The 57,671-nt window shown below is 64.5% G+C and carries 41 protein-coding genes and 1 pseudogene (2 of these 42 running past the window's edge); 24 read left to right on the plus strand and 18 right to left on the minus strand.

Annotated features, from left to right (window positions below; all coding sequences use genetic code 11):
* Window positions 1–608, plus strand: partial view of a hypothetical protein gene (locus ACZ5B4_RS12280; protein ID WP_464911522.1) — the final stretch only. Its footprint begins 1,285 nt before the window's first position; 608 of the gene's 1,893 nt are visible here — the last part of the coding sequence; its start codon lies off the left edge, out of view; it ends in the stop codon at window positions 606–608.
* Between the two features lie 83 nt (window positions 609–691).
* On the opposite strand, the gene recA is transcribed toward ACZ5B4_RS12280, so the two are convergent.
* A complete protein-coding gene (gene recA / locus ACZ5B4_RS12285) occupies window positions 692–1,762 on the minus strand; it encodes a recombinase RecA (protein WP_464911523.1) in 1,071 nt (356 codons plus the stop codon).
* Between the two features lie 380 nt (window positions 1,763–2,142).
* Here recA and ACZ5B4_RS12290 point away from each other — a divergent pair, with 380 nt between their 5' ends.
* Window positions 2,143–2,328: a hypothetical protein gene (locus ACZ5B4_RS12290; RefSeq protein WP_464911524.1), complete on the plus strand. Its 186-nt coding sequence runs from the start codon at window positions 2,143–2,145 to the stop codon at window positions 2,326–2,328.
* Between the two features lie 459 nt (window positions 2,329–2,787).
* A complete protein-coding gene (locus tag ACZ5B4_RS12295) occupies window positions 2,788–4,506 on the plus strand; it encodes an FAD-dependent oxidoreductase (RefSeq protein ID WP_464911525.1) in 1,719 nt (572 codons plus the stop codon).
* A gap of 25 nt (window positions 4,507–4,531) precedes the next feature.
* Here the strand turns inward: ACZ5B4_RS12295 and ACZ5B4_RS12300 are convergent, their stop codons facing one another.
* The gene (locus tag ACZ5B4_RS12300; RefSeq protein ID WP_464911526.1) at window positions 4,532–6,829 is read right to left on the minus strand and encodes a COG1361 family protein; all 2,298 of its coding nucleotides are present in this window, start codon (window positions 6,827–6,829) and stop codon (window positions 4,532–4,534) included.
* A 412-nt stretch (window positions 6,830–7,241) separates the two neighbouring features.
* Here ACZ5B4_RS12300 and ACZ5B4_RS12305 point away from each other — a divergent pair, with 412 nt between their 5' ends.
* Window positions 7,242–7,823, plus strand: a complete 582-nt coding sequence (locus ACZ5B4_RS12305) for an HD domain-containing protein (RefSeq protein WP_464911527.1) — start codon at window positions 7,242–7,244, stop codon at window positions 7,821–7,823.
* A 165-nt stretch (window positions 7,824–7,988) separates the two neighbouring features.
* Entirely contained in the window at window positions 7,989–10,121 is a 2,133-nt protein-coding gene (locus ACZ5B4_RS12310; protein ID WP_464911528.1) for a thioredoxin domain-containing protein, read from the plus strand.
* 80 nt (window positions 10,122–10,201) lie between these two features.
* On the opposite strand, the gene ACZ5B4_RS12315 is transcribed toward ACZ5B4_RS12310, so the two are convergent.
* Both ACZ5B4_RS12315 and ACZ5B4_RS12320 read right to left on the minus strand, forming a co-directional pair.
* On the minus strand, window positions 10,202–12,106 hold the full coding sequence (locus ACZ5B4_RS12315; protein WP_464911529.1) for a DUF4914 family protein: 1,905 nt from the start codon (window positions 12,104–12,106) through the stop codon (window positions 10,202–10,204).
* Between the two features lie 609 nt (window positions 12,107–12,715).
* Window positions 12,716–14,506, minus strand: a complete 1,791-nt coding sequence (locus ACZ5B4_RS12320) for a cation:proton antiporter (RefSeq protein WP_464911530.1) — start codon at window positions 14,504–14,506, stop codon at window positions 12,716–12,718.
* A 241-nt stretch (window positions 14,507–14,747) separates the two neighbouring features.
* Here ACZ5B4_RS12320 and ACZ5B4_RS12325 point away from each other — a divergent pair, with 241 nt between their 5' ends.
* The 6 genes from ACZ5B4_RS12325 (at window position 14,748) to ACZ5B4_RS12350 (ending at window position 27,950) form a co-directional block, all read left to right on the plus strand.
* Window positions 14,748–18,134 carry a DUF6259 domain-containing protein gene (locus tag ACZ5B4_RS12325; RefSeq protein ID WP_464911531.1) on the plus strand — a complete coding sequence of 1,129 codons (3,387 nt, stop codon included), beginning with the start codon at window positions 14,748–14,750 and terminating at the stop codon, window positions 18,132–18,134.
* An 87-nt stretch (window positions 18,135–18,221) separates the two neighbouring features.
* Entirely contained in the window at window positions 18,222–20,783 is a 2,562-nt protein-coding gene (locus tag ACZ5B4_RS12330) for a hypothetical protein (RefSeq protein ID WP_464911532.1), read from the plus strand.
* A gap of 100 nt (window positions 20,784–20,883) precedes the next feature.
* The gene (locus ACZ5B4_RS12335; RefSeq protein ID WP_464911533.1) at window positions 20,884–21,654 is read left to right on the plus strand and encodes a HEAT repeat domain-containing protein; all 771 of its coding nucleotides are present in this window, start codon (window positions 20,884–20,886) and stop codon (window positions 21,652–21,654) included.
* A 138-nt stretch (window positions 21,655–21,792) separates the two neighbouring features.
* A complete protein-coding gene (gene hisN, locus ACZ5B4_RS12340) occupies window positions 21,793–22,635 on the plus strand; it encodes a histidinol-phosphatase (RefSeq protein WP_464911534.1) in 843 nt (280 codons plus the stop codon).
* Window positions 22,636–22,929: 294 nt separating this feature from the next.
* Window positions 22,930–24,834 carry an ATP-binding protein gene (locus ACZ5B4_RS12345; RefSeq protein ID WP_464911535.1) on the plus strand — a complete coding sequence of 635 codons (1,905 nt, stop codon included), beginning with the start codon at window positions 22,930–22,932 and terminating at the stop codon, window positions 24,832–24,834.
* A 275-nt stretch (window positions 24,835–25,109) separates the two neighbouring features.
* Entirely contained in the window at window positions 25,110–27,950 is a 2,841-nt protein-coding gene (locus tag ACZ5B4_RS12350; RefSeq protein ID WP_464911536.1) for a tetratricopeptide repeat protein, read from the plus strand.
* 66 nt (window positions 27,951–28,016) lie between these two features.
* Here ACZ5B4_RS12350 and ACZ5B4_RS12355 read toward each other — a convergent pair whose 3' ends face one another.
* Entirely contained in the window at window positions 28,017–28,172 is a 156-nt protein-coding gene (locus tag ACZ5B4_RS12355; protein WP_464911537.1) for a hypothetical protein, read from the minus strand.
* 62 nt (window positions 28,173–28,234) lie between these two features.
* Here ACZ5B4_RS12355 and ACZ5B4_RS12360 point away from each other — a divergent pair, with 62 nt between their 5' ends.
* Both ACZ5B4_RS12360 and ACZ5B4_RS12365 read left to right on the plus strand, forming a co-directional pair.
* Window positions 28,235–28,477, plus strand: a complete 243-nt coding sequence (locus ACZ5B4_RS12360; RefSeq protein WP_464911538.1) for a hypothetical protein — start codon at window positions 28,235–28,237, stop codon at window positions 28,475–28,477.
* Between the two features lie 434 nt (window positions 28,478–28,911).
* Window positions 28,912–29,397, plus strand: coding sequence for a plasmid pRiA4b ORF-3 family protein (locus tag ACZ5B4_RS12365; RefSeq protein ID WP_464911539.1), 486 nt, complete (start codon window positions 28,912–28,914; stop codon window positions 29,395–29,397).
* A 473-nt stretch (window positions 29,398–29,870) separates the two neighbouring features.
* Here ACZ5B4_RS12365 and ACZ5B4_RS12370 read toward each other — a convergent pair.
* The 4 genes and pseudogenes from ACZ5B4_RS12370 to ACZ5B4_RS12385 form a co-directional block, all read right to left on the minus strand.
* Window positions 29,871–30,053: pseudogene (locus tag ACZ5B4_RS12370) on the minus strand (transposase); the annotation flags it as partial.
* 86 nt (window positions 30,054–30,139) lie between these two features.
* Entirely contained in the window at window positions 30,140–30,901 is a 762-nt protein-coding gene (locus ACZ5B4_RS12375; RefSeq protein ID WP_464911540.1) for a hypothetical protein, read from the minus strand.
* Window positions 30,902–30,938: 37 nt separating this feature from the next.
* Window positions 30,939–32,213, minus strand: a complete 1,275-nt coding sequence (serS, locus tag ACZ5B4_RS12380) for a serine--tRNA ligase (RefSeq protein ID WP_464911541.1) — start codon at window positions 32,211–32,213, stop codon at window positions 30,939–30,941.
* A gap of 106 nt (window positions 32,214–32,319) precedes the next feature.
* Entirely contained in the window at window positions 32,320–33,714 is a 1,395-nt protein-coding gene (locus ACZ5B4_RS12385) for a dipeptidase (protein ID WP_464911542.1), read from the minus strand.
* Window positions 33,715–34,013: 299 nt separating this feature from the next.
* Here ACZ5B4_RS12385 and ACZ5B4_RS12390 point away from each other — a divergent pair, with 299 nt between their 5' ends.
* From ACZ5B4_RS12390 to ACZ5B4_RS12400, 3 genes are all read left to right on the plus strand, one after another.
* Window positions 34,014–34,370 carry an ATP-dependent Clp protease adaptor ClpS gene (locus tag ACZ5B4_RS12390; protein WP_464911543.1) on the plus strand — a complete coding sequence of 119 codons (357 nt, stop codon included), beginning with the start codon at window positions 34,014–34,016 and terminating at the stop codon, window positions 34,368–34,370.
* 194 nt (window positions 34,371–34,564) lie between these two features.
* Window positions 34,565–35,863, plus strand: a complete 1,299-nt coding sequence (mtaB, locus tag ACZ5B4_RS12395) for a tRNA (N(6)-L-threonylcarbamoyladenosine(37)-C(2))-methylthiotransferase MtaB (RefSeq protein WP_464911544.1) — start codon at window positions 34,565–34,567, stop codon at window positions 35,861–35,863.
* Between the two features lie 148 nt (window positions 35,864–36,011).
* Window positions 36,012–36,473 carry a hypothetical protein gene (locus ACZ5B4_RS12400; protein ID WP_464911545.1) on the plus strand — a complete coding sequence of 154 codons (462 nt, stop codon included), beginning with the start codon at window positions 36,012–36,014 and terminating at the stop codon, window positions 36,471–36,473.
* Window positions 36,474–36,705: 232 nt separating this feature from the next.
* Here ACZ5B4_RS12400 and rlmN read toward each other — a convergent pair whose 3' ends face one another.
* The 6 genes from rlmN to ACZ5B4_RS12430 all read right to left on the minus strand — a co-directional run bounded on the left by rlmN (window position 36,706) and on the right by ACZ5B4_RS12430 (window position 44,103).
* A complete protein-coding gene (rlmN, locus tag ACZ5B4_RS12405; protein WP_464911546.1) occupies window positions 36,706–37,770 on the minus strand; it encodes a dual-specificity RNA methyltransferase RlmN in 1,065 nt (354 codons plus the stop codon).
* A gap of 153 nt (window positions 37,771–37,923) precedes the next feature.
* Window positions 37,924–38,298, minus strand: a complete 375-nt coding sequence (locus ACZ5B4_RS12410) for a TraR/DksA family transcriptional regulator (RefSeq protein WP_464911547.1) — start codon at window positions 38,296–38,298, stop codon at window positions 37,924–37,926.
* Between the two features lie 228 nt (window positions 38,299–38,526).
* On the minus strand, window positions 38,527–40,104 hold the full coding sequence (locus ACZ5B4_RS12415; RefSeq protein WP_464911548.1) for a tetratricopeptide repeat protein: 1,578 nt from the start codon (window positions 40,102–40,104) through the stop codon (window positions 38,527–38,529).
* A 33-nt stretch (window positions 40,105–40,137) separates the two neighbouring features.
* A complete protein-coding gene (locus ACZ5B4_RS12420) occupies window positions 40,138–41,937 on the minus strand; it encodes a CRTAC1 family protein (protein WP_464911549.1) in 1,800 nt (599 codons plus the stop codon).
* Between the two features lie 192 nt (window positions 41,938–42,129).
* Window positions 42,130–43,224: a DUF1559 domain-containing protein gene (locus ACZ5B4_RS12425; RefSeq protein WP_464911550.1), complete on the minus strand. Its 1,095-nt coding sequence runs from the start codon at window positions 43,222–43,224 to the stop codon at window positions 42,130–42,132.
* Between the two features lie 366 nt (window positions 43,225–43,590).
* Complete coding sequence (locus tag ACZ5B4_RS12430) at window positions 43,591–44,103, minus strand: carboxypeptidase regulatory-like domain-containing protein (RefSeq protein WP_464911551.1); 513 nt, start codon at window positions 44,101–44,103, stop codon at window positions 43,591–43,593.
* A 470-nt stretch (window positions 44,104–44,573) separates the two neighbouring features.
* On the opposite strand from ACZ5B4_RS12430, the gene recO reads away from it, so the two are divergent.
* The 8 genes from recO (at window position 44,574) to ACZ5B4_RS12470 (ending at window position 55,547) form a co-directional block, all read left to right on the plus strand.
* Window positions 44,574–45,335: a DNA repair protein RecO gene (gene recO, locus ACZ5B4_RS12435; protein WP_464911552.1), complete on the plus strand. Its 762-nt coding sequence runs from the start codon at window positions 44,574–44,576 to the stop codon at window positions 45,333–45,335.
* Window positions 45,307–46,695, plus strand: coding sequence for a tetratricopeptide repeat protein (locus tag ACZ5B4_RS12440; RefSeq protein ID WP_464911553.1), 1,389 nt, complete (start codon window positions 45,307–45,309; stop codon window positions 46,693–46,695). Before recO ends, ACZ5B4_RS12440 begins: the two co-directional genes overlap by 29 nt.
* A gap of 62 nt (window positions 46,696–46,757) precedes the next feature.
* On the plus strand, window positions 46,758–47,315 hold the full coding sequence (lptE, locus tag ACZ5B4_RS12445; protein ID WP_464911554.1) for an LPS assembly lipoprotein LptE: 558 nt from the start codon (window positions 46,758–46,760) through the stop codon (window positions 47,313–47,315).
* Window positions 47,316–47,396: 81 nt separating this feature from the next.
* Window positions 47,397–48,227: a dihydropteroate synthase gene (folP, locus tag ACZ5B4_RS12450; protein WP_464911555.1), complete on the plus strand. Its 831-nt coding sequence runs from the start codon at window positions 47,397–47,399 to the stop codon at window positions 48,225–48,227.
* A 618-nt stretch (window positions 48,228–48,845) separates the two neighbouring features.
* Entirely contained in the window at window positions 48,846–49,910 is a 1,065-nt protein-coding gene (locus tag ACZ5B4_RS12455) for a DUF1559 domain-containing protein (protein WP_464911556.1), read from the plus strand.
* A gap of 452 nt (window positions 49,911–50,362) precedes the next feature.
* Window positions 50,363–53,740 carry a Tex-like N-terminal domain-containing protein gene (locus tag ACZ5B4_RS12460; RefSeq protein ID WP_464911557.1) on the plus strand — a complete coding sequence of 1,126 codons (3,378 nt, stop codon included), beginning with the start codon at window positions 50,363–50,365 and terminating at the stop codon, window positions 53,738–53,740.
* A 55-nt stretch (window positions 53,741–53,795) separates the two neighbouring features.
* Window positions 53,796–54,287, plus strand: a complete 492-nt coding sequence (locus ACZ5B4_RS12465; protein ID WP_464911558.1) for a hypothetical protein — start codon at window positions 53,796–53,798, stop codon at window positions 54,285–54,287.
* 123 nt (window positions 54,288–54,410) lie between these two features.
* Window positions 54,411–55,547, plus strand: coding sequence for an ABC transporter permease (locus ACZ5B4_RS12470; protein WP_464911559.1), 1,137 nt, complete (start codon window positions 54,411–54,413; stop codon window positions 55,545–55,547).
* 27 nt (window positions 55,548–55,574) lie between these two features.
* Here ACZ5B4_RS12470 and ACZ5B4_RS12475 read toward each other — a convergent pair whose 3' ends face one another.
* The 3 genes from ACZ5B4_RS12475 to ACZ5B4_RS12485 form a co-directional block, all read right to left on the minus strand.
* On the minus strand, window positions 55,575–56,048 hold the full coding sequence (locus tag ACZ5B4_RS12475; protein ID WP_464911560.1) for a hypothetical protein: 474 nt from the start codon (window positions 56,046–56,048) through the stop codon (window positions 55,575–55,577).
* A 158-nt stretch (window positions 56,049–56,206) separates the two neighbouring features.
* Window positions 56,207–56,914: a dethiobiotin synthase gene (gene bioD, locus ACZ5B4_RS12480; protein ID WP_464911561.1), complete on the minus strand. Its 708-nt coding sequence runs from the start codon at window positions 56,912–56,914 to the stop codon at window positions 56,207–56,209.
* 147 nt (window positions 56,915–57,061) lie between these two features.
* Window positions 57,062–57,671: the 3' portion of a malectin domain-containing carbohydrate-binding protein gene (locus ACZ5B4_RS12485; RefSeq protein ID WP_464911562.1), read on the minus strand. 2,426 nt of this gene lie beyond the right edge of the window; only the last 610 of its 3,036 coding nucleotides appear in the window; the start codon falls outside the window, past its right edge; it ends in the stop codon at window positions 57,062–57,064.

Consider the following 57,671-nt stretch of genomic DNA (forward strand, 5'->3'; position numbering starts at 1 on the left):
ACGATAACCTCGTCGAAGGTTGCCGCATTTGGGAGGTGTACGACGCCGCGCTCACGAACCAAGGCCGCGGCCCGGATTCTCGCCAGATCAACATCACCTATCGCAACAACTTCATCCGCAACGCCGAATACTCGTTCGAGTACTGGAACGGACCCGAGGAGGCGGTCACGGAAAACATCCGCTTCATCAACAATACCTGCGTCGATGCGGGAAAAGGCTGGGCGCACGCCCAGCGCCCGGACCCCAACGGCAGCCATCTGATGTTCTACACCAATACCGCCGTCACCAAGGGGATCGAGATCCGATACAACATCTTCGCCGGCGTCACGGATTGGGGAAGCCGGTATACCGGCGGCTGGGACGTCCTTCCGGACATGGATTACAACGTCTGGTTCAGCGAGACCGGCGTGGCGGCCTACTGGTTCCGCGAGAAATTGGCAGATTTCGAGACGTATCGCCGCATCACCGGTCTGGACGCCCATTCGATCTTCGCCGATCCGCGATTCGTGCAGCCTTCGGCGGGCGATTATCGATTGCGCCCCGACAGCCCCGCCCGCCGCCTCCGCCCCGACGGCGGACCCGTGGGTTCGGAGCTTTTTTGGGATTGAAGCCGCGATCAGCCGACAACGGACGCGATTCCCCTTCGTCGGCGGCGAAAAGCAGCCCTCGCCGGCACCGCCGCAAGCGGCGTTCAATCGCCCGCGTCGGTGTGCAAGGCGACGGGCAACTCCAAAATCTTCCGTCGCAGCTCGTCCACCAGCTCGGGATGCTCCTTGAGGTATTCGCGGGTTCGCTCCCGGCCCTGTCCCAATTGAAGCTCCCCGTAACGGAACCAAGCCCCGCTGCGCACGACGAGCTTGCGATCCACGGCCAGGTCGAGTACGTCGCCCTCCAGGCTGATGCCCGAATCGTGCAGCATATCGAACTCCGCCACGCGAAACGGCGGGGCGACCTTGTTTTTCACCACCCGCGCCTTCACGCGTTGGCCGACCACGGTCTCGCCTTCGCGAATCTGCCCGACGCGGCGGACGTCGATCCGGCAGGAAGCGTAGAACTTCAGCGCGCGGCCGCCGGGCGTGGTCTCCGGCGAACCGAACATGACCCCGATCTTTTCCCGGATCTGATTGATGAAGATCACCGCCGTCTTGGCCTTGGAAATCGCGCCGGTAAGTTTGCGGAGCGACTGACTCATGAGCCGGGCTTGCAACCCCACGTGCGAATCGCCGATCTCGCCCTCCAATTCCTTCTGCGGGACCAAGGCGGCCACGGAATCGATCACGATCACGTCCACTGCATTGGAACGGATCAGCATCTCGGTGATGTGCATCGCCTCTTCGCCGCTGGACGGCTGGCTGACCAGCAGCGTATCCAGGTCCACTCCCAGCTTCTTGGCCCAGGATGGGTCGAGGGCGTGCTCGGCGTCGATGAAGGCGGCGATGCCGTTCTGCTTTTGAGCCTGGGCCACCACGTGCAGCGCCAGGGTCGTCTTACCGCTGGACTCGGGCCCGAAAATCTCGATGATCCGTCCCCGCGGAATGCCTTGACCGCCCAGGGCGATATCCAGCGACAGGCTACCCGTCGAAATCCCCTCGATGGCTTCGGTCTTGCTCGCTCCCAGGGGCATGATGGCCCCCTCGCCGAACTGCTTTTCGATCTGCTGGAGCGTCGTCTTCAACTCAGGACTGTTGTCGAACACGGCGGAGACTTTAGAAGAGGCCGCCTCCGAATTGCCCTCCGATCTGCCGCTGGATTTTTTTGCCATGGGATACCTCCGCCGGGCTGAGTAAGAAGTCCGTCTGCTTTCTCGCACGCAGTATAGCAGAAAAAGGGTCGCGGTCGGGATGGCGGCTGCCTGTCGCCGAGTAGGTTCGGACACGGCTCCGCCTTCGATGATAGAAGATTATAAGCGGGAAGTCCTACCCTCCGCGACCTGCCGATCAGGGCACGCATTTCGGTGACACGACGCGGCGGCGGCAGCAGCGCCACGGGAATCGCCGCGTCGCCTCGCACCGCGAAACAAAGACCGGTTCGGGAAAACTCATCGACGAACGGCTGCGTACCGGTATAATGGAGCTAGAGTGATCAGGGCCGGCGCGCACCCTGATCGTCCCGCTGACGGCTGGAATTTGGAAGGAGTTGACCTTGTTAACCGAACAACAGGTGGCTCGTAGTTGGAGTACGTTGTTCAAGGGTACGATCACGGAAAAGACTTTCGAGAAGGCGGAATCCCTCCTCCGATCCCTGCGTCCGGAAAGCCCGCTCCGCCATCGCCTGGCAAACGAATTGAACGAAATCCGTAAGCGTCATCTCCAACAGTCGAACGCTTGATTCGACGAATTCTCGTCGGTCCCGCGGAGAGAAGGCGAGGATAGGCTCGGATTGTTCCCTCGGCGGAACCGCGTCCCTCGTAATGCTCGGCGTTGTCGCCGGGTCGCATCGCACGAGCGTCGGCCGCCTCGAGCATGGGTCTGGGATCGCCGCTTGAGCCGCGAATCCCCTCGCTTTGGCCATGCCATCCCCATGCTTGGACGGGGCTCCTCTAATCGAAAGCGGGGAACAACCGGAGCCGACCGCTGTCGCCCGGGTTGTGCCCGTGCTTCAGCGTTTCTTGGCATTGATTCCCAAAGGCCCTCGCGGGGCTGATTTCCCGTCTCGGCGAAATATAATGAGGGGTCGCACGGGAGCTGCAAGGCCCTTTCCGATCGCGTCGTCCGCTCAGGGGCCGTTGCCCGCAGGGGATCGACGGGCGTGCGTTGCGTCGGCCGGTAATTTCCTAGGAGGATCGCGATGAAGTGGAGGCGGGCACGAGCATTTCCGGTCGTAACCTTGATGTGCGCGGTGATTTTCCTTTCCGGGACGTGGTCGGCCGATCCGCGGTGGGCGGCGGCTCAGGAAACTCAGGAAACACCGCCTGCCGGCGACGGCGCCGGTGAGGCTCCGGTTTATGACGTCGTCATCTACGGCGGCACCAGCGCCGCGGTGACGGCCGCCGTACAGACCGCCAAGATGGGCAAATCGGTGGTGATCGTCAGCCCCGACAAGCACCTAGGCGGACTGTCCAGCGGCGGTCTGGGATTCACGGACACCGGCAACAAGGCCGTCATCGGCGGGTTGAGCCGCGAGTTCTACCACCGGGTTTGGCTTCATTATCAGCGGCCCGAGGCGTGGAGATGGCAGTCGAGGGAAGCGTTCGGCAATCGCGGCCAGGGCACGCCCGCCGTGGACCGCGAGTTGCGCACCATGTGGGTCTTCGAGCCGCACGTGGCCGAAGGCATCTTCGACGACTGGCTCAGGGAACACGCCGTTCCGGTCTTCCGCGAGGCCTGGCTGGATCGCGAGCGGGGCATCCAAAAGACCGGCCGGCGGATCGATGCGATCACGACCTTGGACGGCCGGACCTTCCGCGGGCGGATTTTCATCGATGCCACCTACGAAGGCGACTTGATGGCGGCCGCGGGCGTCTCGTACGCCGTCGGGCGAGAGGGCCGGGAAACGTACGGCGAGGAATGGGCGGGTGTTCAGACCGGCGTCTTCCACCACGCCCATTACTTCAAGAAGCCGGTCGACCCCTACGTCGTCCCCGGAGATCCGTCCAGCGGCCTGTTGCCGCGAATCAGTCCCGATCCTCCCGGCGAGAAAGGTCAGGGCGACCGCCGCGTGCAGGCGTACTGCTTCCGCATGTGCCTCACCAAGCATCCCGAAAACCGCGTTCCCTTCTCCAAGCCGGAAGGCTACGATCCCTCGCAATACGAGCTGCTGCTGAGGGTCCTGGAAACCGGCTGGCGGGAACTGTTCGTCAAATACGATCCCATCCCCAACGCCAAGACCGACACCAACAACCACGGTCCCTTCAGCACGGACAACATCGGCTACAACTACGACTATCCCGAAGCGTCGTATGAGCGACGTCGGGAAATCATCGCCGAGCATGAACGCTATCAAAAGGGATTGATGTACTTCATGGCGAATGATCCTCGTGTGCCGGAAGACGTTCGCCGGGCGGTCGGGGAGTGGGGCCTGGCCAAGGACGAATTCACGGACAACGGCCATTGGCCGCACCAGCTCTATATCCGCGAGGCACGGCGGATGATCGGCCGGTTCGTGATGACCGAGCACGAGTTGCTGAAGAGGCGGCCGACCCCGGAATCGGTGGGAATGGGCTCCTACACTATCGACTCCCACAACGTGCAGCGGTACGTCACGCCCGAGGGATTCGTGCAGAATGAAGGCGACATCGGGGTGCCGCTCCGGCCCTACCAAATCGCTTACGGTTCGCTAACGCCCAAGGTCGAGGAGTGCGAAAACCTGCTGGTGCCGGTTTGCGTCAGTTCCTCCCACGTGGCATACGGATCCATTCGCATGGAGCCGGTGTTCATGATCCTGGGGCAATCGGCGGCCGCGGCGGCCGTACTGGCGATCGACGGCGCTACCGCGGTGCAAGAGGTGGATTACGCGGCCCTCCGCGCTCGACTCTTGGCCGACGGGCAGGTGCTGGAATATCCCTAGGCCCAAGCGGGATCGCCGACCGCCGTCACTGATCGGTGAAGATTCGCGTGCTCTCCTCCTTGGTGACGGGAAGCTGCATGTCGTCGCTGAGCAATTGCACACGCACGCGGTGATCTCCCGGCGCGGCGGCCTGGACGCGGAGGCGATAGGTCACCTCCGCCTTGGGCGGCAGACGCGGCAATTTCTCGAAGAGCACTTCGTCGCCGTTCGCACTATGAGCGGTGGGGCCTTCCGCGCCGATCAACCTCATTCCCTCCGGCAGCACGGCCGCCAACTGGATACTCTCCGCGGCCTTGGTCCCTTGGTTGACGACGCGGATCTCGTACGCGGTTTCGCGTCCCAGTTCCACCGGATCGACCGTATCGGCGACCTGGAAGTGGATGGCGGCGATCCCTTCCACCTCGACCGGCAGGACGTTCTCGGCGACCAAGCCGAGGTCGGCTCGGGCGGCACAGGTCAGGTTTTGCGTTCCCACCGCAATGGGGACTACCGTCAACTCCACCGTGCCCTGCTGATTGGTCGGCAACTCTTCCAAAAGCCAGTGCACGCCATGGGTGGTGGAATCGTACGATCCTGCGTTGTTGGCCGATACGAACTGCATTCCCCCCGGCAGTGAAGCGGTCAGGTGGACATTGCGGGCCGGCGCGGTGCCGGGGTTGCGGATCGTGATCCGGTACGTCGTTTGGCGATCGAGGAACCGCCGCGTCGCCCCCTCGACGAGCAAATCCAATTGCGGCGCACGAACTTGGATAGGCGTGCGCTCTTCCACCCGCAGGTTGCCTTCCGCCCGTGCCACGAGCAGATTGCCCGCGGTCCCCGGCCGAACGGCACGCAGTTTCAACTGTACCTCGCGCGTCTCGCCGGGGCGAATGTCCCCGAGCCAGTTCTCCAGGTCCGTGCCCGCCGGATGCTGCAACTCGGTGGGAACGTGCTCCTCCAGCACGACACCGGTGGCGGTGCCGGATCCGGGGTTCGAAATCGTGATCAGCATCGTCACTTCTTCGCCGATCATCACCTGTTGCGGCATTTGCGCGCGAAGGACCAGTTGCGGCCTGGTGGCCGTGGTTCGAGCGGAGGCGGCCGTGATCACCGACAGCGTCGCCACGCTGCCGATCTCACCTTCCTGAAGCGGCATGACCTCCGTCTCCAGGATCCGTTCGTCTCCGGGAGCCAACGGCCCCAGCGACCATAGAATCTCGCCTTGAGGCCCTTGGACGGCTTGCGGCGTGGTCCGCATGATGCGCACGCCCCAGGGGATCGGATCGCGGACCTCCAACTTAGGCACCGTCAGCGCGCCGCTATTCCGAATGAGGATTTTGAAGACGGCGGGCTTGCCGACCTGAATCTCGCCGGGAAGGATCTTTTGCAGGGTCACTTGGGCGGTTTGCGGTCCTTCGAGGGACGTGTCGCCCGGCCGCGCCGTGCCCTCGGCTCCCGATGCCGCCGCGCCCCCGGCGGCGGGAGCGGCCGCGGCTTCCGTACCGGGCGTCCAATCAACGCCGTTCCCCGCCACGAGATCCCGCGGCGGAATCCGCGTGGCCGAAGCCGGCGGGTCTATGAGCGGCTGCGGAGGGGGAATGCCCGCGTCTGCGGAACTTCCGACTGACGATTGCGAACCGGGCACTCCGGAAGAGGAGGCCGGGGCTCCCCGGAAGAAGTCCGGAGCGGCGCCGGGGGCCGCCGAGCCGGGAAACGGAAGATCGCCGACGGCCGGACCGGGTGAAGCCCCGCTCGCAGCATCGCCGACGATACCGACGGGAGCGGATGATTGCGGAACGGCTCCCGCCGCCGGGCCCGGATCCGCTTCCGACGGTACCGGCAACGGCGCGGATGGGACGGTCGGCGCAAGTTCCCCACCGGGTGCCGCGGGGAGGCGGCCGTCCAATTCCAACGGTGAAATGGTCTCCGCCGCCTCGCCGGAGGTCGGGCGAATGGTCGTCGGGTCGGGCGCGCGGACCCAGGACGCCGTCGGGCTGCTAGTCCCCGCGGCCGGCACGCCCGCCGCATTGCCGGACGTCCGCAAGGGATTGTGCGGCACCGGCAGCGGTTTGGGCGTCGTTTCGGAAGCGGGTAAGGCCCGCGGAGGTTCACCCCGCGTTTCCGTACGGACGGGGCTCGGCGGAGCGGGGCTCGGCCGCAAGATATTAGCCGGCGCCGGGGCGAGCGTCGGTGTCCCGTGGCCCGCCGTACCGGAAGGCTCATTTCCCATCAGGGAGTGAATCAGGCCGAAGGAGGCCGCCGCCGCGAGCAAGACCACGCCCGGCGTCAGGCCGAGAAGGATGCGTTCCGAGCGGCGGGAAAGGCGGGAATGAATGACAGGCATCTTGGCACCTTCGTTCGTGAAAAATCGCCGAGGTGGGCCGGGAGCGTCCGCAACCGGCAACGCGCCCTCGCGGGACGCGATCGGCGGGCGGTCGTATCGACGGGCGTCATACCCCATCGCCCGGTCGGTCGCGTTGCTCGCACCCTTGACGGAACGCGGCCGCAACATCCCGGGAAACCCACGCGGGAAGTACATATCAAATGCCGTCGGGAAAGAAAAGATCGTTTCGCGCGAGCGCGATTCTCGGGCGTCGGCGCGAGGCGGAGTCGCCGATTTCGCCTTGCGGCGTCGTTGTCCGCCCGCCCGCGCGGTCCGATAATGAACGGGTACCGCATATCCGAGCGGCAACCATCGTTTTTCTCGCGCGGACGGACGGTCCGCGTACGGGACGGTGACACAAGGTTTTGCGCGCATGGAACTCTCGGATCGATTCGAGCAGGCCCTCTCCTGGGCGATGACCCTCCACGGGGAACAGAAGCGGAAGCTGACGGGCGTGCCGTACATCGGGCACCTGCTGCGTGTGTGCGGGACCGTGATGGAATACTCGGGCGACGAGGACGAAGTGATCGCCGCCTTGTTGCACGACGCCTTGGAGGATCAGAACCGCCCGGGGCTTGCCGACGAAATCGCGGAGCGCTTCGGCAGCGGCGTCGTGCACATCATCAAGCAGTGCAGCGACCGCGAGGAATCGCCGCCGCCCCCGTGGCGGAAGCGAAAAGAGGCCTTTTTGGAACGCTTGAAGACCGCCGATGCCTCGGTCCGGCTTGTCACGGCCGCCGACAAATTGGATAACGTCCGCAATCTCATCACTTCGTATCGCGTCTGGGGCGATCAGATTTGGGAACACTTCCGCGGCGGCAAGGAGGGAACCCTGTGGTACTATCGGGAGGCGGTCCGCGTGTTGCGCCGCGCTAGTGAAAACGCCCTCATCGTGGAATTGGAGCTGGCCGTCGGCGAGTTGGAGTCGCTGATAGCGGCGGGATCGACCGCTTGACGAGCCGCCGTGACCGCCGCGCGCAAACCGCCGGGCGGTATCGTGCCGGCCGGTCGGTGCGGGTCTTTCACGGGTTGGTTGTTCCTCCGGAGCCGCGTATGATGAGGGGTGGCCCGGGGCGAAGCGGGAGGCGGAGCCGTCCATGTATCGGGAAGCGAGCTACTCATGCCGAATCGGCTGATTCACGAAAAAAGTCCTTATCTGCGGCAACATGCCCATAATCCGGTCGATTGGTTTCCTTGGGGTGAAGAGGCTCTGGCCCGGGCGGCCGGGGAAAACCGCCCGATCTTTCTTTCGATCGGTTATTCGGCCTGCCATTGGTGCCACGTCATGGAGCGGGAGAGCTTCGAAGACGCGGAAATCGCGGCCTATCTCAACGAGCATTTCGTGTGCATCAAGGTGGACCGCGAGGAATTGCCCGCCGTCGATGCTTTGTACATGGAGGCGGTGCAAGTCATCACCGGTCACGGGGGTTGGCCGCTGTCCGTCTTTTTGACGCCGGAGTTGCGGCCGTTTTACGGCGGGACGTATTGGCCGGCCCGGCCGCGCGACGGGATGCCGGGCTTCCTGGACGTCCTCCGCGCCGTGGTCGAGGCCTGGGAAAAACGCCGCGAGCAGGCCATGGAACAGGCCGAGAAAATGGCCGTCTTGCTAGAGGACCTGTCGCAGTCCATTCCCGCCGCCGCCTCCGCCGGGCAGTCCGCCGCGGAACTTGCCGAGCGGACGTTGCTCCGCGGTTTCGACGCCTCGTACGGCGGTTTCTCGCCGGCTCCCAAGTTCCCTCATCCGTCCGTATTGAGATTCTTGATGCTCCGCGCCCGATGGTGCGGCTCCAAGCAGGCCGAGCGGATGGCCGCCGTTACGCTGGACGCCATGGCGGCGGGCGGGATCTACGATCACCTGGGCGGCGGCTTTCACCGCTACTCCACCGATCCCGTCTGGTTGGTCCCGCACTTCGAGAAGATGCTCTACGACAACGCCGTTTTGGCGCGGGCGTATCTGGACGCCTATCGGCTGTTTCGGCGACCCTTCTACGCCCAAGTCGTTCGCGAAACCCTGGATTACCTGCTCCGCGACATGCGGCATCCCGGCGGCGGGTTTTTCGCCTCCGAGGACGCCGACAGCGAAGGCGAAGAAGGCAAGTTCTATTTGTGGGAACCGGCCGAAGTGCTGGAGACGCTGGGACCGGCCTTGGGCGAACGGTTTTGCCGAGCCTACGACGTCAACCGACACGGCAACTTCGAGGGCAAGAGCATTCTCAACCGATTGCGGTATTTGGAGGACGGACGGTTCTCTCCGCCGCCCGACGAGGCGGAACACGACGAGGAACTGAACCGGGCACGCCGGCAATTACTGGCGCGTCGCAGCCTTCGCGTCCGACCGGGACGCGATGAAAAAATCCTTCTCGGGTGGAATGCGCTCGCGGTCGATGCGCTCTGTTGGGCGGGCGTCGTCCTTGAGGAGGATCGCTACGCCGATGCCGCGGCGGCCTGCGCGGAATTCCTGCTCGCCGCATTCGTAGCGGGAGAAAACCGGCTATGCCGAACGTGGTCGGAAGGCTTAGCACGCTTTCCCGCCGTGCTCGAGGATTACGCGGCCTTGTCCGTCGCCCTCATCAGCTTGTACGAGACCCAAGTCGACGAACGACGGATCGACGAGGCCGTGCGCTGGGTGGATGTGATCTTGTCGGCCTTCCGTGACCCGGCCACCGGAGCCTTTTTCCAGACCGCGCCGGAGCATCCCCACGTCTTGGTCCGCCGTTTGGATTTCTTCGATAACCCCACGCCGAGCGGCACGGCATTGACGGTGGAAGCCTTGCTCCGGTTGGGGCATTTGACGGGGGAATCGCGGTACCTGGAGGCCGCCGATCAGGCGCTTCAGGCATTGAACGGCTGGATGCGGCAATCCCCCATCGGATTGGGGCATGCCCTCTATGCGCGGCAACTCCGCGACCTGCCGTGGACGGAGTGGGTGTTCGTCATTCCGGAGGCGGGCGATGTTGCGCCGGCCCACGACCCCGCAAGCCCGTCGCAACGGCTCGATTCGGCCGAGGCCTGGCTCAGGCGGTTGCATCGGCATTATCCGGCCCCGTCGGTGACCGCGCTGCGGCGGGTCGATGAACAGGGCCGCCCCCTCGGGCCGGTCAGTCCGCATTTGGATCCGATCTTCGCGGGCCGTGCCGCCCGGGAAGGCGAAATCACGCTCTATCGTTGCCGGGGATTCCGTTGCGAGGAACCGGTCCACGGGGAGCAGGCGGTAGCGGCCGAGGTGGACCGCCGGGCGCAAGAAATCGCCTGATTCGCCGCGTGCGTCTTTATGCGACGGCGGGGACGACGCCGTGCCGCGGCTTACCGGAAGGACGTGCGCCCACGCGCGGATCAGCCCCCGTAGGGACTGAACGGGATGAACTGTTCGTAGTCGTGGACCGTGCCGTGATCCAGGCAACAGCGGATGATCCGGCGGCCGACGGGGTCCAGGCCGGGCGACTCCAAAATTCCTCGCAAGTGATCCGCGAAGAAACTATGGAGTATTTCCGCGCCCCGATCGTAGGCCTCCGGTCCGACCTCCGGCTGCGTGTCGACCTCCAGGAACCAGGAGGGAATCTGCGTTCCCTCGACCTGCATGAAACTGAGGGCGTATCCCAGGAGGGGGCATCGAGCAGGGCGGATCTGCTCGGGACGAAAGCGCGCGCCGCCTCGCCGGGCAAGGTATTCGCGAACCAACCACTGCGGCATGAAGCCGACCCTCCACGCGCCGATATGCTGATTGGGAATGAGCACGAATCGGGTGCCGGGGGTCTCGATAATCTGCCGCAAGAGGAGATTGGCTTGGTCGACGCGGCAACCGGTCGCGAACGGCCAGTAGGAACCGACGCCTTCGGATTGCAAGCCGGTCGTATCCGTGATGCTGGGGTTGGCGTACCCGCGGGGGGCCACCAACCGCCAAAGCCAGGCCAAGGCCGGCGGTAGAACGTGCATCATCCCAACGATGCCGTAGGTCGGCTTTTCCCGCGTGCAAGGCGGCGTACGAACGCCGAAGCTCCGCACATCGACGGCCACGGGTTCGTTCACCACGTGGGGAACAAGCCGGCGAGGAAGAATTACCCGCGGATTGGGGCACGGCTTGCCCGGTTCATCCTCCGTATGCTCCCAGATCAAGCAGGTCGCCTTGGGCACGGCGTGGATGTTCAGGAAGACCAAATTCGATCCCGGCGTCGTGGTAATCCGCTCCAAGTGCGGATCGGTCCCATAGGCCGTGATGTGGTCCACGCGGACGAACCAAGCCGTCTCCGCGTCGGTCACGATCAACTTGGTGTGATCCCGTTGCAGGGAGGGGTGGCAGAGGGCCATGTCGTCGGTGACCGGGTGCAGTTCGCAGCCCTGATTGAGGGTGATTCGCCGCTCGGACCCGTTCACGAGATTCTTGCCCATCAACAGTCGGCCGTCCGGTTCCCGATGGGGATACTCCAGCATTTCGCTCTTGCCGCCGCCGCTGGCCCCCTCGTGCATCAACGTCATGATGTTGTCGTACGGGGTCACGACCTGGACGGTGGAACCGTGCAGCGTCAGCCATCCCTCTTCCTCGCCCAGGCTGATGAGCACGCCGTAAACGCCTTTCTTCGCGCTCGGCCCGGGATACAGGTTCAAGGAGAAAATCTCGTGCAGCGACGCGGCGCGATTGTGAATGACGACTTGCTTGCCGCCGCACAACGTGTGGCGGAACGGCGGGGCCACGTAAACCACCGCACGCGGCAGAAAACTCTCCGGCATGTCCCGCGCCAAAATGCTCTCTTGCAACAGGGAAAGCCCCGCGGCGAAAAATGCGGCATTGATCGGGCAGACCAACAGAGCGGGAAAACCCAATCGCCGGCCGCCCGCGTAAAACGGCAGAATGATCAGCTCCTGCTCGGCCAGCCAGTCCAAGATTTGATTCCGAACCTCGGGAAAGGGTTGGGAGAATCGCTCGGTGAATCGGGGGCGGTCCGTGGGGCGGTCGTCGGCCACCACCATGCAGTCCGGGTCGCGGCGGCGGAGATAAGGGTCCGTGTAATTCACGGCCACCCCGTTGCGGCAGCGGACGACGGTGGCCTCGCAGACCGGACCCTTGCCCGGAACATCGAACACCACTTCGTTGTAGTCGCGATCCGGTCCACCCAAAGCAAGATCGACCAGCTCTTGCGAAGTCTCCGGTAGAATCACCCGGGTCGCCTCTTGCAGCAAGCGGAGCACCTCGGGCGGTCCCACGATCCGATTTCCGATCTCGCTTTGGAATGCCACAGCCATAATGTCACCTCGATTTCGTTACTCTCTTGTCAGCCCGCTTCGACCGCGTGCCTCAGCGGCGTGTCGGCCACGCCGTCGGAGACGCACCTTCGCGGGGCGGTCGCGGCTCCGGCGGACCGGCGCCGCCCCATCCCGGGGATGAGTGAGCAAGGAACGCTCGTTTGAATGGAACCGATTCGAAAAAATCGCGAAGGATCGCAAGCAAAGAAGACAAAACTGGGCGTTACTCGGCCGTCACAGCTTTTTCCTACATTATGCCATCATAAGTTGGCATCGACCAGGGTGAATAACTCCATCGTGGCATTATTACCTCCTCCATTGCAGCGGTTTCATTTGCCCGAAATTCCGTCTTCTCCGCGCTCTCCCTCTCTGGATTGCCCATGCAAGCCGCAGCGAGGCAGTGCCGCATGACCCGTACGCCGGTATTGTGCCACTTTCAACCGCGATAAACGCAGAAATACCGGCCGGCCGCGTCAACTTGCTTCCGGACAATCGGGAGGCAACGGCGGTTCACACGGCCCAGGCCCGCACCCCTCTAAAGATGTAATTCTCTCGTTTGTTACAAGCGGCGCGAGGTGGGCAAATCGCTGTCTTGCGATTTCATAACCTTTACGAGGTACTTGTGTTTCCTTTTTGACAAATAGCCACGATTGTATCACCCTGCTGGGGGGATATCCGTTCATCCGCCGCGAAGACCGTTATTTGCTTGTTTCGAATCAGGAAAACCGGAAGTACGGAATCGCCATGCTGCTGCAAGTAGGCCTGATAATCGAACTCGCGCGTGAGCCGGGTCGTCTTGGCGCCCACGTCCTGACCGAACCGTTCCACGATCCTCGTGAACGAAGTCTTATCGTCGAACAGGAACCGGCCGCAGGCCTGCGGCATTCCCCCGCCGTTTCTCGCGTCGCGGAAATCGGTGTAATGCAGTTGGAACACCTCGCGTTGTCCGAGGACGGAAGAAAACTGAAGACAGGCGAGGCTGTTCAATTCGTCGTTCGGCGTGACGGCCAAGACTCGACGCATTCCCGAAAAGTCCAGCTCTTCGATCGTGCGATCGGCAATGGCGCTCCCGTGATAGACGGGCAATCCCTCCATCCGGGCCGCGGCGATCTTGATCCGGTCCGTGTCCACGATGACGACCGGAAATCCCTGGCTCATGAGCGTCTTGGCCAACGCTCGGGCGAAGGCATAACCTCCCACGAAAACCGTCCCCTGAGGGTTGGGATCGATCAGTTGCAGGCGGCGAGCCAGGGGTCGGGCGAACAGCCCGGCAAACGTCACGGTCCCCAAGATGACCGCGAACGTGGCGGAGGGTAGGATCGCGGCGGCTTGGGCGTCGAATCGTTCCAGTTTCATGGCGAAGACCGAAATCACGGCGGCGGCGACGATCCCGCGCGGGGCCATGGCGCTCAAGAAGACACGCTCGCGCCACGTGAGGGAACTCCCGAGCGTCGAAAACATCACGGCGGCGGGGCGGATGCACAAGAGCAGAAGTACGAAGAGCAATTCCTGAAGCCCGAACGACAGCACGGTGTCTCGCGGCAACCGCGCTCCGAGGACGATGAACAGACCCGAAACCAAGACGATCGCCAGGTTTTCCTTGAATTCCAAAATGCTACGCACGGAAATGCCGCTGTTGGCCAATCCGATGCCGGCCGCCGTCACGGCCAACAGTCCGGCGCCCTCCCCGAACTGACCGGCGATCGCGAACACCAACGCCAACAACGCCAAGGCGGCAGGGCTTTGCAAAAAGTCGGGAATCCAGTGGCGGCGGATGCACTGCGTCCATACCAAGGTCATGGCAGCGCCGGCGATCAATCCCACCCCGCCCGACACGGCGATTTCACGCAGGGCCTCCTGCCACGGGCCGTGGCCTTCGCCGAGCCGAACGAATTGGAAGGCGGCCACGGCCAACACGGCCCCCAACGGATCGACGACGATGCCTTCCCATTTCAAGATCGCCCCCGCGGCTCCCCGCAGACGCAAGGACCGCAACAGCGGCCCGATCACCGTGGGTCCGGTGACCGTCAGCACGGCCCCGATCAAGGCGGCCGCGCTCCACGACAGGCCGAGCGTCAGCCGGGCGGCCGCCGCGACGCCCACCCACGTGACCGCCACTCCCAGCGTCATCAGTCGCAGAAAAACGCCGTGCAACTGCCGCAACTCGCGGAACTTGAGATTCAGCCCGCCTTCGAACAGAATAACGGCAACCGCCAACGATACCGCGGGCATGAGAAGATCGCCCAACAATGCGTCGGGATGAATCAACCCTGCAAACGGCCCCGCGAGAATCCCCGCCGAAAGCAAGATAATGATTGCGGGAATATGCAGCCGCCACGCCGTCCACTGCGCGGCGATGCCGAGGCTCAACACCATGACCAATTGTGCCAAATTATCCATACCGTGCTTCGGCTCTCGCTTTCCCGGCTGGAAGGTCGGAACGCGGTAATCGCTCGCCGTGCGGCAAAAAGGACGTTCTTCCCCGAATGCGGCCCTCGGCGCTCGCCGCGAACGGAGGCCGGCGAACCACATGAGGCCGCAATTATACGCAATTCGATAAGAGGGACGTAGCAGGCGAGCAATGGAAGTTTCCGCCGCCGAGGTTTTCCGACAATATCCGAAGCTCTCCGGGAGATTCGCGATGCGAACGTCGCCGTTCAAGGTGTTTGCGGCCGTTGTCGGCTTGATCGTACTTTGGTCGGGGAGCGGCCGAGCCTCGGGCGAGGAAGCCGTTCTGCTTCTCGACCCGCCGATCGGACCCGGCACGGTGATGCTGGAAGTGCGTCTCGCAGCGGTCGCAGAACGGTGCGGTTGGGGTGCCGGCTGGGCCGGACGTCTTCAGGTCGCGACGGAAGACGGCCGGTCGATCCCCGCCCAATTCCTGCCCGCTCCTCCCATGGACGATCCCCAGGTCGACCTGAGGGCGCTATGCGACGACGGCTCGGGCACGCTCTTGCTGGTCTTGCCCGACCCGCCGCCCGACCGCGTCATCTTGCGGCCCCGATCGGCGGAGGCAACGACTGAGGCGGGGCATGATTTCGACGGACGCGTGGACACGTCGCACTTGACCGTCACCCATCTTCCCCAGCGAGGCGGCTTTTTCTCCTCGTTATACCTCAAATCGGGCGGCAAGGAGTTTCCGCTGCGATTCGCCGATCGCGTTCACAGTCGCGACAAGGGAAGCTTCCTTGCGGCGAGCGACGCCCAGGCCGAGGTCGTTCAGCTCGGTGTCGGGCCGATCGCGACCGTGGTCCGCACTCGGGCGGGCTACAAGTCGGGAAGCGGCGAGCCGGAGTCCCATCCCTGGGTCGTCTACGACTGGGTCTATTTCCACGACGCCCCCTGGGTGTGGGTCCGCGGCCGGGCCTCGCAAGGCACGCCCTTTCGCTGGGACGAGCACCATTTCTTGGAATTGCAGTTCTCCCAAGAGACGGCCGCGGAGTGGCTGGGGGGCGAACCGGTGCAGCGCGGCCGATTCGAACGCGCGACGAAATCATATCCCTTGGCCGAAGCCGCCGTCATCCTCGACGGCCCGAACGCCCTGGGCTTGGTCTCGCCCGGCAATGTGGTTATTTATGATTCCCCCGACGGCGACGGACACTACATCCAGTCCCACGGCGATGCGGCCTGGCAGCCTTGGGAGAGCGGCATCCTGGATAAATCGGCCTGGCTGTTCGGCTTTTCGGCCGATGATCCCGCCGCACGACTGCCGTCGATCCGAGCGGAGCTTCCCAAGACGATAAAAGCCGTCGTCACCACGGATGAGATTCACCGCCGTATCGCCTCCGGCGCGGAGAGAGTCTCGCCCGTCGTCGCCGGTTTGGCCCGGCAACTGGAGGCGGCGGGGCGTTGGGACGACGCCTTGGCGGCCGCCGAGGGCCGCTTGCCCGATCGCTTCACCGTCCTTTCGGCGGGGCGAGCCGCCTTGGTTTGTGAACGGAACGCGGACGGCGTGGTGGGGCCGACGCTGCACGCCGCGGACGGTCGGGCCATGATCGGCGACCGTTTGCCGCTGTTCACGGTGAACCTCCGCGCGGCCGGTTCTGAAGAAGACGCGACGCTCAGCTCCGATCACGGTTGGCAGGACTTCGCCGTGACGCCGGATCCCGACGCTCGAGCGCTCACGCTGGAGTTCAAGACGCCGACGGATGCGCGCCTTCGTGACCTCGGCGTCATCGCCCGAGCGGTGGCCGACGAAGAGAACGACGCCGTCCGCTGGACGCTACAGGTCCGGAACGCCGGCGCGACCTGGAGCATCCGCTCCGTCCGTTTCCCGCAAACGGTCCTGGTCGAGCCGGGGGCCGACGGTCGGCTGGTCTATCCCAAGGCGGCGGGAGTGGCCGAGCAGGGAGCTTGGCGGCGGGCCGTCGATTTCAACGGCCGATATCCCAGCGGCTGGGTCACCATGCAATTCGTGGCCGCCTATCCGCAAGACGAGCGGTGCGGACTCTATCTCGGCGTCCACGATCCTTTCGGCGGAACCAAGGAGCTGCGGCTCCGCAGCCTGCCCAAGGATCACCTCGTGGAATACACCGTCGAGCACTGGGCGGAAGGGATGGGAACGGCCGGCAACGCTTTCCAAACTTCCGGCGAGGTCGTCTGGCGGCTGTTCGACGGGAACTGGTTCGACGCCGCGTGCCTCTATCGCGATTGGGTCCGGCACGAGGCCCGCTGGTATCCCGAATTGGGCCCCGACGGTCGTAGCGATACCCCGCTGTGGATGCGGGAACTGTCGATTTGGGCGTTGGGCGGCGGCGCACCGGGTGATTGCGTCGAGTCGGTCCGCAAGTTCGCCGAATACTTCGGGGTGCCCGCCGGCTTTCATTGGTACAATTGGCACCAAATCCCCTTCGATAACGATTACCCCCACTACTTTCCCACCAAGGACGGTTTCGCGGAGGGCGTGCGCGATCTGCAATCGCACGGCGTGCACGTCATGCCCTACATCAACGGCCGGTTGTGGGATACGCGCGACCGCGGCGGCGAGGATTTCGAGTTCACCGCCAGGGCCGAACCGGCCGTTTCCAAGGACGAAAAGGGCGAGCCGTACATCGAAACGTATAACAGCAAGGAGGAGGACGGCAGCCCGGTCCGGTTGGGCGTAATGTGCCCCTCGACGCCGTTATGGCAGGAGACCGTCCGCGAAACCGTATCGCGATTGTTCTCCGAGTGCGGCGTGCACGGCGTATACATCGATCAAATCGCGGCCGCGGCGCCCACGTTGTGCATGGATCGGTCGCACGGGCACCCTCTCGGCGGCGGGCACTGGTGGACCCAATCGTATTGGCAATTGCTGGACGCGATCCGCCGATCGATGCCCGACGATCGCATGATTACCACGGAGTGCAATGCCGAACCGTACATCCGCTGGTTCGACGGCTATCTTACTTGGCATTGGCAATACCCCGATCAAGTTCCGCTGTTTCCGGCCGTGTACGGCGGAAGCGTGCAGATGTTCGGCCGCTACTACGGCGGGACGGGGAGCGGGTTACTGCCTTCGGAGGAAGCGGGCAAGAACCGCGACATGGCGCTGCGGATGCGGGCGGCGCAGCAGTTGGTCTTCGGCGAGCAGATCGGCTGGATCAACCCCGGCGTACTGCAAGAGGAAGACAACGCCGCGTTTCTCAGAAAACTGGTCGCGCTCCGCGCCGCGACGGCGAGGTATTTCTATGCGGGCGAGATGGCCCGGCCGCCTCGCGTGCTGGGAACAATCCCCAAACTGCGTGCCGATTGGCAATGGGGCGGCACGATGTGGATCACCACGGATGCCGTGTTTCGCGGTTGCTGGGCAATCCCGCGCGAAGAGCGTATGCTCGTCATGGCCGTCAATGCCGCCGAGGAGCCGGTCTCCGTGCGGATCGAAGTCGATGCCGAGCGGTGGGGTCTGCCCGACCGTCCGCTCACCGTTCGCCGCGTGGACGTTCAGACCGACGAAGGACCCCGACCGTCTCCGCCGAATTGGGGCGCGGACGTGGTGTTGCCGCCCGCTTCGGTTTACGCCTGGGAACTGCAATCCGCCCGACCTTAGTCTCACGCCCCACCCGGCGCGACGGCACGTCGTACGACCGGTAAGGATAACTCCGCTCACCTTCACACGATTAGGAGCACAGCCGTCATGCTTTCCCAATGGCTTCTTGCCGCCGTTGTTTGCTTGCAGCCCGCCGCCGAGCCGGTGAACCCCTATCCCCGGGAATTCGTTCCCCGTGGTGAACCGGTCGTCATTTCCTTCGAGCGGGATACCGGGGGCTTTCGCGCCGAGAATCAATGTTCGTTGGCGATGGAAAACGGGGTCCTCGTAGTGGAAAGCCGCGGCAATGATCCGTACTTCAGCCGCGACATGGGACTCTCCGGCGACGACTATCAGGTCGAGGTCCGCCATCGCACCACGGTGCCCGGCGGTTTCGGTCTCTTCTGGACCTGCGGCGATTCTCCCGGTCGGGGAGAGGACAAGGCGCGGCACTTCGCGATCTCCGCGGACGGCCGGTGGCACACGTACACAGCGCGGATCCATACCCCGGGCGGGCTTCGCAATCTCCGGATCGACCCGGGCACGGCCGAAGGCCGGTTCGAGATCGGCGAGGTCCGCGTGATCCCCCTGACGGCGGCACCGCTGGTGGTTGAAGAAGTTGCGGCCGCCGACGATGCCGTCGCCTTTTTCGTGCGGAACGTGGGAAAGAAGCCCCTGACGTTTCGTCACGGCGATACTCCCGTCGCATCGGCTCCGGGAGACCGCGTCACGTTGCGGGAGCCGACTGCGGCGGATCGTCCGCTGGATTGCGTGGAACTGAAGCTCTCATTGCCGGACGGTCCGCCGGTCGCCAGACAGGCCGTCGTCGTGCACGATGCCGCCCCCGCCGAATGGGTCGGCTGCAAGGTGCCGGGCGACGCGGACTTGACGCTGGAGGCCGCGCAAAACTCCAACCTGGCCCGAATCAGAAAGGGTGAGACCGTTGTGGCGGTGATCGCGCCGGTGGCGGCGCCGTCGCAACCGGGTAAACCCGGCCAATTCGTCCGCATCCCCGCGCTCCAGGTTCGGGCGGTTGCCGAGGGTCTGGACCTGTGGGGAGACGGCATCCGCGTCGCCGTCCGCCCGACCGACGGCGAGATTCGCTTCCGGATCGAGGCCGAGGAACCCGTGGAAGGCCCCGTGGTCCGCGCCCGCGGCGGCTTGGAGCAGGGGCTATTCGCCGGTCTGGAATACCTGGGCAAGGGAGAGGCTAGCTCCTCGAAGGCTGATATTGAGACGCCGGAGCACCTGCGGTTCGCGCCGGACCGGCTCAAGGTGACCATGCCTCTTGCCGCCTTTGGCACGGACCGCGCGACCGTCTCCTTGAGCTGGGACGACATGCGGCTCCAGCCGACCTACGCCACGCCGAATTTCGTGGACGGCGCCGCCGACCATCGCATGAGTCTGGTCGGCATGCGCTACGAGGCCTTCTTGCGGGTGAAGCAAGAGTCGCTGGAAGATGCCGTGCTTTGGGCCGTGCAGCGGCACGGTTTCCCGGAACTGCCCGATCCGCCGCGGTCTCCCAAGGAGCAGGAAGAGCTGGTGCTTTGGGCGCTGACGCAGGGGCCGCTTCGTAACGAAGAGGGCTGGGGACACTGCGTGGAACCCAATTGGAGACGGCAATTCTTCGCCGACATGGCCTCGACCATCGGTCGGATTACGGGAGAAGTCCCGCCGACCCCGACGCTGATTCCCGGCGGCGGCCACCTCTCCGACGACTATGCGTTCTTCGTGACCGGCCGGGCCGACCGCTGGGCCGAGTTCCAACGTGCCCGAGCGCAGCAGGCCGTTCGCGCTCAGCGATCGGACGGCTCCTATCGCTACGCGGGAACCTACCTCAAGGGGCACTTTGAGGATACCGCAAGCGGCTACTGCGCCTTGTACGCCAAGCAACTATTGGAATACGCCTACGCAAGCGGCGACGAAGAGGCCCTACAAGCCGGAGTCCGCACGCTGGAGTACATGAAGCGATTCCGCACCCCGCGCGGGGCGCAGGTCTGGGAGCTGTCGCTGCACACGCCGGATATCTTGGCCTCCGCGCACTTGGTCGCCGCCTACGTCCGCGGCTACGAACTGACCGGGAACAAGGAGTACCTGGCACTGGCCCGCAAATGGGCGATCACGGGTATTCCCTTCGTCTATCTGTGGTCGGAACACCCCGTCATGCTCTACGCCACGATTCCCGTGTACGGCGCCACCAATTGGGTCGCGCCCAACTGGATGGGATTGCCCGTCCAGTGGTGCGGCCTGGTGTACGCCGATGCCCTCACGATGCTGGCCCCGTATGATTCCACGCTCGACTGGAATCGTTTGGCCTGGGGAATCTTGATTTCGGGCGAGCAGCAGCAGGTGCCCGCGGGCGATCCCAAGGCGGGGACGCTGCCGGATTCCTTCTCCTTGACGGCTCAGACCCGCAACGGCCCCTTCATCAATCCGTGCGCGCTCTACATCTTGCGGCGCAAACTCTCCGGCGAGATCGAGCGTCCGCAAGTGCTGGAGGTGAAGGGTCACCGTGTGGTGGTCCCCTTTGCCGCCGAATTGCGAGACGGCACGCTGGTGATCCACGCCAAGCCCGGCCTACGCTACCAGGTCGTCATCGACGGCGGCAAGAGCATCGTGGAAATTCAATCCGCGGGAGAGGACGTGTTTCCCACGGCCGGATTAGAATAATAGTCTGGAGCGCGATTCCGCCGCCCGACCTTGCCGTCCGGCGGCGAGCCGATTGTTCAGGGCGTTGATCGAGCAGGCGTTCAGAGGACCGACGGCGACGATGATGTGGAGACGATGGCGGCGGATTGGGCCGTGGTTCATCCTCGGCGCGGCGTTTGTTTGGCTGGGATCGACGGCGGGGTGTCGCCCCATGCCGCCGATGGGCGAGGGAGGCGGAAACGCGACCCGCGGACGTTCCGGCGATCGCCCCGCATTTCGCGAGTTTCGCCACACCGACAAAACGCCCGAGGAGTGGCTCGCGCTCTTGAGTCACCGCAAGCCGCAGGTCCGAGACCAGGCCATCGACGCGCTGGTGCAATATGGAGCGGGGCAAGTCCCCGCCTTGCGAAAGGTGGTCCGCGAGACGCCGAGCGTGGATGCCCGGGTTTCGGCCATCCGCGCGCTGAGCGCCCTGGGCGGCGCCGCGAGCGCGGCGGTGCCTGAGTTGGTGGAGGGTTGCCGAGCGGCGGAGTGGGATGTGCGGGCTGCCGCCGCGGAGGCCTTGGGGATGACCGGCCGAGGCGATCCGCAGGCGATCGCGGCCCTTTGCGCCCTCTTGAAGGACGAAGACGCCGCGGTCCGCGCCGCGGCCGCCAAGGCCTTGCGGAAATGCGGCGCCGACGGCCCGGACGTAGTTTCGCGGCTGAAGGATGCCCTGGGAGACGCAGACCCCAACGTGCAAAGCGCCGCCGCGGATGCCTTGGGGCGGTTGGGCGCCAAGGCGAAGGATGCGTTGCCCGCCCTGGAACAGGCCCTGCAATCCGCCGGTCCCGTGGCGAAGGTTTCCATCGAGGAGGCCTTGAGAAACATCCGCGAAGCTTCCACGCCGTGAACTCCATCGTCCCCGGGATGGTGCTGCGGCTTACGGCGGACAAGGAGCCCACGATCGGATTGCCGTGCGGAAAAACCGAGGCTGGAGCGATCGCAGGGATCGTCGGAACGGGGATTCGATCGGGCATGAGATGACGCCATGAGTGGAACCGACATGTTTACCGGCGGAACCGAGGCCTTGCGCCGCAGGTTGGACTGGGCCGTGAAGATCGCGCGCGAGGCGGGTGAAATCACGCTCCGGTATTTCGGCTCGAAGATGGAAGTGGAGCGGAAGGCGGACGATTCGCCCGTTACCGTCGCCGACCGCGAAGCCGAGAGCCACCTGCGGCGGCGAATCGCGGAGGCCTTTCCGGAGGACGGCATCGTCGGCGAGGAATGGGGTACGGCGGAAGGCTCGGGCGGCTATCGCTGGATTCTCGATCCGATCGACGGCACCAAGTCGTTCATTCACGGCGTCCCGTTGTACGGGACGTTGGTGGGGATCGTTTACGAAGATCGTGCCGTAGCCGGAGTCGCCCGCATTCCCGCCTTGGAAGAGGCCGTCTATGCCGCCGAGGGCTTGGGAGCGTGGTATGTCCGAGCAGAGGAACCGCCGCAACCGGCCCGCGTCTCGTCTTGCGACCGCTTGGCGGAGGCGGCCTGGGTCACCAGCGAGGTGGTCAACTTCGATCACGTGGGCCGACGCGACGCCTTCTTCCGGCTGCAAGAGGCCGCCCGGTTGGTCCGCACATGGGGCGACGCCTACGGCTATCTGCTCGTTGCCACCGGGCGCGTCGATTTCATGATCGATCCCTTGATGCAGGTTTGGGACGCCGCCGCCGTGGCCCCCATCATTCGCGAGGCCGGCGGGCGCTTCAGCGATTGGAAGGGCGTCTATTCCTTTTCGTCGGGAAACGGCCTCGGCTCCAACGGCTTGCTGCACGAGGAAGTGCTGGCCGTCCTCGCGGCGTCCTCATCGGGTCCGGCGACGGCGGTCGGTTGACGAGCGATCCCGCCGCGCCGACGGCACGAGCCGGACGCGATTCCCGACCCGCCCCATGCCCGCGGACCTTGTCCCCCGGCGGTATTTGCCCGGATAATGCGGATAGACGCGATCGTCGGCGCAACGGAATATCGTCAGCCTATCATCGGTGGAACCGGAACGACTAATCGCCATTCGGCCGAGGACGGACGGCCGCCTTTCCGAGGGCGCCTTTCCTTTCTTCGCCGTGCCGACGTCCGGCCGGGTCGTTTTGCGCGGCGGCCTTCCCGCGATACATCCTTGCCCCATGGATTGATGATGGATTCTCAGCAACCCATCCCCAGCGAACAACCCCCCGATGAACCCGCCTGGTCCAAACGCGTTCCCTTTCAGGTGGACGTGGGTGGCATCATCCAACTGATGGGCGAATCCCTTTACAGCCGCCCCGAGGTCGCCGTTCGCGAATTGATCCAAAACGCCCATGACGGAATCATGCGGCGGCGAGCCGAGGAAGTGACGTTTCAGGGACGAATCGACGTGCGGCAAGACCCGGCGCAGCGCGTCCTGGAAGTCCGTGACGACGGCATCGGCATGAGGCCGGAAGAGGCCGAGACCTATCTGGGGACGCTGGGGCTGGGCATCAGCGGCTGGATCAAGCGCCGGGGCGATGCCCCGGGGGCCTCCAGCCTGATCGGGCAATTCGGCGTCGGCCTGCTCAGCGGATTCCTCCTGGCCGAGCGGATCGTCGTCGTTTCGCGGCACCGCGACGATGACCGGGCCGTGCTGTGGGAGGCGGGGTCGGGGACCGACATCTACTTGGCCTCGGCGGAGCGGGAATCGTGCGGCACGACCGTGCGATTGCACCTCAAGCCCGAGTTCGCCGCCTATGCCGAACAGGAGGAATTGCTGGAATCGGTGATTCGACAATACGCCGACTTCCTTCCCCTGCCCATCTTCCTGAACGACGGCGGGCAGCGTGTGAACGTAGGAACGGCCGCCTGGCTGGATACCACTCCCGACCGCCACGCCGTGGAAATGGAGCTGGAGTCGTACTTCGGGGAGACGCCTTTGGAGGTCATTCCGCTGCGTGTGGAACGGCCGGTGACCATCCGCGGGGCGCTATACGTCACGCCGCAACGGACGCCCGGCTTCACCGATGCGCCCACCTTGGCCGTCACCGTGCGTCGCATGGTCATCTCGCGGCGTCTGCAAGGGCTTCTGCCGGATTGGGCGCCGTTCATCCGCGGCGTCGTGGAGTTGCCCGAGTGCGACCCCACCGTCAGCCGCGAGGACTTGGTCCGCAACGTGCGATTCGCCTGGGTGCAGGACGAGCTGGATCGCGCCGTCTTCTCGCACTTCGAGAACTTGGCCGAGAGCGATCCCAAGCGTTGGGAAACGCTGATCACCTGGCATCGCTACCTCTTGGCCGGGGCGGCGCTGGCGCAAGAGCGACTGCGTCTGTTGCTGCGGCGCAGCTATCGCTTCAGCACCTCGCAAGGACTGTTGACGTTCGAGCAGATTTTCAAACGCAGTCGCAGCCGGTCGAGCTTTGACAGCGACGCCGACTACGTGCTGTGGTACAATCCCAATCGGCACCAAGAATCGTGGATGAATACGCTGTTTCTGGATTATCCCGCCCCGTGCGTGCACACCATGCGGAGCTTCGAGGAGACTCTGCTGGCGTTGATGGCGGCCGATCTGGCGGCGGAAGGGTGCAATATCGACGTCCGCATCGCCGGGCCGGGCAGCCCCGATTTCGCCCGCAGCGTCCTCGGCATGGGAGACTTGGGCGAGGCGCCGCCGATCTGGCAGGAGTTCGTCGGATCGGATCGGGTTCGCGTGCTGGTGGGACGGTTTGCTCCTCGCATTCCCGTCATGGCCTTCCTGAGCGAACGCGCGGAACTCTATAAGACGTTCGAGGAGTTGAAGAAGAGCGGCAGCGTGCCGGCGGGATTTCAACGATTGATCGACGCCCATTTTTCCGGCGACGTCCCCCGGCCGAACGAGGTCGTGCTCAATCTCGATCACCGCCTGGTCGGCCGCGCGCTGGAACAATCGCCCGGTACGCCGCTGGGCAGCGTGGTGCGGTTGTTGGTCGGCAAGGCCCTGGCGACGGCGGGTTGGGTTCCGGATCGTGCCGCCTTTCAACGCGAGGAAGATGATTTGATGTGGATTGCGGAGGCCCTGTGGGGACGCGATCCGCGGCCCGGCGGAGACTAGAGCCGCGCAGGGCACGCTCACGCCGGATCGAGCAGCGGACGCGATCCCCTGGTTGGTGGCTTTGAGCCCTGACCGAGCACGAGCCTTCGGCAGGGTATTCCGTTCCACGCGTCGTTTTCGTCCTGACGGAGGGACGCGGCCCGGTCGTGTCCGGGATTCGGTGCGAGGCGTTCGGCACTCAAGAATCGAGGCCCGCCGAGAACACGTTTACCCATGCGCGTTCCCTTGGAATCAGTTTGCCCGATACCGGCGGGATTTTTCAGAAAGTGAGAGCCATGTCATCGGAATTGCCGGCGGATCCCGTCGAGCGACGGATGCAAGAGTTGTGGGAGCGGCAGCAAGAGCTGGAGGAACGCGGATTCTTCCGGTCCTCGATGCGTGTTGCTCACGAGCTGCGGAGGTTGGCCAAGATCGAGCGGCGGCTGATTCCGTACATTCGCGCCACGCTCTCGATTACGCATTGTGCCTTGGCCACCTTCGAAACGGAACTGGGGATGGAATTGGCGACGGAAATGGTCGCCCTGCTGGAAAGCGAGGATCACGCCCGGCAGTTCCAGCCCGACTTTCCCGATGACGAATACCAAGGCGTCGTCTTTTGGTTGTCCACGTGCGCTTACCACCATTTGGGTTCGCACGCGGCCGTTCGTTACGGCTTCGGCTCGCCCCGGGTGCGGGACGTGGTACGGGAAGGGAATGAGGTCTGCCGACGGACGGGAAAGATCGCCTGCCTGGAGTGTTTTCGCGATTACACGGTGTGGGTCTACCTGACCTTGGGCGATGTGCAGACCGCCTTGCACTTCGCGCGGTCGATCGAGAATAAGCTGCCGATCCTGGACCAGGGCGACCATCGTTTCGAGGGCGCGCGGATGCACGCCTTCATCCAATTGCTGTGCGGCCGCTTGACGGAGGCGGCGGACCAGGCACGCAGGGCCTTGGAATTGGCCAAAGTCTATCACACGCCGCTCCTCGCCAAGCTGGAGGCCTTTACCTTGCTCGGCTCCGCCCTGTTCCTCGCCGGCCGCGGCGATGAGCTGGAAGAACGATGCGCCGAAGTCGGTGAACCGCTGGATTGGTCGCTCGTTCCGCCCGAGGACGAAAACCCCGAGGCGGCCTGGCACAAGGCCTTGTTCGACGCGGTGGTCGCCGTGAGCGCCGATCGACCGGCGGAGGCCGCGGAAATCTTGGAGCGGTGGGACCGCCGGCTCGCGTATTGGGAAGCGATGCCCCAATGGCTGGAAACCCGCACCCGGTTGATCTCCGTGCTGCGATGGATGGGCAGGGACGGGCAGGCCGATGGGTTGGAGGAGGACTTGCGGCGGCGCATGAACCCCGGCGAGGCCGCGCTGTACCATGCTCGGCTGGACGCCATGGCGTCGGGGCGGGTGGCGCCCACGGCCGTCGGCTTCTTGTACCCGCCCAGAACGGACCGCATCCCGCTCCCCCCGTTGACTCAGCCGGCCGCGGAAGCGCCGGGCGATGATCGGACGCCGGAGGCCGCGGCCAAGACGCAGGTCCCGTCCGTCGATTGGGACAAGACGCCGATGGGGCCGCGATTCAACGCTTGGTTCCAACGTCTGCCCGACGGTACCGACGCCGAAGCCAAGGACATGGAGGTGATCCTCGATGAAATGCTGGCCGTCGATCCGGCGGAAGTGGAATTGCCGGAAGACGGCGCGCGGCTGATTTTCGTGGCCGGGCAACTGGCGTCGGTCCTCCGCCGCGAAAAGGAGGTGTGGTATTGGGCGCGAAGACTGCTGGATCGTTTTCCGGAACAACCGGACGTGTTGAATCTGGCGGCGACGGCAGGTTTGGGAGCCTGGATGCGGCAGGCCCAATTGGTCGCGGAAAGGCAGCGCACCGAGGAAGAGACCGCCGAGGCCGGGACTTCGGAGACCGAGGGCGCCGGGACGCCGTCCGATCGCGCCCCCGAAAACGAGACGGACCCGCTCCTCCCCGATCAACAAATGTTGGAACACCTGATGCGAAAGTCGTTGGACTTGAAACCCGATCATCCGCGCCATTGCTATCGGGCGGGAGTCCTGTTTCACGTCCTGGGCATGCAAGGAGACGCGGAGTGGTGCTTCGCCCGCAGTTTCGCCTTGGATCGCACTCAGGCGGCCGCGGCCTTGGCCTTGGCCGAGGTGTACGCCGACTCCAAGCGCGACGAGGACGCCCTTTTCGTGCTCGATCTGTGCCTCCGCGAAGGAAAGGTGGAAGACGCGGACGTGGCCTGGGAGGCGGGCTTGGCGGCCTTTCGCCTGGAACGCTACGCCGAGGCCGCGACCTACTTCAGCCTGGCCGGACAGTGGCGCAGCGCTCAGCCGTGGCTGCCGTACTATTATGCCTGGGCGCTGCTGCAAACCAACCGACCGGACGAGGCCGAGACGCAAATCGACGTCTTCGCCGAGTTGCACGGCCCGGATCATTTCGCGGCCCGCGCCTTGCGGGCCTGGCTGGCCGCCCTCCGCGGCGAACCCGACGTCCTCCGCGAGATCGTGCGGGCCATCCTCGAGGTTCCGCTGCGCGAGGTCGAGGACCTCACCCCCCTCGGTATCGAGAAGATCTTGCGGCAGTTGTGGCGCGTGGTCAGGGATCACCTGCCCGCCGACGATCCGCTGCAAAGCGAGCTGGTCGAACGGCTCTTCCAAGCCGGCATGGTTCCCGACGATTACTTCGAGGAGGAGCGGGCGCGGCGCCCGGTCACGGAGGGACTGACCTACTACGAATGCGCGGTGGAACAACCGCTGGACGACGATTGGCCGAAGCATCGGGCCTGCCTCGCCCATCAGGTGGATTGGCGGGAATACTACGCCTCGTGGGGCGTTCTGGCACGGAACGAGGAGGAGGCCGAGCATTACGTCATCCAGGCCCAGCAACGCTGCTACGCCCTGCCGCCGACCTTGATGAGTTGCGAAGAGGCGGAAGCCGGTTTTCGCGACCGGCCGGGCGTCGTTTGGCAGGGAGCAAGAGAATCCCCCGACGAATACGATGAGGAAACCCAAGAGCGGCTCCAGCGCATGGCCGAAGAGATGGCAGCGGATGACGATGAACCGGGTTCGGAGGACGACTACCTCGACGAGGACGAGGATGAAGAAGACGAGCACGGCTTGGCTTGATGCCTCCGCGGACGCGCGGGGGAGGAGGTTCGCGGCTTGCGGGTGCGTGGCCGTGCGAACCGGCCGCTATTGGGTCCCGGGCATGGCGAGCTTCATTTCTTCCAGAAATCGCTGCCGACGCGTCGCCTTCCGATAGCGATCCCACCCGGCCGTTGCCAACGTCCGCCGCGCCTTGCGATTCGCTCGTCCCATGTTCGCCGTCCGCCCCGAAAGTGATACCATTCCTTATACTTCTATCCCCTTGCTTCCAAGCACGAGACTACTGTACTGATACGCGCCGTGTTGTGCAGGGGTTCCCCCAGTACGACCCTGGCACGGGGGCCACGACGGTGGTCAATCACCTGGTCTATGACGCCTTCGGCAACGTGACGCGCATGGGGAGCCGCCGGCGGATGGGCAGCCGGTGGGTGAAGGGGAGTCGCTGGGTGACATGGAGCCGCCGGCGTGAGCCGGCGGTGGATAGTCTCTCCCTCTTCACCGCCCGGCCGCGCTGGCGATCCCCCAGCGAGGTTGATATGATGAACTGACAATCTCCGCGACTTGCCGTCGACCAGGCGCGGAGGAAACGTGCTGGGGGGGTGAGTGGCCGGACGGGGCACGGTGGCCGTGCTTCGCGATCCGACACCAGGGCCGAGCTGACCCAACCGGCGATGCACGCCCGCGGGTCGACCGAAGGCCTGATGCGACGCGAAGAGACCACCGGGGCCATCGACGTGATCGGCGAGCGAGCAAGACGGCTTCCAAAGGACGAACCGACTACACGCTGCGCGTGAAGGTCCTTCCCGATGCCCAGCCCGTGGCCGTTGCCCTCATCGAGGCCGAGCGCGAAGGCCTGCCTCCAGGTCATGGAATGGAACAGGGCAAGGCCCACGCGGCCGCCAAGCGGCGGAAGCCGAGCTGAACGCGATCAACATGCTCCCGGCCGCCATTCTTAATCGCACCTTTAGCGGAGGAATCTGAGATGCCGAAGGCCAAATCTGCGATTTCCAATCGCGTTTTTGTCTTCAAGGTCGCCCTGTCGGACCGGAAGGACGTCTGGCGGCGGATTGCCGTGCGCGCCAACCAGACGCTCGACGATCTCCACGAGGCCATCTTCGTCGCCTTCGACCGCGATGACGAGCACCTGTATTCGTTCTACTTTCCCAAGCCCGGGACCAAAGGTCGCAGTCGGCTCCGTGACGCGGTGGAATACTCTCATCCGTATATGAGCGAAGAGCCTGACCCGTTCGGCGAGGTGTCCCGGAATGCCGCCGAGGCCAAGCTGAGCAGCTTGGACCTGAAGCCCCGGCAGGTGTTCTTGTATCTGTTCGATTTCGGCGACAATTGGTGGCACGAGATTACCGTCGAGCAGATCGACGGACAGGCCGACAAGGGCGAATACCCCCGGCTGCTGGAGAGTCATGGGCAATCCCCGCCCCGATACCCCGACATGGAAGACGAGGAGTGACGAGGACCGGACGGAATCGCAATGCGAACCACGAAGCCGGAAAAGGGAAAGGTCGCCGGCCGACCATGCGGTAGTCGGTCAATGCCGCGGTCAAGAGCATCTACAAAAACCGTGAAGAATGCCGGCCGGGAGCGGAAAGTGCGGCCGCGCCGGAGCGTGGCCCTCCGAGCCGGGATGCGTCGTCGATCTCGAATTCGTCGAGCCTCCAGCGTGAGCTGGAGGTGTCTACGGCGCTGCCCAGGATTGGCCGACCGCCGGTGCCGGCAGTGCGCACCACCAGCTTACGCTGCCGGCTCCAGGGTTTGCATCTATGTTTGAAACCCCTGAACAATCCCTTCTATTAAAGCGCCGGGGAGCTTCGGCCCGGTGACTAAAGTCGCTCGGCGGATTAGAAGGGGAGCGGCAACGTTCCATCTCCTCCATCCCGCCCGGCGTCCGCGTCTATCGCCGGACGAGCGCGCACTATCTCCGCTCTATCCCGCCGCCGGGGACGACAACATCCGGAATAACGCCCTCCGGTGGATATAGATGTTTACCGCGCCGGCCATCGCCAAGGCGTATTGAAGGTTCTTGAAGATCCCCCGAAACCGCAGTTTCCTCCAACCGAACCGGTGCTTCATCACCCCGAACACGTGCTCCACCCGACATCGAATCGCGGACCTCCGCCGGTTTTTCCGCTACTGTTTCTCCGACAAGGGATGATTCCGCGGTCCGAAGCCGGTTCTTCTTGTTCGCTGCGGGGTCAGCGCTCGACCTTCTCCGCAGCGAGGGCGAACACCGCGGCGAACAGGTCGTCGGTATACGCGGAATAGCGCAATCCGAACCAGCAGTAAAGGAGCTTGCCGCCTCGCGGGGCGCTCGCCTTGTGCTCCAAGTACACGGCTGCCTGGCCGTAGCGGTCGCCTTCCGCGTCGCGGAGTTCGAGGAGCGGCACCACCACGTCCGCATCGGACAACTCCGCGCGGACCGGCGGGCGCCAGCGCGGATCTTCGTCGGGGAACGGGAACTCGGCGGGCAGGTTCTCCAGGTGTTCGCCGACGCGGACAATCCTCAGGGTCTTGCCTTGGGGAGGACGTTCCCAGCCGCCGCGCGGTCCGCCGACCGCGAGCGGCAGCCCGATCCGCCTCGCTCCGTCCAAGACGTTGCGCTCGCGGTCGTAGTGCATGGGCATGGGCCCGGTGGGTAGAAATACCAGCAGTCCCCCGCCCTGCAAGTAGCGGCGCAGGCCGTCCAGCACCGCGCCCGGCTGCTCCGTCCCGTGCTCCAAGGTCTCGTCGCCGGCGTAAACGACGATGGGTATCCGCCGGGCCGACTCCTCATTCAAGCCGGCGGTCCGGGCGGGGGAGAGAGACCGGGGCTGAAAGCCGTGCTCCAAGAGCCACAAGAGCAGGTCGGGAACGTCCCCCGGCGATCGACCGTTATGCTCGTCTCGGAGAAACCGGCTGTCAAGAGCCGCGAGACCCTCGAAGCAGGAATCGCGGAGCATCCGCCCCCGCAAGGTCAAGCCGCGCGGCCGCCGTTGCGCCGGTAGGCGGCGACGCTTATGCTCGCGTCGCGATTCGGTCTTTTCCCACCCATGCCCGCAAGACCTCGGGGATGAGCACGGACCCGTCGGCCTGCTGGTAGTTTTCCAAGATGGCGATCAATGCCCGGCTGACGGCCACGGCCGTGCCGTTGAGGGTGTGGACGAAGCGGGTCCCTTTTTCGCCTTTGGCGCGGTAGCGGATGTCCAAGCGGCGAGCCTGGTAGTCCGTGCAATTGGAGGTGCTGGTGATTTCGCCGAAGTCGCCTCGGCCGGGCATCCAGGCCTCCAGATCGTACTTGCGATAGGCCGGTCCGCCCAAATCGCCCGATGCCGTGTCGATCACCCGGTAGGGAATGCCGAGACCGTCGAAAATGCGGCATTCCAATGCGCGGAGATGCTCCAGCATGGCGTCGCTCTGCTCGGGCAAGGTGAAGGCGAACATTTCGACCTTGGTGAACTGGTGAACGCGGTAGATGCCGCGTGCGGCCCGGCCGTGGGCGCCCGCCTCCGTGCGAAAACAGTGGCTGATGCCCGCCATCTTGATGGGGAGCGACTCCGCCTCCAGGATGCGGCCCGCATAATAACCGCCCAACGTGATTTCAGCCGTCGCGATCAAGCTGAGATCGGAGTTTTCGATGCTGTAAATCTGCGTTTCCGGTCCCCGCGGCAGAAAGCCGATGCCCTCCAAGATGTCGTTGCGCGCCAGGTCCGGAGTCGTCATCGGAATGAAACCGTCCTGGAGCAGCACGTCCAAGGCGTAGCGTTGAAGGGCCAATTCCAGAAGGACGGCCTCGTTTTTCAGATAGTAAAAGCCGTGGCCGGTCACGCGTCCGGCGGCGTCGAAATCGATCAGATCCAACTTCTCCGCCAATTGGACGTGGTCCAGGGGCGGAAAGTCGAACTTGGGAATGGGGGTTGCGCCGCGGGCGATTTCCCGCGCAGCCTCTTCGCCGCCGCGAGGGGCATCGGGATGCGTCAGGTTGGGGATCAGCCGCAGCAGGGCATCGGCCTCCGCTTCGACGGCGTTCATTGCGCGTTCCGTCGCCGCCGCCTCTTCCCGCAAACGCCGTCCCTCTTCCTTCTTGGCCTGGCGCTCGGCTTCGTCGCGGCATTTCGCCAACGACTTGGCGATCTCATTGGCTCGGCGGTTACAGGCATCCCATTGCGACCGCAGGTCCCGGCGGCGATTCTCCAATTCGGCCAGCCGGTCCACGTCCACGTGGACGCCGCGCTCGGCGCAGTTGCGTTTGACCTCGTCCAGATGTTCCACAACCCAACGTCGATCCAGCATCACTCGCGTCTCCGTTATGAAGGGCGCCGACCTCTTCCTGCTCGGCCGGGCTCAGTTCGCGCTATCCGCGTGCTCGGGGGAAGCCCCGGGGGGCGGCATCCTCGGGTCACGTGGTTCTCGTTCCGTCGCTCGCCCGCCGCAATTCTTCCCACAGCCGTGCCGAGGCCGCCATGGCGCGGTGATAGGTTTGCACGGAATACTTTTCATTGGGAGCGTGGGCGTTGTCGTCCTCCTGGGCGAAGCCGATCAAGAGGACGTCCACCCCCAGCCGTTGTTGGAAGCGCGCCACGATGGGGATCGATCCTCCCTCGCGGATGGCGACCGGCGGATGGGGAAAGACCGCCGCCAGCGCCCGTTCCGCCGCCTTCATGTAAGGGCTGTCCAGCGGCGTCAAGACCGCCGGCGACGCATGCAGGTCGATGATTTCCAGCCGAATGCCCGGCGGGCAGAGTTGCCGCAAGCGGATTTCCAAGCCCTTGGCCACCTTGGCGGGGTCTTGGTGCGGGACCAACCGAAAGCTCAGCTTCGCGCCCGCTTGGCTGGGAATGACGGTCTTGGCGCCGGCACCCTGATAGCCTCCCCAGACGCCGCACACGTCGTATGTCGGCCTGGCCCAGCGACGCTCCAACACCGAGTAGCCCTTTTCCCCCACCGCCGCTCCCACGCCCAGCATTCGGAAATAGGCCTTTTCGTCGAAGGGCACCGCGCGAATCCGCGCCCGTTCCTCCTCGCTCAAGGGCACCACGTCATCGTAAAAACCGGGAATTTGGATGCGGCCGTGATCGTCGATCAAACCGGCCAGCATCGTGGCCAGGGCATTGCACGGATTGGTCACCGCTCCGCCGAAGGATCCGGAGTGCAGATCGCGATTGGGGCCCGTCAGGCGAATCTCGAAATAGGCGATGCCGCGCAAGCCGTAGGTGACGGCGGGCTGATCCGGGCCGGGCATCCCCGTATCGCTGATGACCACGCAATCGCACGCCAGACGCTCCGCCGCCTGATCGATGAACCGTTCCAAAAGGTGACTGCCGACCTCCTCCTCGCCTTCCACGACGAACTTGAAGTTCAGCGGCAGCCGACCGGCCGCCTCCTTCCACGCCCGAACCGCCAAGATATGCGGCAGGATTTGCCCCTTGTTGTCGCAAGCACCGCGGGCGAAGAAAGCCCCCCGGCGAATGCTCGGCTCGAAGGGCGGTGTCTCCCACAGCGAAGGGTCCTCGGCCGGCTGCACATCGTAATGCCCGTACACCAAGACCGTCGGCGCGCCTTCCACGCGAGGCGATTCCGCGTAAACGATGGGCCGATTCTCGCCGTCCACCAGCTCCACGGCGAAGCCCATCCGTTCGAAAAGAGCGGCCGTCCACCGCGCGGCCTCGCGGACGTCCTCGGCATGCCGGGGATCAGCGCTGACGCTGGGAATCCGCAGGTATTGAAGGAGCAAATCCTCCCATTCCGTGCGGTGCGTTTCCAGGTATTCCAAAACTTGCTGGATCTCGCTCATTGGATTCGTTATTCCCTACCTTATTCCCTGCCTTGGGGGGCGGATCGTCCGCGAGAACGAAGACTGCCCGGACCGTACGCGGCCCGGACCTCGGCGAAACGTTCCGTGACCGGTTGCCGGGCGACTGCTGCCGCGGACCGTGCCTTTCGGAACTTCTCGAAGCTGCAAAAACATCACTATAATGGGATTGTGACGTTTGGACTATCGGGACACGGGGGAGCGCGTGCCGGAGCCTGATCGCCGGGCGCGCTGGAAGCGTTGGGCGCGGGGCAAGCCGTGTTGAAGTCGAGGAGGCCGACGTGAGTCAGGCAGCCGACGCCGAGGGAGCTCCGGTCGCCGTGGAATCACGACCGGATCCCAAGGACCAAGAACGCAAAGAGCCGCGAGAGGTGCCGCGGTATCACGTCGTCTTGTGGAATGACGACGATCACACGTACGAGTACGTCATTCGCATGCTCGCGGCGCTGTTCGGGCACACCAAGGAAAAGGCGCTCCGGATGGCCAAGGAGGTCGATACGCAGGGACGCTGCATCGTGCTGACGACCACCCGGGAACACGCGGAATTGAAACGAGACCAGATTCACGCCTTTGGTCGAGATCCCCTGGTCCGCGGTTGCGCCGGCTCGATGACGGCCACGATTGAACCCGCCGAGTGACGGGGATCCGGCGAGCCTCCGAAGGGGCGGGCGGAGCACCCGGCCGAACGGCGACCGCCTTGGGGTGTTCTCCTCTGTGAGGCCCCAAAACGTCCCGGAACGCATTCGGCTTCGGCGTGAAGCGGTCGCAAAGGACCGGCCGAATTGCGGCCTTCCTAGTCTTTCCTTTTTCCCGTTTACCGTACCATTCACCCATGCCGACACTCAAAACGATCACGCTGGGCTGCAAAGTCAATCAATACGAGACGGAGTATCTTCGCCAGGGTTTCCTGCAATTGGGATATCAGGACGCGGAAGAGGACGTCCCCGCCGATCTGTATATCTTCAACACCTGCACGGTGACGCACCAAGCGGACGCCGAGTGCCGCAAGATCCTCCGCCGCTTGGCACGCGAGAATCCGTCCGGTGAAATCATCGTGATGGGCTGCTTCGCGACCAAGGCGGCCGATCAGGTCCGCGAATTCCCGGGCGTCAGCGAAGTCATTACCGATAAGCGCCGCATGGCGGACGTGCTCGCCAAACGCGGATTGGTCCAGGTGCCGAGCGGAATCTCGCAGTTCGCGCGGCGGCACCGCGCGTACGTCAAGGTGCAAGACGGCTGCTTCCTGCCGTGCAGCTACTGCATCATCCCGCAAGTGCGACCCGAAGTCTGGAGCCGTCCCGTCGCCGAAATCGCGGATGAGGTGCGCAGACTGGCGGACGCGGGGTACCGGGAAGTGGTCTTGACGGGCGTGCACCTGGGGCTGTTCGGCCACGATCGACCGCGGGAGGAACGGGTCGATTTGGCGGGCCTGGTGGAACGGTTGATCGGCGTCCGGGACGGCTTCCGCATCCGTCTTTCGAGCTTGGAGGTCAACGAGGTTTCGGAGCGGCTGCTGGCCGTGATGGCCGCCCATCCCGACCGGGTCTGCCCGCACTTGCACATCCCGCTGCAAAGCGGTTCGCCCTCCGTCCTGCGGCGGATGCGGCGGCGTGCGTCGATGGGGTACTTTTTCGATCGCTACGAACGGGTGCAGGAATTGCTGCCGCTTCCCGCCCTCTCGACCGACGCCATGGTCGGTTTTCCCGGCGAGACGGAGGAAGACTTCGAGGCGACGTGCCGCGCGGTGGAGCGGATCGGCTTCGTCAAAGTGCACGTCTTTCGCTTCAGCCCCCGCGAGGGGACTCCCGCCGCCGACATGCCCGATCAGGTACCGGAGGCCGTCAAGCGCGAACGGGGGCAGCGGTTGGATCAGACGGCCCAACAATCGCGCCGCCGCTACATCAGCCGGCTTCTGGAGACCGAAGTGCAGGTCTTATTGGAAGACGAAACCGGTCCGGCGTCGCCGGTTTGTCCCGATCGTCTTCTCGGCATGTCCGACCGCTATGTCCCAACGGCCTTGCCCGCCGGATCCGGCAAGCCCGGCGAGTTGATCTCCGTGCGTTTGACGGGCTGGGACGGCGAATTCTTGCACGGCGAGGCTTTGGTGCCGACGGGAAATCGAGAGACTTGACAACTCGCTCCCGGCGCGTTCGAATAGGCATGGAACGTATGAGCGGAAGCGATCGGCGGTTCGGCTGCGGAAGCGAACCGGCTTCCAGCCCGACGGGAGGAAATGAGGCTCGTTTTTTGGAAATCGGCTTGGAGAGGGGGAACGAATCATGAAGCGACTGATGGCGGTGATGGCGGTGGTGGGAATGCTGGCTTTGGCGGTGGGTTGCCCGAAAAAGGTCGAGGAACCCGCGGCCCCCGCCGCGGGATCGGCGGGATCGGGAGCGGTGGAACAACCGGCCGCGGCGCAACCCGAGGCGGAACAACCTGCCGTGGAACAACCCGCGGAACAGCCGGCCCAAGAACAACCGGCGGAGGAAACGGCGCCCGGTACGGTCCCGCAGATCGAGTTCCCCAGCACGCCTCCGGCGGCCCCGGCGGAGCAACCGGCCGAGCAGCCCGCGATGGAGCAGCCGGCGGAACAACCCGCTCCGGCACCGGCCGAAGAGCAGCCTGCTCCTCCCCCGGCCGAGCAACCGGCTCCTGCGGAGCAACCGGCTCCTGCCGAGCAGCCTGCTCCTGCCCCGGCGGAACAACCGGCTGAGCAGCCCGCTCCCCCGCCTCAACAATGAGCGCTGAGGGAAGGCTCGTGCCGGCAGTTGCCGACCGTGCTTTCGGTCGGTAGGCAGGTACTGTAGCCTCCCCCGCGACATACCGTCGATAGTGAATCGCTTCGGGCCGACGATCCGATCGTCGGCCCGATTTTTTTGCGCATTCGGGCTTTTTGCGCATTCGGGGGCGCAAGGGTTCCGCTGCGTTTTCCCCTCGGCACCGTGCCGGCCGCAGTTCACGTACCGCGGAGACTCATGTGGTCTCTTGAACGATGGGCAGGTTCGCCGTTTGGCTCCGGATGCGCCGCAGTTGACCGCAGGCCGCGTCGATGCTATCGCCCTTGCGGTAGCGGACGGTCACCTGGATGCCCGCCGAATCCAGAATCGCGGCGAACTGCCGTACCTCGCTGCGGTGCGGCGTGCGATACGGCAACCCCTGAATGGGATTGAAGGGGATGAGGTTGACCAAGGCGTTGCGGCCGCGGAGGAGCTCGGCCAAGGCCTCGGCGTGATGCGGGCGGTCATTGACGTCGGCCAAGAGTACGTATTCGTAGGTCACGCGACGCCCCGTCTTTTCGAAGTAATAGTCGGCCGCTTCCAAGATCGCCCGTATTCCCACCTTTTCGTTGGTGGGGACGATGCGGCTGCGGAGTTCGTCGTCGGGTGCGTGCAACGACACGGCGAGGTGATAGGGAACGTCGCGATCGGCCAATCGGCGAATGCCGCCGGGTACGCCGACCGTGGAGATGGTGACCCGTCGGGCGCTGATCCGCAAGCCGTCCCGCCGCGTGGCCCAGTTGAGAGCTTGGAGCAAGCGTTCCAGATTTGCCAGCGGCTCGCCCATTCCCATGACGACGATATGGGTCAGCCGTTCATCGGGACCGAGCAGGCGTCGCAGTTGCAGCAATTCCTCGAAGATTTCGCCCGCCGTCAAGTTGCGAACCAAGCCGTCGAGGCCGCTGGCGCAAAAGACGCAGCCCATCGCGCAGCCCACCTGCGTGCTGATGCAGGCCGTGCGATTCCCTCGGTCGTCCCGCAATAGGACGCATTCGATGTGCTCGGCGTCGGCGGTCTTGAGGAGCAGTTTTTCGGTGCCGTCGACGGAAGTCCGGTGGGCGACGGTCTGCATGGACCAGATGAAAAAGTCCTTGGCCAATTGGGTCCGCAAGGCCTTGGGGACGTCGCTCATCTGTTCGAAGGGCACGCCCGGCGCGTTGCACACCCAATGCCCGACTTGACCCGCTCGAAAGCACGGCTGCCCGTGCTGCGTAAGCCATTCCTTGAATTCCGAGACGCGGAGGTCGAGAAAGTGCTTCATGGCAAGAGGACGAGTTGCAATCAGAAGAGATGCATGAGTGGGGCCGTCGAGCCCGTCCCTTCATTTTTGCGTGCGGATTCCGGGAATCCAGATCTCGGCCCGCCCTCCGCATCCGGCTAGGCTCCCGCCCGTGGGCTGCGAGGGCCGTGCCCCTCACTCCTCGGCCTTCTCATCCGCCGCGGCGCATTTGACGCAGAGGGATGTGAAGGGAATCGCCTTGAGTCGCGCCTTGGGGATCCGCTCGCCGCACGCCTCGCAGGTGCCGTAGCTCCCGTCGTCGATGCGTTTCAGGGCGTGCTCCACCATTTCCAGGGAACGGTTTTCGTTCTCCATCAACGACATCGTGAACTCTTGTTCATAGCTGTCGCTGCCGGACTCGGCGGGATGAATGGGGGCGCCGCCCCGCGTCGCGCCGTTTTCCTCGGATTGTGATCGAGCGGCTTCGGACAAGTAGCGCATGTTGCCCACCAGTCTTTCTCGCAACGCCAACAAATCCTTCCGAAAGCCCTCGAGTTCCTCTTTCTTCATACGCCGCGCCTCGCAGTCCGCGCAAGGAATTGTGCCGAGTCATGCCCGAACTCTCGATTCTAGGCGAGCACCGCCGCAGTGTCAAACGACACGGAATCGCGAATCGCGTCGCTTGCGACCTCGGCCGGCGGTCCGCGCAGCCTACCGGCAAAGAGGGAATGCGAGGCACTCCGTTTTTCGGCTCGGCGGCTTTGCGCTTTTCGCGCGGTAGGTGCGTTCGCACCGCGATCATCGCTCGGGCGGCGCGGCGCCGTTGGGCGCGGAGCCCGAGCCGCTCCCACGAATCGCGGCCGAAACACGCCGGATTTCGGGATTGTCGGGTTCCAACTCCAGGGCCTTGCGGAGGGCTTCGTCGGCGCCCGCCGCATCCCCGTTTCGGAACCGCGCCCAGGCCAACAGAGCGTAATTCATGCCGTTGGGCCGGTGCTCCACCACGAATTGGGCGGACTGCACCGCCGCGTCCAAGTCCTGTCCCAAGGCGGCCAGGAACCGCGCCCGCGCGGCGTGGACTTCGATGCCGTCGGGCCAGCGTCGGCAGGCTTCTTCCAGGGCGTTCTTCGCGTCTTCCGGGCGTTTGGCGAGGGCATAGGCTTGGGCCTGCGCCAGCATCCAGCGCGGGTTCGACGGATCCACGCGAAGCAATTCCTCGAAGATCGCCAGGGCATCGGACCAGCGGCCCTCATCCATCATCAGACCGGCCGCCAGTTCGCGGGCAGGTACGCCGGAGGGATCGAACGCCGCCGCGCGCAGCCACAAGCGCTCCGCGATACGCGGCAGGCCGCGGGCCAGGTAAATGCGGGCGGCGTCCGTGTAAATGATGGCCGCATTGATCTTCATCTCCTTGAAATCGTCCCGGCCCATCTCCATACCCTGCTCGTGCGGATCGCGACGCTTCATCAACTTCTGGTAGCGGGCAAGATGCTCTTGCGAAGCGGAGCGGTCGCCCAGGCGGAGGCAGACGCGGGCGAGCGCGTAGCACGCCTCGGCATAGTCGGGATAGACGCGGAGGGCGTCTTCGTAGGCCTTGCGGGCGTTCGCCCAGTCTTCCAGCAGCGTGTACGCTCGCCCCAGCAAGAAATAGCCGTGCGCCCGCGGATCGAGCTTCAGATAATCCTTCAGGGCGTCGACGGCCTCTTGCGGGCGGCTTTCATTGATGAAGGCTTCGGCCAAGATGTCTCGGGCGCGAAAGGAGTAGGGGTCGGCTTCGACGGCCTGCTGCGCATGCTCGATCGCCTCGGCGTGCCGGCCGCGTTTGGCCGCCACCGAGGCCAAGCCTACGTGGGCATGGACGTAACGCGGTTCGCGTTCCAGGCATTGCCGCCAAATCTGCTCGGCTTCCTCGGACTTGCCCAACCAATCCAGGAATCGCGCTTTCATTTCCAGACAATCAAGATTGTCCGGACTCCACCGCACCAGTTCCTCGATCACGGCGCGGACTTCGGCGATCAACTCGGCGGTGGACTGCGGCAACGATGCCTCGGCGGGAGTCGCGACGGAGGGCGACTCGCCGGGGGCCTCCGCGGCGGGCACGACGCCGGGCGTTTGGGACAGGGTGGGGAGCGGCAGCGACGGTGCCGCGTGCTCAGTTGCAGCAGCGGGCGGCGACTCGGCTTGCGACGCAGCTCGTGTCGCAGCGGGCGGACGCGGCTCATTCTCCGGGCGGCGACAACCGCTTGTCATCGGCAAAGCGGAGCCGACCATCGCTAAGCCCGCCACGACCGCCATGCGCCAGCGAAACCGGTCCGGCGACCGGCGCAGGGTGGAGGGCGGGAACTTGCTTTTCGCCATGATTCGCACTTGGTCCATGCCGAGCGTACCTATTCCCAAATTCACGGGCCGTCAGCGTGCCGAACCCGGCTCATCGGCCAGGATTGTGCCGCCTTCCTCGATGGTGAGCCGGCGATCGACGGGCAGGTTCTCCAGCACATCCACGCCGCCGCCCAGCCAGCGGATTTCCAAGCGATCCACGCGGTCGTGCTTTCCCAGGCCGAAGTGCAATCGCGTCCCGAAATGGCCTTGGTAGCCCCGGCCGGCGTGCACTTCGTCGAGCTGCCGCAAGTCGCCCGCCGTCACGATCACGTGCGACCCCACGCCGTCGCGATTGGACCGCCTGCCGACCAGGCGGATTTGCAACCAATGGTTGTCGTTGACCGATTCATTGCGAAGCACGGTAGCCGGCCGGCGGGAGTTGAGGATGACCGCGTCGATGCGGCCGTCGTTGTCGAAGTCGTCGAACGCCGCCCCGCGTCCCACGGATGCGGTTTGGAAGGCGTCGCCGGCTTGGGCCGAGACGTCGATGAACTTGCCGTTGCCTTGATTGAGGAGGAGGACGGGCGGAGCCGCCAGCGACGTGGTATCGTCCAGCAATTCGATGTTGTCGATCAGGTGGCCGCGGACGTAGAAAATGTCCTTGTGACCGTCGTTGTTGACGTCCACGAGGGCGCACCCCCATGTGACGTGGTTGAAGGATGTGGTGCCCGCCCCCGTCTGCTGGGTCACGTCATCGAAGAGGTCGTCGCCCAAGTTCTTGTACAGGGTCGCCCATTGCCCTTGGTAGGAAGTGACGAAGAAGTCGAGCAGGCCGTCGTTGTCGAAGTCGCCGCAATCGGTGCCCATGGCGCCGTGGGCCAAACCGGCGGAATCGAACGCCACGCCCGCCAACAGGCCGACGTCCTCGAACTTTCCCGTACCGTCGTTTTTGAGCAGGGAATTGCCGGGCGGTCCGTCGCTGAGGACGAGGATATCGGTGTCGCCGTCGTTGTCGTAGTCGGCGGCCACGATGCCCATGCCGCGACCTTGGTGCCGATCGACGCCGGCCTCCTCGCTGATGTCGCTGAAGGTGCCGTCGCCGTTGTTGCGGAAGAGGTTGTCCGGCCAATGACGGAAGCGCGAGGGATCGGGATAAATTTGCAGGCCTTTCCAACTGGCGGTCACTCCCATGTCGGGAGAAAAGGCGAGATAGTTGGCCACGTAAAGGTCGAGCAGGCCGTCACCGTCGGCGTCGAGGAAACAGACGCCCGCCCCGGCCTTTTCAGGATGCGCTAACCGCGTGCCTGTCTTCTCCGTAACGTCGCTGAAGGTGCCGTCGCCGTTGTTGCGGTAGAAGACGTTGGGGCCGTAGTTGGAGATGTAGAGGTCCGGCCGGCCGTCCGCGTCGTAATCGCCCACCGCCACTCCCAAGCCGTAGCCGGTGTCGCCCACGCCGGCGGCGTCCGTCACGTCGCGGAACCGGAAACCGCCCAAGTTTTTGTAAAGGCGATTGCGGGGCGCATCGTTCGCGACGGCGCCGGGCAAAGGCGCGCCGTTGAGGAAATAGATGTCGATCAGGCCGTCGTTGTCGTAGTCGAACGAGGCCATGCCCGAGGCCACGGTTTCCACAATGTGGTGCCGCCCGCTGCTGCCGTCCGTGTGAACGAAGTCGATTCCCGAAGAGGCGGTAACGTTGCGAAACAGCACCTTTTCCTCGGCGTAGGACCGGCAACGGGGTGAGAGCAGCGCGGCAACGAGCAGGCCGGCGACGGCGGGAATCGCACGGCACGGCCCCCGCGACAAGGCGGGAAACCGGCCTCGTCGGAAGGCTTCGCGGTCGCAGGTTCTCTTCGAGCGCGAATCTCGAACGTGGGAACAAATCGCTTTCATGGCACGGCGACATCGATGAGAGTTCGGGACGGAAACCGCAGGGATTCAAGCCGGCCCATGCTACCGGTCCCCAATCCGCCGGCGCCGCGGCCGAATCCCTTTCCGGTTATTTTAACCGGAAGTAAAAAAGAAAACCCCGATCCGGCGAAGGATCGGGGCGAGGAAGACTTCGGGAAGTGCAAGCGGGCCAGGTCAGAAGTTGTTGATCGTTTCACCGGCCATGCGGGTACCCAAGGCTCCCCACACGCCGTACGGGCTGGGACCGCCGCCGACTTCCGGCGCCGCCAAGTTACCGGTGTCGATCGTATCGCTGATGAAGCGGACCGAACCGTCCGCCATGGCGGCATTCACACCGCCCGGGTGATAGCTGTCCGGCGGCAGCACGTGGTCTTCACCCCACTCGGAGGACGCGCCCTTGCAACCGATCGAGTTCGGAGGGAGCACGGTGCTGAAACCGGTCGCCACGCAGGCGCCCCAGCCGTAATGGACGCCGCGAATCTCGCCGATTCCCGGCGCGGCGGCGGTGATGGTGTTGTTCGGACCTTTGAAGGTCAAGCAGTATCCGGGGTTGCCGCGCAAGGTGCCTTCCCCGACGTTCTCGACATAACTACCATGCGTCTCGCGGACGTCGAACCGCGTGGAGACCACGATCTCGCTCGCGGCGATGGTGTTGCTGGAACCGTCTTTGATGCCGGAGAATCCGATGAAGCTGTCGGCGCCGAAGATGCCGCGAGGGTTGCTCTTGCCGCGCCAGTTCGTGTTGATGTCATCGCCCCAGCAGAAGACGTACGAGTTGTCGCCTTGCCACCAGTAGGGCCGGCCGTCGTCGCGAATCTTGCCGGCGGCTCCGTCCGAGGGGCAAAGGATGGACGGTACCTGCACGTGATGCGGCTGGAAGTTCCATCCGTACCAAGGCACCGGACCCCAGGCGTTGTAGGCGGGGCTGGCTTGCGGCGACGCCCACAGGTTGTAGAGCGACGTTTGTTCGAGATACGGGAGCAACATCACGAACGCGCTCAACCCGCCGTAGGTGCACGTCTGCTCGTTGCCCGCCTGCGTGCCTTGGCTAAGGCTGGGGAACACATTGTGGGCATCGTGGTAGTTGTGCAGCGCCAATCCGATTTGCTTGAGACTGTTGGTGCATTGCGACCGCCGGGCGGCTTCCCGGGCGGCTTGGACGGCGGGCAGCAACAGCGCAATCAAGATCCCGATGATGGCAATTACCACCAAAAGTTCGACCAGGGTAAAACCCCTGATCCAATTCCGCCATGACCTTTTACGTACCACGACATCACCTCTCTTCCCAAAAACAACGGATGACTCGACGCGACGGATCCGCGGCTGCCGAGCGAGGAACGATCACTCTCTAAGGAACCATACGTTACGGCAGGCGCGGATCAACCGAAAAGCAATTGCTTCGCCTGGGGGGAAGGCCTTCGGAGGGCGTGGCCGCCGGAAAGGGGAAGTCAAAATCCGCTCTCTCGCCGCGATTGGACGCAAGCCTTCTCCATTCATAGTAACAGGCTCGCGGCGGCTTGGATTCGGAAAAAAAAAGAATCCGCGGAAAATTCAGGAAAGCGCACCGGCGCCATTTTTCCGCGGAAGATTTTAGCTGTGAATTTGTCGGCTTATCTCGCCGATGGTCTCGCCGAATCAACGGCTGGAAAGCTCGAAGGTGAAGGTGTTATCACTGCCTGTCTTGACTTCGGCCGTCAATCCGGAGGTATCGGCGGAGTTGTACTTGGCGGGCACGATGTTCGCCGCTGCAGCGGCTGCGGCCGTCCCGCCTTGAGCTTGCGCTTTGATGCGAGCGGCATCCTCGGGACTGATGCTGCCGCCCATCGCCCGCGGGTCTTGGGAAGGCGCCGACGCGGCCGCGGCCACCGGCTTGGAAACCGCGACGGCGTACGAGCCGGGAAGGGCGCCGTCACCGGGATTCAAGGTTGTCAGTGTGAAGCGCCCGTTCTCATCGGTGGTCCCGAACGCGGCGCGTGCCCCTTCCGACTTCGGGGAAAAGGTCACCGTGGCTCCCGGCAAGGGAGTTCCGTCCAACGTGACGGTGCCGGTTACCTTGACGGTATTCAGTTTCGCGCCGCCGCCTTTGGGACAGCCCGCGGCCGCAATCAAACCCGCCACGCAAATCAATCCCAAGCAAACACGCAACATGGCAGACCTCCGCAATACGAAAGGGACGTGATGGACACCTCGCAGGGGGCGGCTTTGCGGCGACGCGCGATTCCTCGATCGAAAACCGCGGCGTACCGTTGAGATCACCGCGCGGCCGTCCCCCTCTCCCGACGATCGGCCGCACGTCGCCGAGACACGGGCGACGGCCGAGGGTTTCGGTCGACGGCGCTCAATATAGGCGGGCAAGTTGCAAGGCGTCAAGCGGCGAGACGAAATCCGCCGGTTGCGGCGGGGGTGTTTCCGCGATGCGAGCGTGACGCGTTCGGCCGGGCGTCGCCTACCGGCGTCCAAAGTTGCCCGCTGCGACCGTCTCTCGTTGCAGCCTCGAGGCAGCCTCGAGCGTTATCATGAAACGGAGGCCGGGTGCACGGCGAGGCGGCCTTGCTTGTGTTGAATCGCCGTCGAAGCTCGGCATCTTAACCGGATTGAAGAGTCTCTGCCACGCCACGATGAGTACCGAGAAGGCCGTCGCCCTGGTTTTGCGAACCCACGACTTCAGCGAAAGCAGCGTCGTGGCCCACCTCTATACCCGGGAATTCGGAAAGATACGCGTTTTAGCCAAGGGAGCGAAACGGCCGAAAAACCCCTTCGACTTCGCTCTTGACCTCTTGGCCCTTTGTCGAATAGTCTTTCTCCGCAAATCGACCGAGGGACTGGACTTGCTGACCGAGGCCAAGCTGCTGCGGCGTTTTCGCGTGGAACGCGAGAACCTGCCGGGGCTGTACGGGGCCTATTACGTGGCGGAGTTGTTGCATGCTTTGACCCACGATTACGACCCCAACCCGCCCTTGTTCGATTTGGCCGTGGAGACCGTCTCGGCGCTCCAGAACACGCCTCGGCCGGCGTGGCGCGTCGCGCGTTTCGAGTGGCAGCTTTTGGACTTGCTCGGGCATGGCCCCAGCTTGGATGTATGCGTGGGATGCGGCGAACCTCTGGCGGAAGGGGATCGGGGGCGACTGTACTTCGGGGTCCACGACGGCGGCGGCGTTTGCCCGCGCTGTCGCCCCGGTCGGCGCAATGTGGTGACGTTGCGGGCGGAGACTTGGAGGGCGATCCGTGCGTTGGCTTCCCATGAAGAGGAGGCCGTCGAGGGCCGAGAGATACCGCCGCCGGTCCGGGGGGAACTGCGGGGCGTGTTGAATCAGTTGATCTGTCACTTGTTGGGCCAAAGGCCGCGGATGCATGAATACCTGGCGATGCTTCCTTGGTAGTCGCGGATGCTCCGGCACGCCCGGTTGCCGCGCCCGGCTCGCGATCGTGCTGGGCGGGTTGGCCTGTCTCGTGGTGCCGGCCCTGGCGGGTTGCCGCAGCATGTTGGAGTTGCCCGCCTCCGCCCGCGATTCCGGCTACCAAACCGCCGCGCCGGAAGACGAGGGGGGCTGGCTGTTTCGCCGGCTGACCGGGCAAAAATCCTCGGCCGGCGAAACGACGACGCGAACCGAGACGGCCGCGGTCGGGGCCGGCCGTCGCGCCGATCCGGTCCCGGCGGATGCGCAGACCGTTTCGGCGGTGAATGCCCCGCAACCGATCCCGGCGGGCGAAGATGCCCTGGTCCTCTCCACCAGCGACGTGCCCGTCGAAAAGGAGGAAAAGTGGGGCCTGCTCGATCTGCCCGAGCGGTTGGTCGGATTGTTCCAGCCGAAACGCGACGAGGTCCTGGCCCGGCGGCTATACCAAGAGGGTGTCGAGGCCTATCGGGAAAGGGATTACGTCACGGCGGCGGCGCGATTCCAGAAGGCGGCCGCCCACTGGCCCGACTCTCCCTTGGAGGAAGACGCCCTCTTCTACCTGGGTGAGTCGTACTATTTTCTCGACCGCTACGCGAAGGCCAATGAGGCCTACGACGGATTGCTGAAGAAATACGAATTCACGCGGTATTTGGATACGGCGGTACGGCGGCAGTTCGCCATCGGCCGGTATTGGGAGCAGGTGGAAGCCGCGCGGCCGTCGTTCCTCGGGTTGGTCCAGCTCAGCGATCCCACCCGGCCCAAGTTCGACACCTGGGGCCGGGCCTTGAAGGCCTACCAAAGCGTCCGGCTGTATGATCCCACCGGCCCGTTGGCCGACGACAGCCTGCTGGCTACGGGCAACGCCTATTTCCTCAAGGGTCGCTACGAGGAAGCCGCTTTCAACTACGACCTCATCCGCAAGGACTACCCGCGGAGCGAATACGTCATTCCCGCCTCGCTTCTGGGAATCAAGTCCTACACGTTGGCCTACCAGGGACCGATCTACGACGGCACGCCCTTGGAAAAGGCCGAGGAAATCTCGGACGAAATCCTCGCGCTCTATTCCACGGAGTTGGGCGACGATCGCATCAAGTTGATCGAGGAAAAGAACCGTATCTACGAAGAAAAGGCGATGCGGGACTACGCGATCGGTCAGTATTACGATGCCCGCAAGTACTACGGCGCGGCCCGCTACTATTACCGTTTGGTCCTGAAGGATTTCCCGAACAGCAAGGCGGCGGTCATGGCGGCGCAGCGGATCCGCCGCATCGACGGTCTGCCCGATAAGCCCCCCGATCGCTTTCCGTGGCTGACGCGATGGTTCCAGACCAAAGACGATTGACGCGAGCAGCGATGAGCGACGGCGCGAGACGCAACGGACACCGGCGGAAGCAGCCGCCGTTCATGCCGCGAACCGCCGCGACTGCCGGTGCCCCGGCCCGCGGCTTCCTCGTCGTCGCGGCCGCGTGGCTGCTGTTTGCGGCCGGTTGCGCGGGCTACTTCGTGGGCAACGCCACCCTCTTCCGCCCGGATATCCAAACCATCTACGTGCCCATGTTCCAGTCGGCCAGTTTCCGGCCCGGCCTGGGCGAGCGGCTGACGGAGGCCGTCGTCAAGGAAATCGAACTCCGAACCCCGTACAAGGTCGTCGGCTCCCTGGAGAAGGCCGACAGCATCTTATCCGGTCGCATCGTCAGCGAGACCAAGCGGACGGTCGTGGAAAACCGCTACGACGATCCCCGCGAGACGGCGGTGCAGCTTCAGGTGGAAGTCCAGTGGGTGGACCGGCGGGGCCGGGAATTGACGCCCATGCAGGCCGTCCCCTTGCCGCCCGAGATGGCCCGCATCGCCGCCGAGGCCACGCTCGTGCCCGAGGTCGGGCAGTCCGTTGCCACCGCCCACCAAACCGCCGTCGAGCAACTGGCGCGGCAGATCGTGGGCATGTTGGAAACGCCGTGGTAGCCGCCCCCGGCCCCGCCTTCGATATTCCGGCGGAATAACCGCCGGGGCGAAACGCCGACGAGGCAAGGCGAGCAAGATACAATGGCCGAATCGCACTGGCACATTCGCGGCGGTGTGTTGAGTTGGGGTGATCACCCCCTATTGATGGGCATCGTCAACGTCACGCCCGATAGCTTCTCCGACGGCGGCCGATTCCTCCACCCGCAAGCCGCGATCGACCATGCCTTGCGTTTGGTCGAAGAGGGTGCGGACATCCTGGATGTCGGCGGCGAAAGCACGCGGCCCGGTGCGGAACCGGTGACTACGGACGAAGAACTCCGCCGCGTCCTCCCCGTAGTCGAGGCCCTGGCCGATCGCGTCTCCGTGCCAATCTCCATCGATACGACCAAGGCCGCGGTCGCCGGCGCCGCCCTCCAGGCCGGAGCCGCGATTGTGAACGACGTGTCGGGTTTGAACGCCGACCCCGAGATGGCGGCCGTGGTTCGCGTGCATCGGGCGGGGCTGTGCCTGATGCACATGCGCGGCACCCCGCAAACCATGCAAGCGCTCGCCGACTATCACGATGTGGTCGCGGACGTCCTGGCCGAACTTCACCTCCGCCTGGAGGCCGCCACGGCGGCGGGAATCGCCCCCGAAGCCGTGGTCCTCGATCCCGGGCTGGGCTTTGCCAAAACGCCCGAGCACAATTGGCGCTTGGTCGCCCAAATACGCCGCTTTCACGAGCTGGGCCGGCCGATCCTGGTGGGCCATTCGCGAAAACGCTTTCTTCGCGAGATGGTGGGCGACCATCCGGCCGCCGTCCGCCGTGCCACCGCCGGCCTGGCGATCATGCTGGCCGCCGCCGGTGTGCAAATCCTCCGCGTTCACGACGTCGGCCTCGTCCGCCGAGCCCTTGCCGTTCCGTCGGCGTGAATCCGAACAATCCTCTCTTTTCAAGCCGACGGCGCCGAGGCATCGACGAAACCCGCTGGTGCGCGCGGCAAAAGAACGGAAAGCATTGACCGCCGGGGAAAGGCTTGTCGGGGGAAGCCGACCGGCCGCCCCATCCCCTTCGTATTCCGAATCGTTCCCAACTTTCTCCGACTCCCGCTACCGCAAACTCTTTGCGGGCAACGCGTTCCACCCCGGGCTTCCGGTGCCGCAACCGCAGCTGGGATCGTCCCGTCCGAAGGCTCAAACCGCGACGCGCGGCGACCGACAACGCCAAACGTGAGAGTTCTTTGCGACTCTTTTTTGGTCGTTTTGTTAGTCGCTCCGCCCCCGTCTTCCTTCTGAAAATTGGGTACGGCGATATGACTATTGCTAAGCGGTGCCGGCATTTCGAAGTTCCGCAAATTGACAGGCGAGGCGGCTTCTGTTAGAGTGAATGGTTTATATAAAGTGATCGCGATTAGATGGGGGCGGCGGATTCTATTTCCATCTTGATGGAGATCGGGCTCCGCGCAAGGAATTTTTTCGATTTTCACGACTATTTGTTTTCACAGGCGGTGCTGTGAATATTCGTGTGTTCTGTTTTTCGGAGGAGTCTCGATGGGTCGAATTGTGGGTTTAGGTTCCGGGCGAAATAGAACCCGGTCGGCGTTCACGCTGGTGGAGTTGCTTGTCGTCATCGCCATCATCGGTATTTTGATCGCCTTACTTCTACCGGCCGTGCAAGCGGCCCGGGAAGCCGCTCGACGAAGCCAATGCACCAATAACTTGAAGCAATTGGCTCTGGCGATGCAAAATTATCATGACGTCTATAACGGATTCCCGGCTCGACAAGCAGGCTCCGGCGACGCGAACAGCAACAGCGGCATTACTCATCGCGGTCGTTTGAGCGGCTGGGCCGCCTTGACGCCGTATTTCGAGCAAAAGGCGTTGAATGATCAGATTTATGCCACGCCGCATCAGGCGCCCTGGAACGGCACCACCTGGTACAATACGCAATTGCCGGCGCTGAATTGCCCCAGTGATACCAATACCTTACCGCCGACGGGCACCGCCCGCGGTACGCTGAATTACTGCATGAACGGGGGCGACTCTCCCATCGACAGCTTCAATGCGCCGCCCAGCAGCACGATGGTCCGAGGCGTCTTTCACGTATTTCGCTGGACCAACATGGCGGAAATCACGGACGGGACCAGCAACACGGCCATCCTTTCCGAACGCCTCAAGCCGCGCTCGCAGAATGCGTTGGGAAACGTCGTCGGCCTGAGCCTGGGGACGAATCCGCTCACATGCCGTGCGGCGTATGACGCGGGCCAACGACGCTACGTCTCGGGAAGCTTCACGACCGACACCGCGCCGGGATTTCGTTGGGCCGACGGCGCCGCGTGGTTTGCCGGTTTCACCACGATTCTGCCCCCGAATTCGGCATCTTGCGCCAATGCCGCCAGCCACTGGGAACGGGGAATCTACACGCCCAGCAGTTGGCATCCCGGCGGTGTGAACGTCGCCTTGGCCGACGGTTCCGTGCGGTTTGTTTCGGAAACGGTCGATACCGGGGATCTGAACCTCAATTTTCCGGGAGCCAACGGCGGCGGCATGAGCCCCTATGGTGTTTGGGGGGCTTTGGGCACCAAGAGCGGCGGGGAAGCGTCCTCCTCGCCGTGACGTCTTGCTCCCGTCCGAAGCATGCCGGTTCGGCGGCCGCATGATCGTCGCAGAATCACGACCCGGGGTGTCTGCCATGCCCATGGCGGCCGTCCCGGGTTTTTTTCATTTGTTGGAACCTTCGGGATAACGCCGCATCCTTTACCGGTACACATCTTGTACGGGACCTGCTCGCTCGCACGGGAAGCCCCGCCGGGGTGCGCCTTCTTCCGGGCCAATGCCGGGTCGCAACGTTGCCCGGTCGGCGGTACGTCGCAATCGGTACCGGTTTCGCTCACTCGGATACCAACAATCGGGTGGTTTCGGTTATACTCTCGTAGAGTGCGTGTTGGGCCGTCGGTTCGCAACGTCTTTGCCGAAAGATCGTCTTGCCGGCCGAGGTGCGGCTGCGTCGTTTCCCATCAGGCCGATCCGGCGCGTCCGGTTACATTTCGAGGCTTTCCCGAATTCCTATGGCTACCACGGAAGTCACCATCTCGTTGCGGCAATTGAGCTGGGGGTTGCACGTCTCCGCCGAGCAGGTCCAAGCGGTCGTGGAACTGCTCGACGCGGGGAACACCATTCCCTTCATTACGCGCTATCGGAAGGATCAAACCGGCGGGCTGGATGAAGAGAAGGTCTGGGCCATCGCCGAAAGGCTGGCCAAGCAGCGGCAACTGGCGGAGCGCAAGCAGACCATCCTGCGCTCCATCGAGTCGCAGAACAAACTGACGCCCGCTTTGGCCAAGCAAATCCTGGGTGCGCGGACGCTCAAGCGCCTGGAAGACCTCTACCTGCCGTTCAAGCCCAAGAAGCAGACGTTGGCGACCGCGGCCCGGGAACGCGGTCTCGATCATTTGGCCGAAGAGATCATCAGCCGAGACCCCATCGCGGCGGATCTGGATCGACGGGCGGCCGACTACGTCAACCCGGATAAGCAGGTTACTTCCGGCGCGGACGCCTTATTGGGCGCGGGACACATTTTGGCCGAGATGTTCAGCGAGAACGCCGAACTTCGCCAGCGGCTGCGGGATATCTTAATGCAGACGGGCAAGATAAGCACGTCGCTGACGGAAGATGCGGCCAAGTCGTTGGCGCCCCCCGCCGCCGCGCCGACGTCGGCGACGCCGACCCAAGCGGTCGTTGCTCAGCAAACGGGGCCGACCGTCGCGGAGGCTCCGACCGAGGAACCGGCCGGCCAAGCCGCTACGACTTCCGAGGCCGACGCTTCGGCGTCTCCAGCCGCCTCGGAGGAATCGACTTCGCCCGCCGAGGACCGCGAACCGGGCGAAGAGACGGCGACCGCAAGCGCCCCTCAGCAAATCGCGCCGACCGACGCCTCTCCCCCGGAATTGGAACCGGAGTCGTCGCCGACGGCAAACGCGGCCGGCGAGGCGGTCGCCTCAGATAACGCCCAGGTCGAGCCGACCGCGGCGCCCGCGGCGGCTCCCCCGATTTCGCCCACGGTCCCGCTCAAACCGTCGCAATCGGCCAAGGAGGAAGAGCGTCGCAAGAAGCGGGAGCGGTTTCTGCGATTGTTCACCGACTATGCCCGCTTTTCCGAAAGCGTGCGAACCATCCCGCCGCACCGAATCCTGGCCATCAATCGCGGGGAACGGGAAAAGGTCTTGCGGGTCCGGCTCGAAGCCGACCTGGAGTCGCTGCAAAAGGCGGCGGAAGAGATTTGCGTCCCCGCCGATCATCCCCACGCGGAATTCCTCCGCGGTTGCGTGAAGGCGGCCCTCACGCGGTTGATTCTGCCGGCCTTGGAACGCGAGATTCGCCGCGAGCTGAACGAAAAGGCCGAGAAGCACGCAGTGCAGGTCTTCGCCCGCAACCTCCGGCGCTTGCTCCTCCAGCCGCCGGTTCGCAACCATACCGTGCTGGCCATCGACCCGGGACTCCGCCAGGGTTGCAAGTTCGCGGTGTTGGACCCTTACGGGAAGGTGCTGGATCACGGGGTGTTCTCGATCATCGGGTCGAGCGATCGGATCGAGAGCGGCAAGCAGCGCGTGCTCGAAATCGTGCAGAAACACGGCGTGACGCTGATCGCGTTGGGCAACGGAACGGGCTGCCGCGAGACGGAGGAATTCTTGGCCCGGCTGATGCAGAACGAGTGGAAGGAGGGCGGGCCGGCCTACGTGATCGTGAACGAGGCCGGCGCCAGCGTCTATTCCGTGAGCCAGATCGGACGCGAGGAATTGCCCGAGTACGACGCCGCCATCCGCGGCGCGATCTGCATCGGGCGACGGCTCCTCGATCCCCTCAGCGAATTGGTGAAGATCGAACCCTCCGCCCTGGGCGTGGGATTGTACCAGCACGACCTCAAGCAAAAGCATCTGGAACAGTCGCTGGATCAGGTCGTGCAATCGTGCGTGAGCTTCGTGGGCGTGGATGTCAACACGGGCAGTCCGGCCCTTCTGACCTATGTTTCCGGTCTCAATCAGCTCACCGCGCGGAGGATTTACGAGTACCGCCGCGAGCATGGGCCGTTTCGCAATCGGGAGCAACTGAAAGAGGTCCCCGGCGTCGGAGAGGCCACGTTCGTTCAAGCGGCCGGCTTTCTGAAGATTAGCGGGGGAGACAATCCGCTGGATGCCACGTGGATTCATCCCGAAAGTTACGAGCCGGCCCGGCGGGTGATGGAAAAGCTGGGCATCGCGCCCGAGCAATTGACGCAACCCGAGGTACTGCAACCGCTCAGCGAGAAGATCGCCGCTTTGGATGTGCCGGCCCTGGCGCAGGAGTTGGGTTGCGGGCCGCTCTTGCTGCGAGACATTCTGCAACAATTGCAGCGGCCCGGCCGGGACCCCCGTGAAGATTTTCCGCCGCCCATCTTCAAAAAGGGCGTCTTGAAGATGGACGATCTGGAGCCGGGCATGGAACTGAACGGCATAGTGCTGAACGTGGTGGACTTCGGGGCCTTCGTGGACGTCGGAGTCAAGCAGCCGGGGTTGGTCCACCTCAGCCGCATGGCCGCGCGATTCGTCTCCGATCCACACGAGGTCGTCGCACCGGGCGATATCGTGCGGGTGTGGGTGGTGGAGGTGGACAAGTCCCGCCGCCGCGTGTCGTTGAGCATGGTGCCGCCCGGCACTCCCGTACCGTCCCGGTCGGGCGGCCGACCGCGCGGGGAACGCCGCGCCGCACGTTCCGAGGGCGCGCCGCCCGGCGCCGACGGACGAGCGGCACCGCGGCGAGCGGGAACCGGGGATGCGCCCGCGGAAAGATCGACGGAACGTCGCGGCGGAGGAAAGCCTGCCGCTGATCGTTCCGGAGAGCGGCGCGATCGGCAGCGTCCGCCCCAGCGACCCCCGCGCCGAGCGGAAGCGCGGCAAGAGAAACGGCCCGAAAGAGAAGATCGACGGGCGACCCGCGGGGACGGTGCGGAGATTTCCCGACCCGTCCGCCTGCCTCAGCGTCTCACCTCTTCCAAGGCCCCGCCGACGCCCATCAGCGAGGAAGTACTGGAAGGCAAGCAGCCGATGCGGAGCTTTTCCGATTTGATGCAGTATTTCGCGGCCAAGGGCGCGGCGCGGCCGGCGCCGGGGGCACAGGGTGCAGGTCAGCCCCAAGGGCGTGGAAAGGATCGTCCTCGCGACGGCAAGCAGGGCGGACGCGACGCCGGCGCGGCTGCCGAAAACCTCCGGGAGCAGGTTGCGGAGAGTCCCACCGCGGAAGCGCCGCAAGCATCCTCGGATGCCGAGAAGGGAGCTCCGGCGGAAAGCCCGAATCTCTCCGCCTCGCCGCCCTTGTCCGCCGGGGATGCCTCCGCTACCGTTAGTTTGGGGAATTCGAAGACGGACGCGACGCCGGGCTTCGGCCAAGACGAGCCGAATTCCTCCCTGTAGTTCCCGCGCCCTTAATCCGGCCTTCGTCGAACTCGGAGCGTTTCTTTGGGGGATTATGAACGATTTTGAGCAACGACTGCAAAAGGCGATCGACCGCGGAAGGCGGATCGGGCGGCAGCGTGCCGAAGCCGAGGCGCGGGCCGCTTTGAGCGAAGCCGAACTCCGCGCCCTGCATACGCAATATCGCCTGGAGCTATGCGACTACCTCGAGTCGTGCCTGAAAAAATTGCAGGGGCATCTGCCCGGGTTCCAATTCGAGACCGTGCTTTCGGATCGCGGTTGGGGGGCCGCCGTCAGCCGCGAGGACTTTCGCGCGCGTTCCGGATCGACATCGACCAATTTGTACAGCCGTTTGGAGTTGCTGATTCGCCCCCTAAGCCCCTATGCCGTCCTCGATCTGGCGGCCAAAGCGACGGTCCGCGATCGGGAATTGTTCAACCGCAATTTTTTCCAGCCGCTGGGCGAAGTGGACATCGAGACCTTCCGCGAGACCATCGACCGGTGGATCGTGGAGTTCGCCGAGGCCTATGCCGCGAGGACCGCCTGATGCGGGCATCCCGAAGCGGATGCTCGCCGGCGCGGCAATCGGTCGGCGCGAAGGCTCCCGCCTGGTAGCTTGAGGTCGATGCGGCGCCCCGACCGGCCGGCTCCGTCCGTGCAGCGCTGAGACATGACCGAAACGCATTCCACGGATATCGCGACCGTCGGCGCGCGGCCCCCATCGGGCGGTCGGTCTCCGACCGCGGAGGCGTGGCGGCGATTGCGGCGGAACCGGGCCGCGATCGGTTCCCTCGCCTTTCTCGGGATCTTGGCCGCGGCGGCCGTTCTAACGCCGTTTTTCCCCCTCGCTCCGCCCCGGCTGGTGGATACCGAACGGCAATTGCTGCCGCCTCGGGTACGGCCTCTGATGGAGCGGATGCTCTTGGGGAGCTACGAAGCCGGTCCGAACCGATCCTCGCGGCTGCAATCGCTCTCGGCGGATGAGATCGAGGCCAAGCTGCAAGAAGGCTTCGGCCGGTTGGGGCCTTTCAGTCGCTTCCTGCTCCGAGCGAGGATCGCCGTCTTCGGAGAGCTGTGCCTCGCGCCGCTTTGCGGTACCGATCGCTTGGGCAGAGATGTGTTGTCGCGCGTTTTCTGGGGTTCCCGCATCTCTTTGGCCGTGGGATTGGTCGCGACGCTGGTCTCTCTCGTCATCGGCGTCACGTACGGCGCCGTGGCGGGTTTCGTCGGCGGATGGATCGACGACTTGATGATGCGCATCGTCGACGTCCTCTATTCCGTCCCTTTCATCTTCGTCGTGATCTTCCTGATCACGATCTTGAGCGCCGAATCGGTCAAGAACATGCTGGAGGATCGCTTCGGGATCACACGGATCATGATCTTTTTTCTGGTGGTGGGAGCCATCTATTGGCTGACGATGGCGCGGGTGGTTCGCGGGCAGGTGCTGTCCCTCCGCCAAGAATTGTACGTCGAGGCCGCTCGCGCCTTGGGGGCCGGACCCGTCCGCATCCTCTTTCGCCACATCGTTCCCAACCTCGTCGGCGTGGTCATCGTCTATCTCACGTTGACGATCCCCCGCGTGATGCTCTTCGAGGCGTTCCTGTCCTTTCTCGGATTGGGGGTGGAACCTCCGGACGTCTCCTGGGGGCTGCTGGCCAACGAAGGCTTGCAGATGATCACGCCGATCCGCATCTATTGGTGGTTGGTGATCTTTCCCGGCCTGGCGTTGGCGGCCACGCTCTACGCCCTGAATTTTCTGGGAGACGGTCTTCGCGACGCGCTCGACCCGCGGTTGAAGGATGTGTGATGCCTCGCGCGTTCGCGACGGCGGGGCTTACCATTGCGATTCGCCGCGGCGGGCCAGATAGTAGTCCAATCTTGCGAGGACGGCCTCGCGGTACGGGCCGAAAGGCACGAACACCGCCCGCAAGGCATCCACCGGGCTGAACCGCTTGGTATCCAACAGAAAGACGCCGCGATCGCCGATACGGACGGCTCGGATTGTTTGCCAAGGGATGCGGTGCAGCCGCCCGAAGACCGTGCGCTCCACGCCCTGCGGACCCATGCGATAGGTCGCGGGCAGGAGCGCTCGCAGAAAGGACAGCACGATCAAGCCGTCCGCCACGAACGTCCACAAAAGCCGCGAGGTCACGATCCAGGCCCCGACCGACGTCGCCGCCAACGCCAGGAGGAAGACCGCTACCGTGAACGGCTCGTGGGCGATCGGCCAGTCATCCCACTCCAATAGCGGCGGATCGTCTTCGGGAAGATGCTCGTACCTTCGGGTGATGGTGCTGGCGGTGCTCATGGCGTGATTCGCAGCAAAGGCTCGCGCGGCAATCGCCGCGGAGAACGAGGCCCGCTTCCATTATACCTCGCCCGTGATGCCGGCCGCGGGCTTCCTTTTCCGACGAGGCCGCGAGGCGCCCGTACTGCTCCGCGCCGCCGGACCGGGCCGGGCGTACGTCAGCGTCGGGCAGGCTGCGCCGTTCGGTACCAGTCCACCGGCGGAGAAAACTCGGTCGCCCCGAAAGTCAACACGGCCAGCAGCGGAGCCGTACTGCGAGCGGCGATTTCTCGTGCGTTGTCTTCGCGACTGACGTCCGCCGGGTCCGGCGCGGACGGTTCGTTCAGAATGATTCCCGCCGTTTCCAGCCCGCCCCGATAAACGGACGCCGCCGTCAGGGTCGTGAGCGTGTGATTGATGGTCCCCAAGGCGTTGCGGGAAACGATCACGAGTGGAAAGCCGAATTCGCGGGCCAGGTCGGCCACATAATCCTCCTCGCTGATCGGCGAAAGCAAGCCGCCCACGCCCTCGACCAGGACGACCTCGGATCGCTCCAGCCACGGCCGCAGTCCGCGACGGAGGAGATCGCGGTCGATGCGGCGGTTTTCCTTGGCGGCGGCCAGATGCGGGGCCAAGGGGGCCGCGAAGCGCTGGGGGCAAACCTCGGAGAGCGTGCCCGGCCGCCCCGCCGCCTCCCAAAGCAAGAGCGCGTCATCGGAGACGATTTCCCCGTGGACGCTGCGGCAGCCGCTGGCGACCGGTTTGTAAACGCCGACGGCATGGCCCGCCCGCCTTAGCGATCGCGCGATCAGGGCCGCCACGTAGGTCTTGCCGATCTCCGTATCGGTACCGGTGATGAACAGCCCGCGCGGGCCGTCTCCTTCCATCAGTTGATCCTCCCTCGTTACCTTCGCCGTCGCCGCAAACTGCCTCGGAGGGCATGATAGGGCCGGCGCGACGGACCGCCGCGGCCGGCGCGGCCGATCGAGCCTGCGGCGGGCGAAGCACGCGACCAGGCGTCTCGCATCGCGGATTCACGGCCGTAGCACGACGACGCTCAAATTGACTTCCGGGGCCGCGGCCGGATAGCACAGCCGAGCATCGCCGGTTTGGGTTTCCACGTAATACTCGAAATCACCGACCAGGTCTTGGGCCGGTATCGTGGCGCGATAGACGCCGCGGGCCTCGTGTTCCAGGGCTGCCTCGCGAAAAGCTTCCTCCCCCAAGGGTCGCCAACGAAGGACCGCGCGGTCCGGAACCAAGCCCAGCGCGATCACCTTGAGGCGGAAATGCTCGCCCGCCGTCAGCAACGTCCGCTGCGTGGGGACGATCAGTCGGGGCGGTCCGTCGTAGACCGTTCCCGGCCGAGCTTCCGGCGGAAGGGGTTCTCCCAACAGTTGCTCCAACTCCGCACCGGGATCGTACAGGAGCATGGGCAAGACGTGTTGCTGCCAATTGGCGACGTTGCCCAGGCCGCCGTACGTGCTGACGTGGGACAGCAAGTAGCGATGGGTCTCCGCCGCCTCTCGAACCAACCGGATGCGGAGCGGCAAGGCCTCTTCCCGGGCGATTCGCCGTTGCTCCTGCGGGTCGGGTGCTTGTTTGGCCTTGGTAACAGCCGCGTTGTAGGCCGCCCACGTGCAA

It is taken from the genome of Thermogutta hypogea, assembly GCF_055386265.1.

Coding starts and splice junctions, on each gene's coding strand:
- mtaB (WP_464911544.1), top strand. CDS start 34,565: ATGCCGACACTCAAAACGATCACGCTGGGCTGCAAAGTCAATCAATAC.
- folP (WP_464911555.1), top strand. CDS start 47,397: ATGGCCGAATCGCACTGGCACATTCGCGGCGGTGTGTTGAGTTGGGGT.
- lptE (WP_464911554.1), top strand. CDS start 46,758: ATGCCGCGAACCGCCGCGACTGCCGGTGCCCCGGCCCGCGGCTTCCTC.
- ACZ5B4_RS12295 (WP_464911525.1), top strand. CDS start 2,788: ATGAAGTGGAGGCGGGCACGAGCATTTCCGGTCGTAACCTTGATGTGC.
- ACZ5B4_RS12455 (WP_464911556.1), top strand. CDS start 48,846: ATGGGTCGAATTGTGGGTTTAGGTTCCGGGCGAAATAGAACCCGGTCG.
- ACZ5B4_RS12305 (WP_464911527.1), top strand. CDS start 7,242: ATGGAACTCTCGGATCGATTCGAGCAGGCCCTCTCCTGGGCGATGACC.
- ACZ5B4_RS12345 (WP_464911535.1), top strand. CDS start 22,930: ATGATGGATTCTCAGCAACCCATCCCCAGCGAACAACCCCCCGATGAA.
- ACZ5B4_RS12325 (WP_464911531.1), top strand. CDS start 14,748: ATGCGAACGTCGCCGTTCAAGGTGTTTGCGGCCGTTGTCGGCTTGATC.
- bioD (WP_464911561.1), bottom strand. CDS start 56,914: ATGGAAGGAGACGGCCCGCGCGGGCTGTTCATCACCGGTACCGATACG.
- ACZ5B4_RS12400 (WP_464911545.1), top strand. CDS start 36,012: ATGAAGCGACTGATGGCGGTGATGGCGGTGGTGGGAATGCTGGCTTTG.
- ACZ5B4_RS12415 (WP_464911548.1), bottom strand. CDS start 40,104: ATGGACCAAGTGCGAATCATGGCGAAAAGCAAGTTCCCGCCCTCCACC.
- ACZ5B4_RS12470 (WP_464911559.1), top strand. CDS start 54,411: ATGACCGAAACGCATTCCACGGATATCGCGACCGTCGGCGCGCGGCCC.
- ACZ5B4_RS12465 (WP_464911558.1), top strand. CDS start 53,796: ATGAACGATTTTGAGCAACGACTGCAAAAGGCGATCGACCGCGGAAGG.
- rlmN (WP_464911546.1), bottom strand. CDS start 37,770: ATGAAGCACTTTCTCGACCTCCGCGTCTCGGAATTCAAGGAATGGCTT.
- hisN (WP_464911534.1), top strand. CDS start 21,793: ATGAGTGGAACCGACATGTTTACCGGCGGAACCGAGGCCTTGCGCCGC.
- ACZ5B4_RS12385 (WP_464911542.1), bottom strand. CDS start 33,714: ATGAGCGAGATCCAGCAAGTTTTGGAATACCTGGAAACGCACCGCACG.
- ACZ5B4_RS12410 (WP_464911547.1), bottom strand. CDS start 38,298: ATGAAGAAAGAGGAACTCGAGGGCTTTCGGAAGGATTTGTTGGCGTTG.
- ACZ5B4_RS12430 (WP_464911551.1), bottom strand. CDS start 44,103: ATGTTGCGTGTTTGCTTGGGATTGATTTGCGTGGCGGGTTTGATTGCG.
- ACZ5B4_RS12310 (WP_464911528.1), top strand. CDS start 7,989: ATGCCGAATCGGCTGATTCACGAAAAAAGTCCTTATCTGCGGCAACAT.
- ACZ5B4_RS12315 (WP_464911529.1), bottom strand. CDS start 12,106: ATGGCTGTGGCATTCCAAAGCGAGATCGGAAATCGGATCGTGGGACCG.
- ACZ5B4_RS12330 (WP_464911532.1), top strand. CDS start 18,222: ATGCTTTCCCAATGGCTTCTTGCCGCCGTTGTTTGCTTGCAGCCCGCC.
- ACZ5B4_RS12320 (WP_464911530.1), bottom strand. CDS start 14,506: ATGGATAATTTGGCACAATTGGTCATGGTGTTGAGCCTCGGCATCGCC.
- recA (WP_464911523.1), bottom strand. CDS start 1,762: ATGGCAAAAAAATCCAGCGGCAGATCGGAGGGCAATTCGGAGGCGGCC.
- recO (WP_464911552.1), top strand. CDS start 44,574: ATGAGTACCGAGAAGGCCGTCGCCCTGGTTTTGCGAACCCACGACTTC.
- ACZ5B4_RS12420 (WP_464911549.1), bottom strand. CDS start 41,937: ATGAAAGCGATTTGTTCCCACGTTCGAGATTCGCGCTCGAAGAGAACC.
- ACZ5B4_RS12350 (WP_464911536.1), top strand. CDS start 25,110: ATGTCATCGGAATTGCCGGCGGATCCCGTCGAGCGACGGATGCAAGAG.
- ACZ5B4_RS12355 (WP_464911537.1), bottom strand. CDS start 28,172: ATGGTATCACTTTCGGGGCGGACGGCGAACATGGGACGAGCGAATCGC.
- ACZ5B4_RS12300 (WP_464911526.1), bottom strand. CDS start 6,829: ATGCCTGTCATTCATTCCCGCCTTTCCCGCCGCTCGGAACGCATCCTT.
- ACZ5B4_RS12475 (WP_464911560.1), bottom strand. CDS start 56,048: ATGAGCACCGCCAGCACCATCACCCGAAGGTACGAGCATCTTCCCGAA.
- ACZ5B4_RS12365 (WP_464911539.1), top strand. CDS start 28,912: ATGCCGAAGGCCAAATCTGCGATTTCCAATCGCGTTTTTGTCTTCAAG.
- serS (WP_464911541.1), bottom strand. CDS start 32,213: ATGCTGGATCGACGTTGGGTTGTGGAACATCTGGACGAGGTCAAACGC.
- ACZ5B4_RS12460 (WP_464911557.1), top strand. CDS start 50,363: ATGGCTACCACGGAAGTCACCATCTCGTTGCGGCAATTGAGCTGGGGG.
- ACZ5B4_RS12440 (WP_464911553.1), top strand. CDS start 45,307: ATGAATACCTGGCGATGCTTCCTTGGTAGTCGCGGATGCTCCGGCACG.
- ACZ5B4_RS12335 (WP_464911533.1), top strand. CDS start 20,884: ATGATGTGGAGACGATGGCGGCGGATTGGGCCGTGGTTCATCCTCGGC.